A 56,890-nucleotide genomic window follows, 5' to 3' on the forward strand; every position below is an offset into this window, starting at 1 on the left:
AGGTGGCCTTGATCGCCTGTTGCGGGCAGGCATCTTCACAGAGCAGGCAGTAGAAGCCCTGCCGAGCCTGACAGCTTTCTTCAATCTGCACCCGGGTCTGTACCTGACGACCCAGCTGCAGGTCGAGGGCGCCGGTGGGACAGGCTCTGGCGCAGCTGCCGCAGTAGCTGCACTGGCCGCAGGCGAGATCGAGCACCGGGGTACCGGCGATGGGACTCCCCTCGTACTCCTCCTGGGTGGCCGGTTTGAGCAGACCGCGCGGGCAGGCCTTGAAACACTCGCCACAGCGGGTGCAGAGGGAGAGGTACTGGGACTCCTCGATGGCCCACGGCGGGCGCGCTTCATGGCAAACCACGGCGGGCTTGCGGGAAGCTTGCCAACCTTGTGTCAGCCAACGGAGGAAATAGTGAGTCATGCTCGCCCCTGATACCTATTAGGGGTTAATTTTATCGAAGTTTCGGGAAGCAGGCCAGAGAATAGCGGCCGTCAGGATCGCAAGCGCAGTTGCCCTTGTGTAAGCTAGGCGGGTCTTTTTACGTGGTTGAATGAAAACATATGTGGCTATTTCTCTGGCGTGCGTCCCTGCTCTATGTCTTTCCCCTGCTGATGTGGGCCTACTGCCGCATCAAGGATATCGAGTTCGCCGAGCTCGATACCGGCGTCAACACCCACAAGTGGGTGGTGCTGGCCGCCTACCTCATCTACGTGGTGCTCTGGATCCTGGTTAACCGCTATCTCGAACTCTTCCTGCGTCAGCGGAGCCGCAAATGATCGACCCCGGGCTTTGGGGGATCTTGCTGCCCGCCGCTGTGCTGGCCCTCGGGCTTGGCTGGCTGATCGGGCGGCGTACCGCCACGGCGCAGGCTCAGGAGCTGATGCTGGCGCAGGAGCGTTATCAGGCGCTGCAGGATCGCTTCGACGGGTTGCAGGATGAGCGGATGCAGGGCCAGCAGAAGCTTGATCAGCAGCAGACCCTGCTGATCAAGCTCACCGCCCGCCTCAAGGATGCGGAAGCGACCCTGCGCAGCGAGCGGCTGGCTGCCGCCGAGAAGCTGCAACTGCAACAGGAGGCAGAGCAGCGCCTCAGTCAGCAGTTCGAGAACCTCGCCAACCGGATCTTTGAGCAAAACTCCGGCAACTTCCGCGAATTGAACCAGAACAGCCTCGACCTGTTGCTCACACCGCTCAAAGAACAGCTCGAGGGTTTTCGCCGTCAGGTGGGGGAGACCCATGCCCAGGAGACGGCCCAGCGCCACAGCCTCAAGTTCGAGCTGGAGCGCCTCGCCGAGCTCAACGCCCGCATGACCGAAGAGGCGGCGGCGCTGACCCGCGCCCTCAAGGGTGACAGCAAGCAGCAGGGTAACTGGGGCGAGGTGGTGCTGGCGCGCATCCTCAGCGAATGCGGTCTGCGCGAAGGTCACGAGTACCACACCCAGGTCAATATTGAGGTGGAGAAGGGCAAGCGCTACCAGCCCGACGTGATTGTCCACCTGCCGCAGGAAAAAGACATCATCATCGACGCCAAGGTGTCGCTGACCGCCTACGAGCGCTGGTACAACGCCGAGGACGAGCTGGAGAAGGCGGTGGCGCTCAAGGAGCACGTCGCCTCGGTGCGTAACCATATCCGCGAGCTGGGTCGCAAGGATTACCAGCAGCTACCCGGGGTGCGCACCCTCGACTATGTGCTGATGTTCGTAGCGGTGGAGCCCGCCTTCCTCACCGCGATGGAGGCCGATCCCTCGCTGGTGCGTTACGGTCTCGACAACAACATCCTGCTGGTGAGCCCCACCAACCTGATGGTGGCGCTGCGCACCATCGAGAACCTGTGGCGCTACGAGCGGCAGAACCAGAATGCTCGCCAGATCGCCGAGCGGGCCGGTCGTCTCTACGAAAAGCTGCGGCTGTTTGTGGAGGAGATGCAGCAGATGGGCGGCAGCCTGCACAAGGCGCAGGAGAGCTACGACAAGGCAATGGGACGGCTGGTCAACGGCCGTGGCAACCTGATTGCCCAGGTCGAGCGTTTCCGCGAGCTGGGGGTGGAGGTGACCAAGAGTCTGCCCGATCCGCTGGTGGAGCGGGCGCTGGAGCGCGACAAGGAGCCGGAGTAGTTTTTACCTGCACCGTCATCAGCCAAGGCCCAAACCCGGTTTGGGCCTTTTGCTATCTGCCTGCTTGCCCAGTGCTTACCCATCATCTGAAATCCGCAAAGCAAACGGCCCACCGAAGTGGGCCGTTTTTATTTGCAGTGCCGGTGTGGATCAGCGGCTGGCTGCGCGGGCGCTCAGTTCGGCTTTTTCGCTGTGGCTCAGGAAGGCCAGGGTCAGGCCATTCCGCTGGGCGCTGCGGATTTCGCTCGCGGTCATGCCAGCGGCCGGGGCTGCCACCTCATATTCGTGGGGCAGGTCGATGCCCTCTACTGCCGGGTCGTCGGTGTTGAGGCAGGCCAGTACACCGGCAGCCAGGAACTGGCGGATCGGGTGTTCGGTCAGGCTCGCCACCGTGGTGGTCTGGACGTTGGAGGTGAGGCAGGATTCGATGCCAATGCGGTGTTCGGCCAGATAGGCCATCAGGGCCGGATCCTGAATCGCTTTGACGCCGTGGCCGATGCGCTCGGCGCCCAGCTCGCGAATGGCCTGCCACATGCTCTCGGGGCCAGCGGCTTCACCGGCGTGTACGGTGACGCGCATGCCAGCATCGCGCACCTTGCGGAAGTGGTCGACAAAAAGTTCGCCCGGGAAGCCCAGCTCGTCACCAGCCAGATCGATGGCGACCAGCTTCTCGCGGTGGGCCAGACAGGCGGCCAGCTCCTGATTGCACTGCTCGGTGCCGAAGGTGCGGCTCATGATGCCGATCAGGTTGGTCTTGATGCCGAAGTCGCGGCTGCCCGCGTCCACGCCGTCGATGATGGCTTCCACCACACCCTGCGGGTGCAGCTTGTGGGCCATCGCCATATAGGCCGGGCTGAAACGCAGCTCGGCATAGTCGATACCGGCGCGCAGCAGATCTTCCACGTTCTCGTAGGCGACCCGGCGGCAGGCGTCATAGTCGGCCAGCACGGCAACACCCCAGTCGAGCTTCTTCAGGAAGGCGACCAGACTTGGCTCGTTCTCGACGATCTGTACGTGGGGGCGCAGCGCCTCCAGCTCAAAGGCGGGCAGCTGGATATTGTGTTGGCGACCCAGCTCGAGGATGGTTTGCGGGCGGATGTTGCCGTCCAGATGGCGGTGCAGGTCGGTCAGGGGGAGAGATCTGTCAATCATGGGGGCGCCCTCGTCGAGTCAGGTTTGAAAGCCTGCCATTCTAGGCGGGGCTTTCAAAAAAGATACCCCGTTTATGGTTAAACGGGGTTCTGGCGGACGGTGATTTGTCAGGGCGTGATGGGAATCGTTTTTCCCCGGGACTCAGGAGAGATCGAGTTCCTTCAGCTTGCGGGTCAGGGTGTTGCGGCCCCAGCCGAGCAGGCGCGCCGCCTCCTGCTTGTGGCCGTGGGTGTGTTCCAGCGCCGTCTCCAGCATGATCCGTTCGAACTGGGGCATGGCATCGGCCAGGATGTCTGTCTCTCCCAGCGCCAGCTTGCTGGCCACCCACTCCTGCAACTGCTGCTGCCAGCAACCTGGCATCGCCGGTTGGCCCGGTTCGGCGTTGTGGGTGATGGGGGTGAGCAGCTCGGCAGGCAGGTCGCCGACCAGCACTTCTTGCCCCGAGGCCATCACGGTAAGCCAGCGGCAGACGTTCTCCAGCTGGCGCACGTTGCCCGGCCAGGGCAGGCGGCTGATATAGGCCTGGGTATCGGGGTGCAGGCTCTTGGCCTCGACGTTCAGCTCTTTGGCTGCGCGCAGCAGGAAGTGACGGGCCAGCTGGGGGATATCCTCACGGCGCTCCTTGAGAGCGGGGATGTGGATGCGAATGACGTTGAGGCGGTGAAACAGATCCTCGCGAAACTCGCCATCGGCGACCCGCTTCTCCAGATTCTGGTGGGTGGCGGCGATGATCCGTACATCCACCTGCACCGGCTGATGGCCGCCTACCCGGTAGAACTGGCCGTCGGCCAAGACCCGCAGCAGCCGGGTCTGCACATCCAGCGGCATGTCGCCGATCTCGTCGAGAAACAGGGTACCGCCGTCGGCCTGCTCGAAGCGACCGTGGCGGATGTTGTTGGCGCCGGTGAAAGCCCCCTTCTCATGACCGAACAGCTCGGATTCGATGAGATCTTTGGGGATAGCCGCCATGTTGAGAGCGATAAAGTTTTTGTGGGCGCGCGGGCTGTGCTTGTGCAGGGCGTGGGCGACCAGCTCCTTGCCGGTACCACTTTGGCCGTTAATCAGAACCGAGATGCTGGAGCGTGACAGGCGACCGATGGCGCGGAACACCTCCTGCATCGCCGGTGCCTCACCGATGATCTCCGGTGTGGCTGTCGCCTCTTGCTGGCGAGACTTGCGCTTGGTGCGCTGCTCCTTGAGGTGATTCTCGGCGCGGCGCACCAAGGTCACGGCTTCGTCGATGTCGAACGGTTTGGGCAGGTACTCGAAGGCGCCGCGCTGGTAGGCGTTGACCGCGCTGTCGAGATCCGAGTGGGCGGTCATGATGATGATGGGCAGATCGGCCTGACGGCGGTGGATCTGCTCCAGCAGGCTCAAACCATCGATGCCGGGCATCCGGATATCGGAGAGGATCACATCGGGCGAGCGCAGCTCAAGGGCGTGCAGCAGGGCTTCGCCATCGGCAAAGCTCTCGCAGTTGAAGCCTTCGCTGCCGAGAGTGCGCTCCAGCACCCAGCGGATAGAACTGTCGTCATCGACGATCCACACTTTGGCGGTCATGGGGTTCCCTTACTTGCGAAGCGGTAGAAAAATGGTGAATTCGGTGTGACCCGGCCAGCTGATGCAGTCAATCCGCCCCTTGTGCTGGTCGATCAGGTTCTGGGCGATAGAGAGGCCGAGCCCTGTGCCCCCCTCCTTGCCGGTGATCATCGGGTAGAACAGGGTGTCGCGAATGGCGTCCGGAATACCGGGGCCGTTGTCGATGATCTTGATCTCTGCCGCCAGCCGGTAACGCTGGCCGTGGATGGTGATCTGGAATGCAGTGCGGGTCTTGATACGAATAAGCCCGGTCTGATCGCCCAGTGCTTCGGCCGCGTTGCGCACTATGTTGAGAAACGCCTGCTGCAGCTGATCCGGCTCCATCTCGAATTCGGGGATGCTGGGATCGTAATCCCGCTCGATGCGAACAGAGGGAGGGAGTTCGAGCTCCACCAGTCGGCGTACCTGCTCCAGCACCGAATGGACATTATGCATCTGGTGACGTCCGGGGCGCTGGGGGCCGAGCAGGCGATCGACCAGTACCCGCAGCCTGTCAGCCTGTTCGATGATGATGCCGGTATATTCGCGCAGCGCCGGATCCGGCAGCTCTTTTTGCAGCAGCTGGGCCGCGCCGCGCAGGCCGCCGAGGGGATTCTTGATTTCGTGGGCCAGCCCGCGCACCAGCTCCTTGGCCGCCAGCTGTTGGGCATGTTGCTGCTGCTCCTGACTGATCTTCTTCTGCTGGTCGATCTTGCGCAGCTCCACCACTAGCAGACGCTGTTCGTGGTCGGCCATCGGGGTTGCGCTCAGCTCCACCAGTCGCGGTTCTCCCTCTACCACCAGAGTCACTTCGCTATCGGTAAAGCCTTGCCCTGACACGAGGCACTGCTTGAGCCGCTGCAAATCGAGGGAGATATGTTCCAGCAGATGGGGCAGTTCGATGCCGATCAGCCTGCGTTCACTGAGGGAGAGCAGCTGTTCAGCCGCCGGGTTGACGAACTGGATGCAGAGCCGCTCATCCATCTGGATCACGGCGGTCAGCAAATTATCCAAGAGTGTTTTGGCGTTGTCCGAGCGGGTTGGCACAGGTTTCTCCCTAAAACGGTGCTACACACCTGTTATGCACCGATATGGTGCATAGAGTTTACCCGCATCGGTGCGCTATATCACCCCTAGTCGGCTTTGGGGGTGGGTTTGGGAGCCGGCGTCACGCTCGCTCTATGCAGGTAAAAGGTGACTGCACTGGATTTAGCAAGGATCGTACCGTCTTTAGCGAGCAGCTCGAGCTGAGCCTCGTGGGCGCCGCGATCGACGTTTTCGACGCGGACAGAGAGGCTGTTGCTGACGATGGGGGCGGCTTTGCCATCCAGGGTCAGGCGCACATCATACTGGGTCGGAGGTTTGGGGCTGATGGTGCCCTGAAAGACGATATTGCCTGTGTTGTCGCGCAGGGTGCTGCCCTGTTCCGGGGAGAGCAGTTCGATGGTCAGCTTGGCCGCCTCTTTCTCTTTCTTGGCATCGGCGCCGGTCAGGCTGTTGAAGTTATCCACCTGCACCGATCTGGGCGCGCTGCTGCCCAGCAGCGGGGCGACCCGCAGATCGACCTCTTTGGCGTTTTTTCCAGGGGGGGGCGCATCCGAGTAGTGGGTGATGCCATTGCCATCGACCCAGGAGTAGACCTTGGCCGCGTCCGCAGCGAACGAGGTCAGCAACAGGAGGCTGAGCACCCCTATGCCATGCTTGTTGTTCATCCATCTCTCCTTGACGGTATTTTGCTTAATCCTATCAGAGAAAAAACCCGCCAGATGGCGGGTTTTGTCACGATTAAGCAAGCTGACCAGATTTAAACGGCCAGTCTGCTGAGACTTAGACGGAGTAGTACAGTTCGAACTCCAGCGGGTGCGGGGTCATGCGCACACGGTCAACATCCTGCTGTTTCAGTTCCAGATAGGAGTTGATGAAGTCATCGCTGAACACGCCGCCACGGGTCAGGAACTCGCGGTCAGCATCCAGAGCGGCCAGGGCTTCGTCCAGAGAACCGGCAACGGTCGGCACTTCTGCGGCTTCTTCCGGCGGCAGGTCGTACAAGTTCTTGTCCATGGCATCGCCCGGATGGATCTTGTTGATGATACCGTCCAGACCGGCCATCAGCTGGGCAGCGAAGGCCAGGTACGGGTTGGCAGCCGGATCCGGGAAGCGCACTTCGATACGACGGGCTTTCGGGCTCGGTACCACCGGGATACGGATGGAGGCAGAGCGGTTGCGGGCAGAGTAAGCCAGCATGACCGGTGCTTCATAACCCGGAACCAGACGCTTGTAGGAGTTGGTGGTCGGGTTGGCGAAGGCGTTGATGGCCTTGGCGTGCTTGATGATACCGCCGATGTAGTGCAGCGCCATCTCGGACAGACCGCCATACAGGTCGCCAGCGAACAGGTTGACGCCGTTCTTGGCCAGAGACTGGTGGCAGTGCATGCCGGAGCCGTTGTCACCGAACATGGGTTTCGGCATGAAGGTAACGGTCTTGTTGTAGGCGTGGGCCACGTTGTGGATCACGTACTTCAGTACCTGTACTTCATCAGCTTTCAGCGTAAGAGTGTTGAAGCGTGTAGCGATCTCGTTCTGACCGGCAGTGGCCACTTCGTGGTGGTGAGCTTCAACGACTTGGCCCATCTCTTCCAGCACCAGACACATGGCGGCGCGGATATCCTGGGAAGAGTCGACCGGTGCAACCGGGAAGTAACCGCCTTTCACGAACGGACGGTGACCCTTGTTGCCATGCTCATAGGCAGTGCCGGAGTTCCATGCAGCTTCTTCAGATTCGATTTTCACGAAGCTGTGGCCCATGGTGTTGGAGAAAGTAATGTTGTCGAACATGAAGAATTCCGGCTCCGGCCCGAACAGCACGGTGTCAGCGATGCCGCTGGACTTCAGGAAATCTTCTGCACGTTTGGCGATGGAGCGCGGATCGCGGTCGTAGCCTTGCATGGTGGCAGGCTCCAGCACGTCACAAACGATGTTCAGGGTGGTCTCTTCGGTGAACGGGTCCAGCTTGGCGGAGGCTGCGTCCGGCATCAGTACCATGTCGGATTCGTTGATGCCCTTCCAGCCGCCGATGGAGGAACCATCGAACATCTTGCCGTCTTCGAAGAAATCTTCATCAACCTGGTGAGCAGGGATGGATACATGCTGCTCTTTACCCTTGGTGTCGGTAAAGCGCAGATCAACAAACTTGACTTCGTGTTCCTGGATCAGGGCCAAAACGTTCTGGGCTGACATGCTAAGTAACCTCCGGTGTTAAAACTCTCTGGGTGAATGCGTCGTCGTATTCACATAAGCCAGTATCGTGCCAAGTTTGTGACAGCTTGATTTCAGGGCAATCTCGCTGAAGAGGCTCCCCAAAATCAGGCGATCTCGACTCGCGTTGCATCAATTTAGTGCGATGGTGGATCGTTTTGGTGCACTGTAATGGTGCGCGAAATACGGTCACCGCCCATCTAAGCAGGGTTTGTCAGAGAGGTCTATGATCCAGATCTGTTGTTATGCGCGAATGTACTGCAATTCTGCTAGGCAGATCACAAAGGCAAGAGTACAATTAGCGCCCAATTTTACCCGGTGATTGAGGCGAGAATGTTAGAGAATTTACGCAATATTGCGATTATTGCGCACGTTGACCACGGCAAAACGACTCTGGTTGATAAGCTGCTGCAGCAGTCCGGCACCCTGGACCGCTCCACGGAAGGCCAGGAACGGATCATGGACTCCAATGATCTGGAACGGGAACGTGGCATCACCATTCTCGCCAAGAACACTGCGATCCGCTGGAATGACTACCGCATCAACATCGTTGATACCCCGGGTCACGCCGACTTCGGTGGTGAAGTAGAGCGCGTACTGTCCATGGTTGACTCCGTGCTGCTGCTGGTTGACGCCGTAGACGGCCCGATGCCGCAAACCCGTTTCGTGACCCAGAAAGCGTTCGCTCAGGGTCTGAAGCCGATCGTGGTCATCAACAAGGTTGACCGTCCGGGTGCTCGTCCTGACTGGGTAATGGATCAGGTATTCGACCTGTTCGACAACCTGGGCGCGACTGATGAACAGCTGGATTTCAAAGTTGTTTACGCCTCTGCACTGAACGGTTGGGCCACCATGGATCAGGACGTCGAGTCCGAGAACATGGAACCGCTGTTCCAGGCTATCGTTGACAACGTTGAAGCGCCGAAGGCTGATGCCGAAGGTGGTTTCCAGATGCAGATCTCCCAGCTGGACTATAACTCCTACGTGGGCGTTATCGGTATCGGCCGTATCACCCGTGGTCGCGTCAAGACCAACCAGCAAGTCACCATCGTTGGTGCTGACGGCAAGACCCGTAACGGTAAAGTCGGTCAGGTGCTGGGTTACCTGGGTCTGTCCCGTACTGAAGTTACCGACGCGCAAGCGGGTGACATCATCGCTATCACCGGTCTGGGCGAGCTGAAAATCTCTGACACCATCTGTGACAACGGTGCCGTTGAAGCCCTGCCGCCGCTCTCTGTTGACGAGCCGACCGTGAACATGACCTTCCAGGTCAACACCTCACCGTTCGCCGGTAAAGAGGGCAAGTTCGTGACCTCCCGTAACATTCTGGAGCGTCTGAACCAGGAGCTGGTCCACAACGTGGCCCTGCGCGTGGAAGAGACTGATGATCCGGACAAGTTCCGCGTATCCGGTCGTGGTGAGCTGCACCTCTCCATCCTGATCGAAAACATGCGTCGCGAAGGTTACGAGCTGGCTGTGTCCCGTCCGGAAGTAATCCTGCGTACCGTTGATGGCGTTCTGCAAGAACCGTTCGAAACCGTAACTGTGGACGTTGAAGAAGCGCACCAGGGTTCCGTGATGGAGCAACTGGGTCTGCGTAAAGGCGAAATGACCAACATGACGCCGGATGGCAAGGGTCGTGTCCGTCTGGACTTCATGATCCCGAGCCGTGGCCTGATCGGTTTCCAGACCGAGTTCATGACCATGACCTCAGGTACCGGTCTGCTGTACCACACCTTCGACCACTACGGTCCGCACAAGGGTGGCAGCATCGGCGAGCGTCAGAATGGCGTGCTGATCTCCAACGCAACCGGTAAGGCTCTGACCTACGCCCTGTTCGGTCTGCAAGACCGCGGTCGTCTGTTCATCGGTCACGCGACCGAAGTGTACGAAGGCCAGGTGATCGGTATTCACTCCCGTTCCAACGACCTGACTGTTAACTGCCTGAAAGGCAAACAGCTGACCAACATGCGTGCCTCCGGTACCGACGAAGCTCAAGTGCTGACTCCGCCGATCCGCATGACTCTGGAACAGGCTCTCGAGTTCATCGACAACGACGAACTGGTAGAAGTGACTCCGAAGAACATCCGTATCCGCAAGAAATTGCTGACCGAGCTGGATCGTAAGCGCTCTGGCCGTGGTTAATGCCATGTGCTGAGTCTCGGTAGCCCTTGCGGCCGCTGATGGTTCACTGATAAACGGACCCAAACCTCTGGTTTGGGTCCGTTTTTTTATGCCTGTGATCCGCTCTGGCCATCCTGATGAGCTCGTTCAGGCTATCCGGTAATGGGGCTGATGAGCGTTGAGCGAAGGTCGTGGGGATGGGTGAGATAAAAAAGCCGCAGCGGATGAACGCTGCGGCTTTTTGCTGGCTTGCAGTGAGGGATTACTGGCGCCAGAAGGAGGGGAAGAAGAGTACGGCGACCGTCAGGATCTCCAGTCGTCCCAGCAGCATGCCGAATGACAGCAGCCATTTGGCCGATTCCGGCAGGCTGGCAAAGTTGGTGCTGGGGCCGACCACCGGGCCCATACCCGGGCCGACGTTGGCAACGGCGGTGATGGAGCTGGATATGGCCGTCAGAGGGTCAAGCCCGATGGCGCCCAGCAGCGCAGCTATCACCAGAATGATGGCGAAGTAGGCTAGTACGAATGAGATCATCGAGCGGATGATGGCGTCATTGACCGTCCGGCCGTTGTACTTCTGGGGGAATACGGCAGAGGGGTGCATCAGCTGGCGCATCTGCTTTCTGAACAGGGCGAATGCCACCTGTACCCGGAAGATCTTGAGACCACCCGCAGTGGAGCCTGAACAGGCCCCAAGAGCCAGCAGCACGATGAAGACGATGCTGGCGAGCGGCCCCCAGGTGCCGAAGTCACCAAGGCCGTAGCCGGTGGTGGTGAGCACCGAGACGATGTTGAAGCAGCTGATGCGCAGGGCATCCCAGAAGCCGAACAGGTCTCTCTCCCACAGATAGAAGGTCATGATGACGGTGACCCAGACCACCAGCCAGAAGAAGCCGCGCACCTGGGCATCCTTGAACAGGCTGTTGTCCCTGTGGTTGAGGCTCTGCACATAGAGCAGGAAGGGCAGGCCGCCGAGGAACATGAACAGGGTGCCAATCCAGTGTGCCGAGTTGGAGAAGTGGGACATGGATTGATCGGAGGTGGAGTAGCCGCCGGTACTGAGAGTGGTCATGGCGTGGTTGATCGCCTCGAACATGTTCATGCCGCTGGCCCAGTAGGCCATGAAGCAGAGCATGGAGAGCACCAGATAGACCACGACGATGTTGTTGGCGACCGTCTTGGCACGCGGGGCGCTTTTGTCCGACCAGTCCGAGCTCTCGGTCTGGAACAGCTTCATACCGCCGACGTTGAGGTAGGGCAGCACGGCTACCGCCATCACGATAAAGCCGACCCCGCCCAGCCACTGCAGGATGGAACGCCACAACAGGATGCTGTGAGCCATGTTGTCGAGGCCGGAGAGCACGGTAGAGCCCGTGGTGGTCACCCCCGACATGGTCTCGAAGTAGGCGTCGGTGAAGTTGATGTGGGTGATGAAAACAAAAGGCAGGGCGCCGAAGGCGCAGGCTACCACCCAGACCGAGGTGGTGAGCAGGAACATCTCCCGCACCCCCAGATGAAACTCCGCCTTGCGACCATAGTGGAGGCAGAGCAGGGCGGCGCCGTGAGTGATCAGCACGGACTTGAGAAACTCGACAAATCCCTCTGACCCGGTGAGCAGTGCCAGCAAGGTGGGCAGCCACATGAAGAGCGCCAGCTTGGAGAGCACCAGCCCGAGGGTGAAGATAATGGGACGCAGCTTGATCATGTTCGATAACCTGGTCGTTGATTAACAAAAGACCCGGACCATCCCCTTGGGGGAGCTGAGCCGGGTCTGGTTTGACAGCCTGTGCGCATGAAGACGTTACAGGAAGAAGGGGCTTGGCTGGAACAGCCGCTCCACTTCCGGGATGTACTTCTTGTCCACCAGGAACATGACCACGTGGTCATCCTGCTGGATCTTGGTGCGATCGTGGGCGATCAGCACCTCATCCCCGCGCACTACGGCACCGATAGTGGTGCCCGGCGGCAGCTTGAGCTCGCCCACCGTCTTGCCGACCACCTTGGAGGTGTTCTCATCACCGTGGGCAATCGCCTCGATCGCCTCGGCCGCGCCGCGGCGCAGGCTGTACACGTTGGCGATATCGGCCCGACGCACGTGTGTCAGCAGGGCCGAGATGGTGGCCTGCTGGGGCGAGATGGCGATATCGATGGAACCGCCCTGCACCAGATCGACGTAGGCGCCGCGCTGGATCAGCACCATGGTCTTCTTGGCGCCCATCTTCTTGGCGAGCAGCGCCGACATGATGTTGGCCTCATCCTCGTTGGTCACGGCGATGAAGACGTCGATCTGGTCGATGTGCTCCTCGGCCAGCAGCTCCTGATCCGCCGCATCGCCACAGAAGACGATGGTGTTCTCCAGCAGTTCGGAGAGCTGCTCCGCCCGCTTCTGGTTGCGCTCGATGAGCTTGACGCTGTAGCGCTTCTCCAGCTGGCGGGCGAGACCCGCGCCGATGTTGCCACCACCGACGATCATGATGCGTCGGTAGGGGCTCTCGAGGCGCTGCAGCTCCGACATCACGGCCCGGATATGGCCCGCGGCGGCGACGAAGAAGACCTCGTCATCCGCTTCGATGATGGTGGTGCCTTGCGGACGGATCGGGCGGCCCTGACGGAAGATGGCCGCTACCCGGGTCTCGATGTTGGGCATGTGCTCGCGCAGGGTGGAGAGGGCGTTGCCTACCAGCGGGCCACCGTAGTAGGCCTTGACCGCTACCAAACCGACGCGGCCACCTGCAAAATCAACCACTTGCAGGGCGCCCGGATATTCGATCAGGCGACGCACATAGTCGGTCACCAGCTGCTCCGGCGCGATCAGGTGGTCCACTGGTACCGATTCCGGCAGAAACAGGCGATCCCGCTCGGTCAGATAGGCTGGCGAGCGGATCCGCGCCACCTTGTTCGGGGTGTTGAACAGGGAGTAGGCCACCTGACAGGCGATCATGTTGGTCTCGTCACTGTTGGTGACGGCGACCAGCATGTCGGCATCCTGAGCCCCCGCTTCGCGCAGCACCTTGGGGTGGGCGCCGTGACCGTTGACCACCCGCAGGTCAAACTTGTCCTGCAGTTCGCGCAGGCGTTCGCTGTCGGTGTCGACGATGGTGATGTCGTTGTTCTCCCCAGCCAGGTTCTCGGCCAGAGTGCCGCCGACCTGGCCGGCTCCCAAAATGATGATCTTCATAGGGAACGTCTACTCACGTTGAGGCAGTAAAGGGACATTTCGCCTGCATGGCGATTGCCCCGGAAGAAGCATGTCAGCGTCACAGCTTGACCAGCTTGGCGTAGTAGAAGCCATCCATCTCGGCTTCACCCGGCAGGAACTGGCGACCCGGGCAGTCCGGGGTGTCCTGTTCGTGCAACGGTACCAATTTGGCATCTTTGGTCGCGGCAAGGAAGGCGCGGATCTGGTCGCGGTTCTCTTCCGGCAGGACGGAGCAGGTGGCGTAGAGCAGGGTGCCGCCGCTTTTCAGCTTGCCCCAGAGGGCGTTCAGAATACGGCGCTGCAGCTCGGCCAGCTCGCGGATGTCCTGATCACGGCGCAACCACTTGATGTCGGGGTGGCGACGGATAACACCAGTGGCGGAGCAGGGGGCATCCAGCAGGATGCGGTCGAACTGGCCCTCCGGCCACCACTGTTCCGGTGCCGCGGCATCGCCGTGGATCACTTTGGCGGTCAGGCCGATGCGATCCAGGTTCTCCTGCACCCGCTTGAGGCGGTTCTCGTCGGCATCAACGGCAACCACGCCAGCCAGCTTGGGCTGACGCTCCAGCAGGTGGGCGGTCTTGCCGCCGGGGGCGGCGCAGGCATCCAGCACCCATTCACCCGGTTGCGGGTCGAGCAGGGCGGCAGCCTGTTGTGCTGCACCATCCTGTACCGAGCAGTCACCGACCTCGAAGCCAGGCAGCTTGGTCACATCGCAGGGACGCTCCAGCAGGATGCAATCCTCGCCCTCTTCACCGGCCACGGCATTGATGCCGGCTTCGGCCATGCGAGCCAGCATGGCATCGCGGCTCTGGCGCTGGCTGTTGTTGCGGATCCACATGGGGGGGCGCTGGTTGTTCGCCTCCATGATGAATTCCCACTCATCGTGATAGGCCTGACGCAGGCGCTTGGTGAGCCACTCCGGATGACCGAGGCGAATGCTGGGAACGCGGTCGATACGCAGCAAAATGACTTCGGCGCTGCGCTGGAAGTTGCGCAGCACGCCGTTGATGAGGCCACGCAGGGAGGTGCCCTTGAGCAGTTTGACGGCATTGACGGTCTCGGCCACCGCGGCGTGAGCCGGAATGCGGGTGTAGATGAGCTGATAGAGACCGACCAGGATGAGGTAGTGGAAAATGCGGCTCTTGTTCTTGAGCGGTTTGTCCATCATCTCGTTGACTGCCGCATCGAGGCGGGGTAGCCAGCGCAGGGTGCCGTAGCAGAGTTCTTGCAGGAGAGCGCGATCGCGAGGTGCAACCTTCTCCTGGGCAGCAGGCAGAACAGCGGAGAGGGATTGACCCTGATCCAGCACCTGTTGAATAACGAGAGCGGCCTGTGCACGTGTTTTCATAGAGTTACCTTAGATGCGCAAGTCGGGGCCTGGGCCCCGCTTGTGTCAATTCAATCCAGTTCAATTCAATTGCGTGCCGGGTTCAAACCAGTCGCGGCGAGAGTTGAGCAGATCCGAAACGGACATCGCCTTCTTGCCGGGCGGTTGTAGGGTCAGCAGGCGCAGAACCCCTTTGCCGGTGGCGATATCGATCCCCTGCTTGTCGGCTTTGAGCAGGGTGCCGGCGGGTTGGCCGTGGTCGCTGTCAATGACGGCGGCTTGCCATACCTTGACGGTCTGGTCAGCCACTTCAAACCAGCTGATGGGCCAGGGGTTGAACGAGCGGATGCAGCGTTCGATGGCAACAGCCTCCATCGACCAGTCGATGCGGGCCTCTTCCTTGGAGAGCTTTTCGGCGTAGTTGGCCAGCGCATCATCTTGTGCCTCAGCAGCGGTTTCACCGGCGGCCATGGCATTGATGGTGTCGACCAGAGCCTGCGGGCCCAGCTCGGCCAATTTGTCATAGAGGCTGGCGGAGGTCTCGTCGGCGGCGATGGGGCAGCTTACCTTGCGGATCATGGCGCCAGTATCCAGTCCCACATCCATCTGCATGATGGTGACGCCAGTTTCGGCATCGCCTGCCCAGATAGAGCGCTGGATCGGTGCGGCACCGCGCCAGCGGGGCAACAGGGAGCCATGGACGTTGATGCAGCCCAGACGCGGGGTATCGAGCACCACCTTGGGTAGGATCAGGCCATAGGCAACCACCACCATCAGGTCGGCGCCAAGGGCGGCCAGTTCGGCTTGTGCCTCTTCCTTGCGCAGAGAAGCAGGTTGGTAAACCGGCAGGTTGTGGGCCAGTGCCAGCTCTTTGACCGGGCTGGCGGTGAGCTTCTGGCCACGGCCAGCAGGCTTGTCAGGCTGGGTATAAACGGCAACGACCTCGTGGTCGGAAGACAACAACGCCGCCAGGTGACGGGCGGCGAAGTCGGGAGTACCGGCAAAAATCAGTTTCAGCTTATTCAATGGGGCAGATCCTCAGAGGACTTTGCGATCTTCACGGGCCATCTTTTCCAGCTTCTGGCGAATGCGCTGGCGCTTGAGCGGGGACAAGTAATCCACAAACAGCTTGCCGACCAGATGATCCATCTCATGCTGGATGCAGATGGCGAGCAGATCGTCGGCTTCCAGCTCGAACGGCTTGCCGTGGCGATCCAGGGCGCGGATTTTGATCTGTTCAGCGCGAGGCACCAGAGCACGGCTGCCGGGCACGGAGAGGCAACCCTCTTCAATGCCGGTGCTGCCGCACTGCTCGATGACCTCCGGATTGATCAATACCAGAGGATCTTCACGGTTTTCAGAGACATCGATCACTATGATGCGCTGGTGAATGTCGACCTGAGTCGCGGCCAGGCCAATGCCTTCCTCCGCGTACATGGTTTCGAACATATCATCTACAATCTGTTGTAACTCGGGTGTAAAGGTCTCGACAGGGGCTGCAACGGTGCGCAGGCGCTCATCGGGAAAACGCAATACATCTAGAATGGCCATAGTTTTTTCTTTAGTTTCGTATAAATGCAGTCAATATTGGCGTAATTCTAGTCATTTACGCCGACAAAAAACAGCAACACTTTGCGTACAGAAGTAACAGGGAGTGTTATGTATCTGAAGCAAACCATCCTCGCCTGCCTGCTGGTGACCGTGAGTCAGGCAGCACTGGCCGATCAGCTGAGGCTGAAAGCGGGTTACCCCGAAAGTTATGTAGTGCAAAAAGGCGACACCCTGTGGGATATCTCCGGCAAGTATCTTTCCGAACCCTGGCTCTGGCCCCACCTCTGGAACATCAATCCGCAGATTGCCAATCCTCACTGGATCTACCCCGGTGATGTACTGCATCTGAGCTGGATCAATGGTGAACCCCGGCTCGGCAAGGCGATGCAGGGTGGCAAGCAAGTCATCCGTCTCGGCCCGAAAACCCGTTACGAGAACAAGGCCAACCCCATTCCGACCCTGCCTATCAGCGAGATCGGCCCCTTCCTGCAAACCGACCATATTCTGGCTGACAACCAGCAGCAGAAAACCTTGCCGTATCTGCTGGGGTCGGATCAGAAACATATCGGCATGCTGGAGGGGGACACCCTCTATGTACAGGGCTCCCTGACACCGGGGCAGGTCTATGGCATTTATCACCCCGGAGTGGTCTACAAGGATCGCGAAACCGGTGAACTGCTGGGCCAGGAGGCGATCTTTGCCGGTGTGGTGCGGGCCGTGGCGCGTCTTGATGGCGATCGGACCGAGGTGACTCTGACTCATAACCAGCGCGAAGTGCTGCAGGGCGACAAGGTGATGCCGCTGCCGGCTCAGGAGAACATGCCCGCCGTCTTCACACCGAAAGCGGCACCTACCATCACACCGGGCTATATCATCGATTTGCCGAACAAGACCCGGGGCGGTGGCAAGTTTGATGTGGTATTGATCAACCGGGGCGGCCGCGATCAACTGGTCGCCGGGGATGTACTGGATGTCAGACGACCCGGTGCTGCCCTGGTCACCAAGAATGGCGATGTACAGTACAAGGAACTCTCGTCGGTTTTTAACCGGGTGTTTTACAGCAGTAACAAGAAGGCACCACTGCCCTCTGAAGCAATTGCCCGTGTCATGTTGTTCAAGGTGTATGACAAGCTGAGTTACGGTCTCATCATGCAGAGTAACGACATGGTGAGTGCGGGCTATCAGGTCACTCACTTCTGACGTGAACTACCCCGACGCGCGTCTGGCGCTCTGGCTAACTCTCGATGCGGTCACCGGTATTGGTCCGGTGACCGCTGCACGTCTGTTGGAGCGGGCCGGGGGAAGTATTGATGCCCTGTTCCAGAGCGATGAAGCGCAATTGCATGGTATGGGGTTATCGTCAGAGCAGATCAAACAACTGCGCTGGCCCTCGCCAGTGGTTGAGCAGACCCTGGCTTGGACCGCTTTGCCTGACAATCTCCTTATTCCGCAAGATCACCCGATTTATCCACCCTTGTTGCGGGAAATTCCCGCGGCACCCCTGTTGCTCTACTGTCGTGGCGATCTTGCTGCGCTGTCGCTACCCCAGCTGGCAATGGTGGGGACACGCCATCCTACCTATGCAGGTAAAGATAATGCGTCCCGCCTCTGTAGCGAGCTGGTTGGATGCGGGTTAGCCATCACCTCGGGCCTTGCGCTCGGTATCGATGGTGTCTGCCATCAGCAGGCGCTGGCTTGTGGCGGTATTACCCTTGCCGTGTTGGGGTCCGGGCTGGATTGCCTCTACCCCAAACGCCACCAGGGGCTGGCAGGTCAGATTCTGGAGAGTGGTGGTTTGCTTATCTCCGAGCTGGCGCCGGATAAAGGGCCGCTGGCTGAACATTTTCCTCGTCGCAACCGTATTATCAGTGGTCTGTCGCTGGGAACTCTGGTGGTGGAGGCGACCGAGCAGAGCGGTTCGCTGATCACCGCCCGTTATGCGCTTGAACAGGGGCGCGAAGTGTTTGCGGTACCCGGCGCCCCGCAAAATGCCCAGGCGATAGGGTGCAACAGATTAATTCAGCAGGGGGCCAAACTTGTGCTGAGTGCTGCCGATATAGTGGAAGAGCTGCCAGAGTGGGTCGCACGGCCAGATCCGTTGGTCATACCATCTGAGCAACCGCATAATAGCGAATTGCCTTATGCCGATTTGTTGGATAACGTAGATTATGAGACCACGAGCGTGGATACCGTTGCCGAGCGGGCCCAGCTTCCTGTCGAAGTGGTATTGGGCAGGTTGGTAGAGCTGGAGCTGGCCGGTGCAGTGATGGCGGTAGCCGGTGGATACGTCAGAGCGAGGAGGGCGAATCATGTTTGATGTATTGATGTACCTTTTCGAGACCTACATCCACAGCGATGCAGATGTGATGGTCGAGCAGGATGAGCTCACCGACGAGTTGAGCCGGGCCGGTTTCGATAAAGAAGAGATCGACAAGGCGCTCGACTGGCTGGAGCGGCTGGCCAATCTGCACGATAGCGAGCGGGAGGTCTATGTTACCGCCAGCGCGCAAGGCTCGATGCGTATCTATGCTCCGCAAGAGCTGGCGCGCCTCAGCACCGAGTGCCGCGGCTTCCTGCTCTTTCTGGAACAGGCTCAAGTGCTGAATGCCGAAACCCGCGAGATCTGTATCGAGCGCCTGCTCGAGCTGGACAAGCCGGATATCGAGCTGGATGACCTGAAGTGGGTCGTCATGATGGTGCTGTTCAACGTACCGGGCAGTGAAAATGCCTACCAGCAGATGGAAGAGCTGGTGTTTGATGAGTCAGACGGCGTCATTCACTGACAGTCCGGTGCCGCGCTGGTAGAATTCAGGCCATCTGGATTTCAAGGCGCGGCCCATGTCAAAAATCGATCATCACCTCTTTTCAGCCCACGAACATGCCTTCGAGCGCGAGCCGTGCCCGCAGTGCGGGGCCGAGCTGGTGATCCGCCAGGGCAAACATGGCCCCTTTCTTGGCTGTTCTGCCTATCCTGCCTGTGATTACATACGCTCCCTGACGCCATCCGGCCGCGACATCGAAAAGGTGCTCGAAGGCTCTGCCTGTCCCGATTGCGGAGAGCCGTTGGCGATCAAGAAGGGGCGTTACGGTCTGTTTGTCGGTTGTACCCAGTATCCAGCCTGTCAGCACATCGAATCCCTGCAGGAGAGCGATGATACCCAGATCCTCTGCCCCGAGTGCGGCAAGGGTCATCTGGTGAGTCGTACCTCCCGCTACGGCAAGCAGTTTTACTCCTGTGATGGCTATCCACACTGCAAATATGTGGTGAACGACAAACCGATCCCCATGCCCTGCCCCGAGTGTGGCTGGGGCATCATGGTTGAGAAAAAAGTGAGGGGAACTCTGCGTTGGGTCTGTCCGCAAAAGAAATGCGGCCACCAAAGTGAGCGGGTATAATCCCGCCGCCGCAACCGGATTGAAACGTTTTCGGTGAACTTCAACCCCCCACTTGGAGTAAGGAAATTCCCACCATGAATAAACCCTTTGTTGCCGTATTGATGGGCTCTGATTCTGATTTCCCCGTGATGCAGACCACCCTCGAGGTGCTCAAGTCATTTGATATCGCAGTGGAAGTCAAAGTCACCTCCGCGCACCGCACGCCGGCTGCGACCCATCAGTATGTGACCGATGCCGAGGCCCGTGGCTGCAAGGTCTTTATCTGTGCTGCCGGTCTGGCGGCGCATCTGGCGGGTGCCGTAGCCGGCATCACGACTCGTCCTGTGATCGGGGTGCCCATCGATGGTGGCCCGCTCAAGGGGCTGGATGCGTTGCTCTCCACCGTGCAGATGCCGGGTGGTGTACCGGTGGCGACCGTGGCGATCGGCAAAGCCGGTGCCAAAAACGCAGGTTATCTGGCAGCCCAGATGCTGGCAGTAGCCGATGATGAACTGGCGGCCAAGGTTCGGGCCGAACGCCAGAAGAATGCCGAAGAGGTGATGGCCAAGGATGCCGCCCTGCAGGCTCAACTCAAGTAAGTGAATAGGTGGCGATCCGGATGTGTCGTATTTTCCTGTGCAACAGCAACACGTCACTTTGCCATGGTCGCCGCCATACGGATTCAACTTGCTACTAAGTGACGAGGCGGCAGCCAGGCTGCCGCATTTTTCCTATGCCAAATGAATTTGAACAGGCGGTTGCCGCCCTCCTGCAGGAAGGGGTGATTGCTTATGCGACCGAGGCCGTGTTTGGTCTGGGATGTGATCCCGACTCCGAGGTGGCGGTGCAGCGACTGCTGGCCATCAAGCAGCGTCCGGTAGAGAAGGGGTTGATCCTGATTGCTGCCGACATGGCACAGCTGCAGGACTACATCGATCTGAGCCAACTTAGCGGTGAGCAACTGGCTCGGGTTGAAGCCAGCTGGCCCGGCCCCTTTACCTGGATCATGCCTGCCCGTGCAACGACGCCGGCCTGGCTGACCGGGCAGTTCGAGACACTGGCGGTGCGCGTGACGGCTCATCCTCAGGTACAGGCGTTGTGCCGTGCCTTTGGCAAGCCTCTGGTCTCTACCAGTGCCAACCTGACCGGTGAGGAGCCGGCTCGCCGCGTGGCCGATATCGGTGAGCGGCTGGCAAGCAAGTTAGCCTATATCCTGCCCGGTGAAGTGGGTGGTCAAGCTAACCCATCCGAGATCAAGGACGCCCGAACCGGCGCCATTATTCGCCCCTCCTGAACAGGCGGATACGTCATGATTTGCTATCAATCCGCTGAGCGGTGAGCTCATCGGATTGATTTAACTATAAAAATGGACAGGGCGTTCACGATCCTGCCTGACTGGAGACAAGATGAGCAAACCGGATGTGGCCCAGGTCAAGGCCTTCCTGTTGCAGTTGCAGGACGAGATCTGCCGTGGTCTGGAGCAGGCCGATGGCAGTGGACACTTTGTGGAAGATGCCTGGAGCCGTGAAGGCGGTGGTGGCGGACGTACCCGCGTGCTGCGCCACGGCGCGGTGATCGAGCAGGGGGGTGTCAACTTCTCCCATGTCTATGGCGATGCCATGCCTGCCTCTGCTACAGCTCATCGGCCAGAGTTGGCCGGTCGCAAGTTCGAGGCGATGGGCGTGTCGCTGGTGATCCATCCGCACAACCCCTATGTGCCGACCAGCCACGCCAACGTCCGTTTCTTCATCGCCGAGAAAGAGGGTGAAGAGCCTATTTGGTGGTTTGGCGGTGGCTTCGATTTGACGCCCTTCTACCCGTTTGCCGAGGATGTGCAGCACTGGCATCAGGTCTCCCGTGATCTCTGCGAGCCCTTTGGTGATGAGATCTACCCCGAGTTCAAATCCTGGTGCGATCGCTACTTCTTTCTCAAACACCGCAACGAGACGCGGGGGGTGGGCGGTCTCTTCTTCGACGATCTGAATCGCTGGCCCTTTGCCGACTGCTTTGTCTTTATGCAGGCGGTAGGTCGGGGTTATCTCGATGCCTACCTGCCGATCATTGAACGACGCAAGGTTCTACCCTATGGCGAGCGGGAGCGGGAGTTCCAGCTCTATCGTCGCGGCCGTTATGTGGAGTTCAATCTGGTGTATGACCGTGGCACCCTGTTCGGGCTGCAGACCGGCGGACGTACCGAGTCGATCCTGATGTCGATGCCACCGCTGGCACGTTGGGAGTATGACTGGCAGCCGGAGGCGGGTACTCCTGAAGCCTTGCTCTACACCGATTACCTCACGCCGCGAGAGTGGCTGTGACCCGAGGGACCATGATGGTCCCTTTTTACTGGCCGTTATTCGGCTTGTTCCCGAGAGTGAAAACCCGTTAAATCGGAATATTGCCCTCTGATGGAACTCTTTGATGGATCGTTATCTGGTTTTTGGCCACCCGGTGCGCCACAGCAAGTCCCCCTTCATTCACACCCTGTTTGCCAGACAAACCCAGCAAGAGCTGGAGTATGGGCTGGCTGAACCCGCCGTCGACGAGTTTGCCCAAGCCCTGCGCACCTTCTTTGACCAAGGGGGCAAGGGATGCAATGTCACCGTTCCCTTTAAGGAGCAGGCATTCACTCTGGTCGATTGCTTGAGCCCGAGGGCCAAGCGGGCGGGCGCGGTCAATACCATCAAGCTGACCGATGATGGTGTGTTGCTGGGGGATAATACCGATGGCGCCGGTCTGGTCGCCGATCTCAAGTCCCATGGTGTGACGCTGGCGGATAGCCGGATCCTGCTGCTGGGTGCCGGTGGCGCTGCTCGCGGTGCATTGGCGCCGCTGCTGGCTGAGTTGCCGAGCGAGCTGGTGATCGCCAACCGCACCCACACAAAAGCGCAACAGTTGGCTGCCGAATTCTGCGATCTGGGGCCTGTGACTGCCCAGACCTATGAGCAGTTGGCAGGGCCATTCGATCTCGTCATCAATTCGACTTCTGCCAGCCTGCAAGGAGAGCTGCCGCCGTTGGCCCCTGCCCTGATCCACACTGATATTGCCATCTACGACATGATGTATGGCGCCTCGGATACGGCGTTTATCAGTTGGGCCAAACAGCATGGGGCCCGTCAATCCATGGATGGACTCGGCATGCTGGTGGAACAGGCCGCCGAAGCGTTTACCGTGTGGCGCGGAATTCGTCCCGGGACTAAACAGGTATTGAGAGAGTTGAAGCGTAACTTGGGGGTGATATGAACCAGGGTATTCTGTTTCCCGACCTGATGGAGTGGCAGGCTGACGAACAGCGGGTGCGTTTTCCTGCCCAGCAGATGGGGGCGCTGATAGATTGTTACATCAGTCAGCGGCGGCTGGAGAGAATGACAGGTCTGGCGCTGACGAGAGAGGATGACATCGTCAGAGCCTTCGAAAGTGTGCGTTTTGATATTGAAGATATGGCTAAAAAACTCATTGAAGAACAAGAGTTTGCTGAAGATGGCGCAATCTACCTCTGATTTTTCAAAGTTTTTTTGTTTTGTAGCGGAACTACTTTGAAATGGCGCTGACTAACTAGATAGTTGAGGAAGTGCTAGCTAGTCACCTTTATAACTCCCCGGTATTCGTACTGGGGGTTTTTTTATCTGCATGAAATTAAAAGGTTTTTTCTTAACCTGTAAGCTGTGAAACTAAATTACATAAATTACTTTCACTTTCTGCTGCTTTGCTGTACAGTTGTCTGCGTAGGGTACAGAGGTAAGATGTTCTATCTTTCAGACCTTTTATTTCACGTAATTGAATGTGGCTGAATAGCTGCCCCGATGAGGTTCTCGTCGGGGTGTTTTTTTATGCGTGCCATTTAGAGTAAATGCTTTAAATTGGTGATGCATTTGATAGAATGAGGCTGCTTCTTGAGGAATACCTGTCGTCTGGTACTCAAGATTCAGCTTCTTCCCAATTTTTTGAATTTATTATTTCAGGCTGGATGGCATCACTGTCGTCCGGCCTCATTTTTATCCCTTTCGGTTAGATCTTGTAATTAAATTTCATTTTTGTCTCTTTTGGTAATTATTGTTCGTTTTGAAAGAACGAACTTGAAAACGCTCTCAACGTCTTTAGAGGTTAATTCCCCTCGTGAATTAACTGCCTATCTATATGAACTGTAAGCAGTATTGGATATAGCAGGGGAGGCGAATGCGGGGTGTTTGTCGTGAGGCAGGTGAAAGCAGTAATCTGAAACCCTTTCAATCAGCGGAGGAGTGCTCCGCCAATTGCAAGGAGAGCGAGGAGTCGATTACTCCTCGGCAGGTTGCTGTTCGTCAGCGTTCAGCAGGTCGGTATCGTCACCACTGACGTACCATTCGGTCAGGGTTTGCGCCAGCTTCTCCACACCTATATTGGTGAGAGAGGAGAATGCTTCGACCTGGATCTGGGAACCAAGGTTGGCAACGGCCTGGCGCACCTTGATCACCTGGTTGTTGCGCGGGCCGGGGCTCAATTTGTCAGCCTTGGTCAGCAGCAGCATGACGGGCAACTGACGGTGCGAGCTCCACTCCAGCATGTTCATGTCGGTATCTTTGAGCGGGTGGCGGATGTCCATCAGGATCACCAGGCCTTTCAATGACTCACGGCGCTGCAGATACTCTGCCAGTGACTTTTGCCACTTGAGCTTCATTTCCAGCGGAACTTGCGCATAACCATAACCCGGCAAGTCGACAAGACGCTTACCCGGTTCCAGTTCAAACAGGTTGATCAGCTGGGTACGACCGGGTGTCTTACTGGTGCGTGCCAGGTTCTTGTGTTTGGTTAAGGTGTTCAATGCAGATGACTTACCGGCGTTGGAACGGCCGGCAAACGCGATCTCGACACCCCCATCATTTGGCAGGTGACGGATGTCGGGTGCGCTGGTCACAAAATGCACCTTATTGAAATTCAGAGTTTGTGTATCCAACGTAAATTCCCCATGGAGATAGAGGGTTATAGAGTTACTTTTTTGTAAAATGGTGTAAAATAGCGTCGCTTAAACGCGTTTATTTTAACATGCCTTCAGCGGCATGGGATCTGGAAGCCTAATAACGAAAAGTTGGAACGCCATGAAGAACCTAGTCATTACTCTTGCTCTGATGGTTGGCGTAACGGGGATGGCACAAGCCAAGGGCGATGCCGCTGCGGGACAGACCAAGGCTGCCGTTTGTGCGGCTTGTCATGGACCGGACGGAAACAGCCTGGTTGATATGTACCCCAAAATTGCTGGTCAGCACGCATCATATATCAAAAAGCAGTTAGTTGAACTGAAGGCTGCCGCTTCTGGTCAAATTGGCCGGGTTGCGCCAGTGATGGGGCCGATGGCGTTACCTTTGTCGGAACAGGACATGGATGACCTGGCGGCTTATTTCTCCAGCCTGAAGGTTACCCCTATCGCTGTCCCTGACGACGTGGTCGAAGCGGGCAAGGCGCTCTATATGGGTGGTGACATGAGTCGCGGTCTGGCAGCTTGTACGGCTTGCCATGGTCCCCGTGGCTCGGGTGTCGAACAGGCGAAGTATCCCAACCTGTCCGGCCAGCATCCTGCCTATATCAAGGCTCAGCTCACTGCATTCCGTGCTGGCACGCGTGACAACGATCCGAATGGAATGATGCGGGACGTTGCCAAGAAACTGACTGATCAGGATATCGAAGCCCTCTCCAAATATGTGGCGGGTCTGCACTGATATAGTCGATACGGTCGATTTGAGTTGAAACGGGGAGCTTGGGCTCCCCGTTGTTTTTATAGCTTTCAGATAATTCTCGGTTTAATCCCCCCGTTCTGTAAGAGATCTCCCATTCTCAAGGCAGGTCAAGGCTCATAAAATTGCATAAAATATTAAATAATCATTATTTATCAATTAATTATATGAGTGTTGATATTTTTCGACATGTTGAGAATGTTTTGAGTGGATTGAGCCGCTTTATAGAGTTGGTACAGTAGGCTTAATGGATTCACCCACGGATTGGGTGGCGGTTTCACGACAGGGGGTTGTGAGCAGAGGATGGCTGGCGTGGCGGGATGCCATGGGCTCGGATGAGCTGGCAAAGGATTGAAGGATCAGGATGGTGACCATCTCCGGAGCGGGATGGGGTTGCGGGATGCAGACTCCCCGGCACGATGGCAGGATGCGGTCGAGACGGGTCAAACAGGCACACGCACATTCAGGAACGACCAATATAAGGTCAGGATGACCACACAACGATATGATGCGGCGACAAGTTGTCACGGAGAGGGCGAAACAGATTGTTTTGCCATTCAGGATGGCGCACGCATGAACATATCAAGGCAGCTTCGGCTGCCTTTTTTCTTTTGGGTCATTAACCCGATTAGCCATTCTGTGTCAAAATACCAGCAACATGCCCAGAGGATACCGATCCTGCGGTGTTCAGTGGCCTGATTGGGCCTGATTGGTGCGGGATCCTGCTCTTGTTCCAGCCTTACTGTTCCTCGCATCGTATCCCACCGGGTGAGAGCATCCCAGGTACGGGTCAAACCAGTTATTTTCGGAGTTAGCCATTCATGTCTGCCAAACAACCCACTCGCAAGCCTACTGGCAAGCGCAAAGAATCTGATGTCAGTGCTCAGGAAGGCCGTGAGCGTAAACGGGCTGCCAAGCGAAAGGGCCTGAAGGCTGGTTCTCGTCAGCAAGTTGAACAGCCGAAGAACAAGTCTGGCAACAGCCAGTCCAAAGATCCGCGTATCGGTTCCCGCAAGCCGGTAGTACTGGTGGTGGATGACAAACAGAAGAAGCCGGCAGCACCCAAGGCGGTGAAAGAGAAGAAGCTGGTGATGACGCCCGAGCAGGAGCTGGCTTCCATCGAAAACGATGACCGCTTGAATGATCTGCTGGATCGTCTTGATGCCGGTGAAACCCTGGAAGCGGCCGAGCAGGCCTGGGTTGATCAGCGTGTCGACCGTTATCAGGAGCTGATGGATGAGCTGGGCATCATCGACAACGATGATGAAGATGACGAGCTGCCGTTTGATGATGGCGATGACGCCGAGTTCGACGAGCAGAAACCAGCCTCCGAAGAGGAGTTGTGGGACCGTTTCAACCAGGTTGATTTCAAGCCGGAACCCAAGCCTGAGCCGAAGAAAAAGTGATGAGTGGATGGATGCTGGCCGCCCTGTTGGGCGGCCTGATTTTGTCAGGATTGGCCATCTATGCAGGCATGCTGCTAGCCAGACTGAGGCGACAGCAAGCGATGCAGTGGCAGGCTATAACTGCTCGCAATGAACGAATTCTGGAGAGCGTGCGGGTCATTGCTCATGCGGTGCAGGAGGGGCAGTGCGATTACTCCGAAGGCGCCATTCGGCTGACCAATCTGCTGGATGCGTTGCAGATCAAGGGGGGGCGAGCATTCGTTGCCGAGTTCCCGGGTCTGTACGGGCTGTATGAGAAGGTGAAAGATATGCCGACTCATGAGGCCAGACGTGCCCTCAAGCGCAATGAAGTGATGAAGATGGATCTCGAACGAAGCGGCTACGAGGCCGAGCTGGAGGCTCAGATCCTCAAGGATGTGGCCCAGCTGAAGGATTTTCAGTTAGGTCGGTGAGCCAACAATAACAACAAGAGAGGAAGCGAGCGTGCAAGCAGAACAGATTGTGTGGGATCAGGCCCTGATCGAAAAATATAACTACAGTGGCCCGCGATACACCTCTTATCCCACTGCGCTGGAGTTCAACGAGAGCTTCGGCTATCCGGATTTTGTCCGCGCTGCCGGCCAGTATCCCGAGCGCAATCTGTCGCTCTACGTGCATATCCCTTTCTGTCACAAGCTCTGCTACTACTGCGGCTGCAACAAGGTCATTACCCGCCATCAGCACAAGGCTGACGAGTACCTCGACTACCTGGAGCAGGAGATCAAGGCGCAAGCCCCGCTCTTCAAGCATCGTCTGGTTACCCAGCTGCACTGGGGGGGCGGTACACCCACCTATCTGGATGAAGCGCAAACGCGCCGTCTGATGGCCATGCTGCGTGAGCACTTCCATTTCGCCGAAGAGGGGGAGTTCAGCATCGAGGTCGATCCGCGCGAGATTGCCATTACCATGCTGGATGTGCTGCGAGACGTCGGCTTCAACCGCATCAGCCTTGGGGTGCAGGACTTCAACAAGGATGTGCAGGTTGCGGTCAACCGCGAGCAGGACAACGACTTTATTAAAGCGATGCTGGAACGGGCCCGTGAACTTGGCTTCCGCTCGACCAACCTCGACCTTATCTATGGCCTGCCGCATCAGGATCGTGCCAGCTTCCACCATACGCTGGAAGAGGTGCTCAAGACGGATCCGGCGCGCCTCTCCATCTTCAACTATGCCCATCTGCCGAGTCGCTTTGCCGCCCAGCGCAAGTTGAAAGAGGTGGATATGCCTGCGCCGCAGGAGAAGCTGGCCATGCTGCAGGACACCATCGCCTTCCTCACCGGTCAGGGTTACCAGTTCATCGGCATGGACCATTTTGCCAAACCAGATGACGAACTGGCAGTGGCGCAGCGCGAGGGCAAGCTGCACCGCAACTTCCAGGGCTATACCACTCAAGGTGATTGCGATCTGCTGGGGCTGGGGGTCTCCTCCATCAGCATGATCGGTGATGCCTACTCCCAGAACCAGAAAGAGCTCAAGACCTATTACGTACAGGTTGCAGAGCTGGGTCATGCCCAGTGGAAAGGCTGCTCGCTCAATCAGGATGACCTGATCCGCCGTGAGGTGATCAAGCGGCTCATCTGTGATTTCCGTCTGAACTTTGCCGCTGTCGAACAGGCGCACGGGCTCAATTTCAGAGAGTATTTTGCCGACGATCTCAAGCTGCTGCAGACCTTCATCAACGATGGATTGGTGCGTATGACGGAGGATGGTCTGGAGGTCTCCTCCACCGGGCAGCTGCTGATCCGCAATATCTGCATGTGTTTCGACGTGTACTTGCGCAACAAGGCGCGCCAGCAACAGTTCTCTCGCGTGATATAAGCTTGTTTGCCGATTAGAAAACAGAAAAGGGCGCCATCGTGGCGCCCCTTTCATATGTTTTTTTGCTTAAGCAGCGGGTTGGGAAGGTTCTGGCAAGAAGTCTCTGCGCTGAGGCAAGCAATTGAGAGCCAAGCAAGGGGACGGTGAAACGCAGATAAAAAGATGGGGGCGACTTGCGTCGCCCCCGGTAGTCGTATCGCTCAGATCCTTGAACGAAGTTGCTCCCTGCAATCCCTGACTGTTTACCTCTTCCTTTAGGTTTCCCCTTCCCAATCCTTTGGGGTGTCCTTTAGCCATCTTGGCCTGACGAGTCATCCTGTCCCGTCGCACTTTCTCCGTCCTGGGAGGTGTCCTTTACCACATCCTGTGGTGATGTCCATTTGCCCAACCCTGGCAGCCAGTCTTCCTGACCGACTTCATTGCGTCCGTGCATGAGTAACTATAAGGATTTTCTAACAGGCTACAACGCCAGATTGGAAAACGTTTTTGTCATTAGCTATTTCGAAAGTGATGAGTTTCAATTTATTCATTTATAAACAGCTAGTTAAGTTACTCATCTTCATGTTTTAAGATCTTATCTTCCGATTATCTCGGGGATCTTTTAGGCCGTTGGCTTACATGCGGAATGGCAGATCTCTTACAGCGCGTTTTGGTTGCTTAAGAAACAGATTTTGCAGTCTGATGATGGTCATTAGGGGTGAGTTGGTGAGGCACACAAAGAGCGGTTGAATGGAGAAATTATGAGCGCTGGTTGAGCCGCTCATAGATGGTCTGGCGCTCTTCCGGGGTGAGCGAAGAGAAGTAGTGGGTAAAAAGGCGCAGCAACAGGGACTTGTTCATGCCGTCTTGCTGGGTCAGATTACCCAGCTCGTCGATGGCCACCGTGCTCATGGAGAAGGTGGCTTTTTTGTAGCTGGGCTTCAGGTGCTCGCCGCTCTCGATAAAGGCCAGCGCCGACAAGGCTTCGTCACGATGCAGGCCCAGTTCAAGGCTGACCACCTTGGGTTTGCCCTTGGCGTAGAACTCTGCATCTTCGATAAATTCGTCGACGGTGAACTTCTTCTGGTGATGCAGCTGGTGCTTTTTCTTCAGATCGGCCAGACCCATCTCACACCCCCACTTGCAGGAACTCTTTGGCGATGGCCCGGATCTCTTCGGCGGATTTGCCATCCGGCTCGATCTCCATCACCGACAGCCCCTTCTCTTCGCTGTCGTCATAGACGTTGCGACCATAGGTGATGGCGTTCAGGACGTCGACACCGAACGAGGAGCAAACCTCTTTCGCTTCGAGAATGCGTTTTACCTGATTGGGCAGGGCGGGGCACTGGGTCAGCACTACGGCTGCATTGAGCGTCGGATTAACCATCTTGCAGGTGGTGATGAGATCTTCCATGTGGGGCAGGGTCTTGAGGTCGCGGCGTTTTGGGCGCAAGGGGATAAGGGCGTGGGTGGCGACAGCCATGGTGGAGCGCAGCGCCCGGTTGTCTTGCCCGCCGCAATCGACGATGACGTAGTCGTAGCGGTTTTTCAGGCTGAGCAGGTCGTTGCGAATATTGCCATAGAGCTGTACGCAGTTGATTTGTGGCAGCTCCGGGTTGTCATTGCGCTCCTGAATCCAGTCAGAGGTGGTGCGCTGCGGGTCGCAGTCGACCAGTAACACCTCCCCCTGAAATTGGGATCTGAGGTAGACCGCCAGATTTTGTGCCAGGCAGCTCTTGCCACTCCCCCCCTTCTCTCCACCGACCAACAAGATCATGACGTTCCCCTATCCATGAGAAAACCGCTGATTTCAGTATAGGAGGGGCCAGTCTCATCACAAGGCGAGAGGAGTGATGCTCCTCTCGTTGTTTCGACTAGTAATGAACGCTGCCTCCCTGCCAGCGGCAGACATAGTCAGGCACCAGCATCTGGGGGGCCTTGTCGACATGGCATACCACCATGGGCATGGCAGGGGCTCCTTCAGCCTGACTGAGGGTGGGGAGCGCAGAGAGCAGCAAAGTCGCGAGCAACAGCATGGGTTTCATCTTCATAACAACTCCTTGGTAGTGCCATTCCTGTGTGATCTGGATCACTTTCTGAGTTAAGCCGAGGTTGGCGCCAGTGCAAGGTGAGACGAATAAATTCAATTAATGAAAAAAGTATCAAAAGGCGTTGTGGTGACCGACGAGGATGGCTGCCCACCTCGATGCGGACTTTGTGCATATTAAGTTGAACCGAACAAAGAGGTGGTGACTGATGAGGCCTGGCCTGATGGGGTTGGCATCAATGCCATGATCTGGAACAAGAAAAAATTTATGCAGTGAATGTGATCGATGTGAGTATTTATTTCTCCCGCGTTCCTCCCGTCACGGCGATGTATTCAATACATATGGAGTAATATTCAAATTCTATTTGTAAAGTTATCTATAGTTATGATTTTTAACAGTTTTTGTTATTTGAATTTAATCGCTCCAGTGAGTTGGCATGAATAAAAAATGAATCAATCTGAAATATAGCAGGGTGGTTTTGCATGGTTATTCGGTGCACTTTGTGTGGAAAATGCGCAATTTGCTACCGGGCTCATAGATTGGATGGTGAATATATTCAGTTCTGGGTGAATGTGATCAATGTCTAAGTTTGTCGTGATTCGCAGGGCTAACCTCGGTCTCGAAAGGCAAGGGCAGGATAGAACATAAGCCGATTACCCTACATAAAGAATATCCCGCCTTAGCCACGAGCATGAATAGAAGGAATCTATTCAATCACTCGCAGGGACCACTGCTAGACGGAATATAATCATGAGCAAATTTTATGTAGGTTCTGAAGTTGGCCAATTGCGCCGTGTCATGTTGCACCGCCCCAACCTCAGTCTGAAGCGTCTGACTCCTTCCAACTGCCAGGATCTGCTGTTCGATGACGTCCTGTCTGTTGAACGCGCCGGTCAGGAGCACGACAAATTCGCTCAGGTACTGCGCGATCAGAATGTCGAAGTTTTCCTGCTGACCAATCTGCTGGCCGAGACTCTGGATGTGCCGGAAGCCAAAACCTGGCTGCTGCAACATCAGGTCTCCGACTATCGCCTCGGCTCTTCTTTTGCCAACGACGTGCGCTGCTTCCTGGCTGACATGCCGCACCGCGAACTGGCCCGCATTCTCTCCGGCGGCCTGACTTACTCCGAGATGCCCTACAGCGGCGTCAACATGGTAGTGGGCATGCACGCTCCGACCGATTTCATCATCGAGCCGCTGCCCAACCACCTCTTTACCCGTGACACCTCCTGCTGGGTTTACGGTGGCGTCTCCATCAACCCGATGGCCAAGCCGGCTCGTCGCCGCGAGACCAACCATGTGAAGGCCATCTACCGCTGGCACCCGATGTTTGCCGGTCAGGACTTCATCAAGTACTTCGGTGACGAGGAGCGTGACTACGACAACTCCACCATCGAGGGTGGCGACGTACTGGTTATCGGCCGCGGCGCTGTGCTGATCGGCATGTCCGAGCGCACCACCCCGCAAGGTGTCGAGCACCTGGCTCGCAGCCTGTTCAAACATGGTCAGGCCAAGCAGGTCATCGCCATGGAGCTGCCGAAGCACCGCAGCTGCATGCACCTGGATACCGTGATGACCCACATGGATATCGACACCTTCTCCGTCTATCCGGAAGTGATCCGCAAGGATGTGCAGTGCTGGAGCCTGACTCCGGGCGGCGCCACCGGCATGAACATCAAGGAAGAGGGTTACTTCGTCACCGCTATCGAGAAAGCACTGGGCGTGGATCAGCTGAAGGTCATCACCACTGGCGGTGACAGCTTCGAAGCCGAACGCGAGCAGTGGAACGACGCCAACAACGTGCTGACCGTGCGCCCCGGCGTGGTGGTGGGTTACGAGCGCAATACCTACACCAACGAGAAGTATGACAAGGCCGGCATCACAGTTCTCTCCATCCCGGGTGATGAACTGGGCCGTGGCCGCGGCGGCGCCCGCTGCATGAGCTGCCCGATGGAACGCGACAGCATCTGATGAGACGGCGTGGCGCCGGCAGACGCTGGCGCCACACAGAACCAAACTCGAGATTAACCACTATGAAAAAACCAACTGTCGTCGTCGCTCTGGGTGGCAATGCACTGCTCCGTCGTGGTGAGCCACTGGAAGCGGATATCCAGCGCAAGAATATTGCAACTGCCGCCAAGACCATCGCCCTGATCGCTCAGGAGTACAACGTGGTGCTGGTGCATGGCAACGGCCCGCAAGTCGGCCTGCTGGCCCTGCAGAATAGCGCCTACACCAAGGTATCCCCCTATCCGCTGGATGTGCTGGGTGCCGAGTCCCAGGGCATGATCGGCTACATGCTGATCCAGGAACTGAAAAACCTGATGCCGAGCCGCAACGTCACCGCGCTGCTGACTCAGGTGCAGGTCGATCCCAAGGATCCGGCATTCGCCAACCCGACCAAATTTATCGGCCCCGTCTACGAAGAGGCTGAAGCCCGCACCCTGGCAGAAGAGAAGCACTGGGTGGTCAAGGCTGACGGCAAGTTCTTCCGCCGCGTAGTGCCATCCCCGCTGCCCCAGCGCATCGTCGAAGGCGACGCCATCGAAACCCTGATTGCCCAGGGCCACCTCATCATCTGTACCGGTGGTGGCGGTATCCCTGTGACCTGGGATGGCCAGAGCCTGACCGGTATCGAAGCCGTCATCGACAAGGACATGTCTGCCGCCTATCTGGCCAAGCAGATCAAGGCTGACGCCCTGCTGATCCTGACCGATGCCGATGCCGTCTATCTGGATTGGGGCAAACCGACCCAGCGTCCGCTGCGAGTCACCAGCCCGGACGAGCTGGCCGGGGTCAAGTTCGATGCAGGTTCCATGGGACCGAAAGTCGAAGCCTCCTGTGAATTTGTCAAGGCGACCGGCGGCATGGTTGGCATCGGCTCTCTGGAAGATGGTCTTGCCATCCTCAAGGGTGAAGCCGGCACCAATATCGTCGCCACCCGCACCGTACATGCGTAATTACCGATATCTGTACTGAGAATGCGTAGTCAACACTACTGCCCGAACTGGTCTGAAACATATATAGAGAGAACTCATCATGGCTTTTAATCTGCGTAACCGTAACTTCCTGAAACTGCTGGACTTCACCCCGCGCGAAATCCAATACATGATCGATCTGGCCATCGACCTGAAGAAAGCCAAATACGGTGGCTACGAGCGCAAGCATCTGGTCGGCAAGAACATCGCCCTGATTTTCGAGAAGACCTCCACCCGTACCCGTTGTGCGTTTGAAGTGGCGGCCTTCGACCAGGGCGCGCAAGTCTCCTACCTTGGCCCAAGCGGTTCCCAAATCGGTCACAAGGAGTCCATGAAGGACACCGCCCGTGTACTGGGTCGCATGTATGACGGTATCGAATACCGCGGCTACGGTCAGGAGATCGTGGAAGAGCTGGGTGCCTACGCCGGTGTCCCGGTCTGGAACGGCCTGACCAACGAATTCCACCCGACCCAGATCCTGGCCGACTTCATGACCATGCTGGAGCACGGCAAGGGCAAACGTCTGGATCAAATCAAGTTCGCCTACCTGGGTGATGCCCGCAACAACATGGGTAACTCCCTGATGGTCGGCGCCGCCAAAATGGGCATGGACATCCGTCTGGTCGCACCGAAAGCCTTCTGGCCGGAAGAGGAGCTGGTTGCCAAGTGTCGCCTGATCGCCGAAGAGACCGGCGCACGCATCACCCTGACCGAAGATGTGAAAGAGGGTGTGCTGGGTGCTGACTTCCTCTACACCGACGTCTGGGTATCCATGGGTGAAGCGAAAGAAGCCTGGGATCAGCGCGTCAAACTGATGACCCCGTATCAGGTCAACATGGATGTCATCAACGCCACCAAGAACCCGGATGTGAAGTTCATGCACTGCCTGCCGGCGTTCCACAACGACGAGACCACCATGGGCAAGGAAGTGGCTGACAAATATGGCATGAAAGGCCTGGAAGTGACCGAGGACGTGTTCGAATCCGAGCACAGCATCGTGTTCGACGAGGCCGAAAACCGGATGCACACCATCAAGGCAGTGATGGTTGCTACGCTGGGCGACTAAGGTCGCAGTAGTGGTGCCGGGGGGCGACCCCCGGCTTTTCGACCATGTGACAGCGGCATAATACCTCTAACCCTACAACCCGCAGCCTGCATGGATACCACACCCACAGAAGGAAGCTGGACCATGACCAAATTCAAGTTCCCGTCAGCCTACACGATACTGTTTGTGCTGATCGCCCTGGTGGCCGCCCTGAGCTGGATAGTGCCGGCCGGCAAATATGAGATGACCATGAACGAAGCCCTCGGCAAAGAAGTGCCGGTGGCAGGTACCTACAAACTGGTGGAGGGGAATCCCCAGGGGATCGTCGACGTGCTGCTGGCACCTATCGATGGCCTCTACAACCACGACACCTATGAGGCAGGCGCCATCGACGTCTCTCTCTTTATCCTGATCATCGGTGGTTTTCTTGGCATTGTGACCAAGACAGGTGCCATTGATGCCGGTATTGAACGTGTGACCGACCGCCTGCGCGGCCGGGAAGAGTGGATGATCCCGATCCTGATGGCGCTGTTCGCCGCAGGCGGCACCATCTACGGGATGGCCGAAGAGTCGCTGCCTTTCTACACCCTGCTGGTGCCGGTGATGATGGCCGCCCGTTTTGACCCTGTGGTGGCGGCGGCAACCGTATTGCTGGGCGCCGGTATCGGTACTCTCGGTTCTACCATCAACCCGTTTGCGACTGTTATTGCCGCCAACGCTGCCGGTATCTCCTTCACCGACGGTATCTGGCTGCGCGTTGCCATGCTGGTCGCCGGTTGGCTGCTCTGTGTTGCCTACGTCATGCGTTACGCCAAGATGGTGCGCAGCGATCCGAGCAAATCCCTAGTAGCTGACAAGTGGGAAGAGAACCGTGCCCACTTCCTCGGCAACAAGAGCGACCAGATGCTGGAGTTCACCCTGACCCGTAAAATCGTGCTGGGAATCTTCGTCGCCGCCTTTGCCGTGATGATCTACGGTGTGGCCGTGCTGGGCTGGTGGATGGCGCAGATCTCTGGTGTGTTCCTGGCTGCCGCCATCATCGTTGGTCTCATCTCCCGCATGAGCGAGGAGGAGCTGACCTCCAACTTTATCGACGGTGCTCGCGACCTGCTGGGGGTGGCGCTGATCATCGGTATCGCCCGCGGTATCGTGGTGGTAATGGATAACGGCATGATCACCCACACCATTTTGCACAGTGCAGAAGGGATCGTGACCGGCCTTTCCACCATCGTCTTTATCAACGTGATGTTCGTGCTGGAAGTGGTGCTCTCCTTCCTGGTGCCGTCCTCCTCCGGTCTGGCTGTGCTGACCATGCCGATCATGGCGCCGCTGGCCGACTTCGCCAACGTGGGCCGCGATCTGGTGGTGACTGCTTACCAGTCAGCCTCCGGTCTGGTGAACCTGGTGACCCCGACCTCCGCCGTGGTCATGGGCGGTCTGGCTATCGCCAAGGTGCCTTATGTGCGCTGGCTGAAGTGGGTGGCTCCGCTGCTCGGTATCCTGACCGTGCTGATCGTGGTCTGCCTGAGCCTGGGCGCCGTGCTCTCCTGAGGGATAACAAGCAAGATGAAACGGGAGCCTGCGGGCTCCCGTTTTTTATGGGCGCAAGAAGTGATGGGTACAACATAACTGGCAACAAAAAGGCGACCCGCAGGTCGCCTCAGTGCATTTTGGGGAGAGAGCTTAGCGGGCCTGCGCCAGTGTGCGCACCACGGCGGCATGGGCCTGACGGGTGCGGCTGATATGGCGCGGCGCGACCAGCACCACGTCATTGCCCGCGACGGCGCCCATGATCTCGGGATTGGCGTTGCGATCCAGCAGGCGAGCCACCACGGTGGCGGCCCCCGGAGTGGTGTGGATCAGCACCATCTGCTGGTTGTGTACCACTTCGCGCACCATGTCGTGGATAGAGCGGGTACTGCCGGCGGGTTCCAGCTGCTCGTCGACCAGGGTGTAGACCTTCTTGCCGTTGGCATTCTGGGCCTTGGCGACGCCGAGGCGGCGCAGCAGGCGGGAGATGGTGGACTGGCTGATGTCAGCAAAGCCGCGCTCCGACAGCTCGCGGCGGATCTCTTCCTGGGTGCTGTAGCAGTGCTGACCGATGATCTGGCGACAGGCATCCAGCTGGGCCAGATCGGGCTCTTGGGCAACGGGACGACTGAGGGTTTTGACCACGGCGAATTCCTTTGATGATGACCGGAGGTAAACGCGCGATATCTGCCATAGCAGTCACTTATCAGCCAAAAACACTGATAATCCATCTATATGCAGGGAATGAGCGGGCATTACCATCTTGCGATGGCAAATTATAGCTGACTGGAAATTTGGTGATGTGACAGGGTTCAAAAATGGGCCCCGCAGGGCCCAATCAGATATCAGTAACGCTCGCTGACGATGTCCTGAGTGAAGGACTTCTCGCAGTATTTGCACTTCATCCGTACCACGCCTTTCACTTCGCGCACCCGGAAGTAGCTGTCCACCGGCTCGTTGTGGGAGATGCAGTTGGAGTTGGGGCAGTGGAACACCCCGGCGATGAACTCCGGCAGCTCCAGCTGGTGCTTCTTCACCACATTGAAGTCTTCGATGATGTTGACGGTCGCTTTCGGGGCGAACAGCGCCAGCTGGTTGGCTTGCTGTTCGGTCAGGCGGGTGTTCTCAATCTTGATGAGATCCTTCTTGCCCAGCGCACCGGATTTCAGGTTGAAGCCGACGGTGATCCGCTCCTGGGTTTCAACCAGCTGGAACAGCTTGAGGATCTTGATGCCCTGGCCAGCGGGGATGTGATCGATGACGGAGCCGTGACGGATGGCTTCGACTTGCAGTTGGTTCTTGTCAGACATGATATTCCCCTAAGCTCAGACAGTTTCGTTCAGTACCAGTGCCAGCAGCGCCTGGCGTGCATAGACCCCGTTCTCCGCCTGCTGGAAGTAGCAAGCGTGGGGAGTCTTGTCGACCGCCACATCGATCTCGTCGACGCGGGGCAGGGGATGCAGGATCTTCATGGTGGGCTTGGCCCCTTCCAGAGTCGCCAGCTCCAGAATGAACTTGGCGGCCATGTGCTTGTATTCGGTCTCGTCGAAGCGCTCTTTCTGGACGCGGGTCATGTAGAGGATGTCCAGCTCCGGCATCACCTCTTCCATGGTCTGGTGAACGCTGAACTGGATACCCTTCTCTTCCAGCTCTTCGCAGATGTAGTCCGGCATCGCCAGCGCTTCCGGGGAGATGAAGAAGAAGCGGCAGTTGAACAGGCTGAGGGCCTGGGCCAGCGAGTGCACGGTGCGGCCATATTTCAGGTCACCGACGAAGGCGACGTTGAGGTTGTCCAGACGGCCCTGGGTCTCATGGATGGTGAACAGGTCGAGCAGGGTCTGGCTCGGATGCTGGTTGGAGCCGTCGCCGCCGTTGATGACCGGCACGCGGGAGAACTCGGAGGCCAGACGGGCCGCGCCCTCTTTCGGGTGACGCATCACCACCGCATCCGAGTAGGAGCCGATGATCTTGATGGAGTCAGCCAGCGTCTCGCCCTTCTTGGCGCTGGTGTTGCCACCGTCGGCGAAGCCGATGATGTTGCCGCCAAGGCGCTGTACCGCGGTCTCGAACGAGAGGCGGGTGCGGGTGGAGGCTTCGAAGAAGCAGCTGGCAACCAGCTTGTCTTTCAACAGGCTGGTGTCAGGTTCAGCCTTCAACCGTTGTGCGGTTGAGACTACCAGTTCCATTTCTGACCGGGTCAGGTCCGAAATGGAGATGACATGTTTCTTATAGAGTGGATTGGTCATCGTCTGCATTCCCTTTGACATCATTGGAGGTTTTTCGGGCACAAAAAAAAGCCCCTGAAACAGGGGCTTTTTTTAAAAATAACTGGGGATCTTTGGGGTGGGAACCGGAAACAACGGGGCCGCTCTGGTGCGCACCACCCGTCTGCAAGGCTGTTTTCTGAATCAAAAACTTCATCGTTTCGTCCCGACCTTTTTCAAAACCGGACAGATTATAGGGCCGCTTTTTTAATTGTCAAAATTTTATTTCCGATGCCAATTTCAGCATGAAAAACGTTTAAGTGGCGGAAACATGACGACAAATCCACACCTTGTGCGTCTCTTGCAGCGATTCCCCATCGCGGGCCATGGCGCGCAAATAACCGAGTCTGTGGTGCCCTTCCAGCAGGCAGTAGGGGCGGGGCAGGGGATGACCGTTCGGGTAGCTGGAACCCTCTTCCGGCACCAGCACGATGACAGGTTCGGGCCAGGTGCCTTCGCTCAGCATCTTCTCGCCGAGCCAGGAGCGACGCACATAGCGGTTGCTGCGCAGCATCTCGCCCCAGCGCTCGATTACCTCCATATGGCGGGAGTCCACCTGAGCCACCAGTTGCGCGGTGGGCCAGCTTTCACAGGTGAACTGATGGCTGGCGAGATCGATAAAGCTCCAGTTGGACTCAAAACCGCGCCAATGGCGGTAAATCCACTGGGAGAGCACATTTTCAGGAATAAAGGGCACCAGCGGCGCGACCCGTTCAAGATAGGCGGGCAGGGCCTCTGTCTTGCGTTCATCCCTGAAATTGAGGGGCGCCAGTTGTTGGAGCAATCGGTAATTGAGCATAAGTGGCCTCCCGGTACCTGATTTCACCCTACCCCCATTTATGTCCCATTCCTACCCCGGCAGGGCTGCAAATACAGCAAGTTATCCCGCTTCGCTGCACAAACAACCGCGACTTGTTCGGGATTTGTGCAATCGCATCGAAAGCGTAAAAAAAGCCTTTACCTTTGATCTCCACTTTGTATACTACGCCTCGTTTGTTGCAGGGGCGTAGTTCCAATTGGTAGAACAGCGGTCTCCAAAACCGATGGTTGCGGGTTCGAGTCCTGCCGCCCCTGCCATTTTCAGAAAGGCCAGCTCATTGAGCTGGCCTTTCGCATTTCCGGCGTTCGCCAATTTATCCCTCTCTCCTTTCTCTTCTCCTTCTTGCCGTTAGCAGTCCGGTGACTGTGGCCACATTGATCTCGATGTCTGCCGCAAGAGTGTTCAATGTGCAGCAACCCGCTGTTTCAGGACGGTGACCAGCCGCTGGTGGCGGGCGGGGAGTGGCCACTCTGCGCGGTAGATCAGCCAGAGGGTGTCGATCACTTCAATGCTGCTCTGGATCACCCGGATCTTCTCCTGCTGGGCAAAGGCGGTGACGGCGAAGCGGGGCAGCACGGTAAAGCCGAGGCCACGGGCGACCGGCTCCAGGATCAGGCCGATCTGGTTGGTAAAGCCGCGCAGCGGGATCTCGTCAACGCGCAGGCCGGGGTAGCGTCGTCCCAACAGGCGTTGTGCCATACTGCGGCCATCCGGGTGGTCGATAAAGCCGAGCTTGCAGAGGTGCTGCCAGCTCGGCTCCTCGCCATCGTTGGGCACCACCAGACAGAGGGGTTCGCGGGCGAAGGGCTCGGCGGCGATGCTGGGGTGTTCCGGCGGTTGATCCACCAGTCCCAGATCGCTACGCCCTGCCAGTACCGCCTGCACTATGTCGGGGGTGGGGGCGAAACGGTGCTGGATGGTGAGTCCGGGGTGCTCCTGTTGCTGGTCGAGCAGCAGGGGATAGAGCAGCAGACCAATACTGCCCGGGGTGGACAGGGTGATGGCGCCGTGGTGAGGGTCATCGTCCGAGAGGCGCGCCCGCAGCTGTTCGGCGGCCTGCGCCTGCTGGCGGGCGAAGTCGAGCAGCACCAGCCCGCGCGGAGTGAGCTCCAGCTGACGGGGCTTGCGCAGCAGCAGGGGGCCGAATTCGGCCTCGAGGCGCGAGATATGCTGACTGACGGCGGCCTGGGTGAGATCCAGCCGCTCGGCGGCACGGGTAAAACTGCCGGTTTCATGCACCACCACTAGGGTGTGGAGCCAGAGCGGATTAACCATAAATTTAATTTATGCCTTCCATTAGTTTGACCTTATTTTTCATTATGTCGCCCCTTCCTATCATGTCACCTGTTTCCCACACACAATTTCAAGGTGACCTATGACCTATCCACGCAACTTCTCCCACATCGGCATCACGGTGACTGACCTCGACAAGGCAGTCGAGTTCTATACCAAGGTGATGGGCTGGTATCTCATCATGCCGGCGACCACCATCACCGAGGATGACTCCGCCATCGGCGTGATGTGCAACGACGTGTTCGGCCCGGGTTGGGGTTCTTTCCGTATCGCTCACCTCTCCACCGGCGACAAGATCGGCATCGAGCTGTTCGAGTTTCCCAACAGCGAGCGCCGTGAGAACAACTTCGAATTCTGGAAGACCGGGGTGTTCCACTTCAGCGTGCAGGATCCGGATGTCGAGGGGCTGGCGGCGCGCATCGTCGTGGCGGGCGGCAAGCAGCGGATGCCGGTGCGCGAGTACTACCCGGGCGAGAAGCCCTACCGCATGGTCTACATGGAAGATCCCTTCGGCAACATCATCGAGATCTACAGCCACAGCTATGAGCTGACCTACTCCGCCGGTGCATATCAGGGGTAAGTGACAGGCCGCCTTCGGGCGGCCTGCTGCTTTGTTGTTACAAGAGTCAGTAGCATGGAATAGCGATCTGGTTCACACGAATAGCGTGTTCTGTTGTTGATAGATGGGAAAATATACAGATTCACTAAAGTCTGTTCATATTGCGGCCGATAGCCTTTGATACATCAGGGTTTTCCCTGCCTGACACAACAACAAGGATTCGTCGTCATGACCCTCTCTCTGCGCGGCAAGCTGCTGGCCACCAGTCTTGGTGTGGTGCTGCTGATGGCATCACTGCTCGGCATCGTTGCCTTTCACACCCTCAAATCCCGCACCATGAGCGCCATCCAGAGCGAGGCGGTCAACTATGGCCACGCCTACTCGGTCGCCATCGGCGAATGGATGACGGATCGCAAGAACACCGTCCATGCGCTGGTCAACCTGATCAGCGATAACCCCCAAGCCGAGCTGGTGCCGCACCTGAAGCAGGCCTACACCTCCGGCGGGTTCGGCCTCACCTATTTTGGCTCCGCGCAGGGGGTCATGACCCGGCAGGATCCCTCCCTCAACACCGGCAACTATGACCCGCGCGAGCGCCCCTGGTATCAGGATGCTGTGAAGGCGGGGCAGCTGATCGTCACTGCTCCCTATGTCAGCGTCACCATGCAGAAGCTGGTGGTCACCCTCTCCGAACCGGTGCGCCATCAGGGCGAGCTGGTCGGTGCCGTGGGGGCCAACCTGGCGCTCGACAAGCTGATCGACGAAGTGCTGGCGATGAAGGTGCAGGGTGAGGGTTATGCCATGCTGCTCGACAGCAGCGGCCTCATCGTCGGCCATCCGCAGAAGGATCTGGCGCTCAAGCCCATCGCCGAGCTGGCGCCGGGACTCTCGGCCGCCACCTTTCAGCAGTGGGGTCGTGAGAACAGCGAGCTGCACGCCGCCACCCTCGACGGGCGGGATGTGCTGCTGGCGGTACAACCGGTGCCGGGCACCGACTGGCTGCTGGCCATGGTGATGTATCGCGATGTGCTGGAGGCGCCGCTCAGCAGCCTGCTGTGGGAGCTGGTGGGGCTGACCCTGGTGCTGATGCTGGTATTCAGCGCTCTGCTCACCGCCACCTTCAAATACCTGTTCGCCGATCTCGGTCGGGTCGCGCACGCCCTGCACGACATTGCCCACGGCGAGGGGGATCTCACCGTTCACATCAACACTCACAGCAAGGATGAGGTGGGTCAGCTGGCCCAGAACTTCAACCAGTTTGTGGCGCGGCTGCACGGTATCGTCAGCCGGTTGCGGGATGTGACCGTCGAGCTGGCGGCACAGTCTCGCGCTCAGGCGGCCGGGGCGCAGGCCCGCAGTCAGCGGGTTCGCCAGCAGCAGGACGAGATCGTGATGGTGGCGACCGCGGTGACCGAGATGGCTTCCGCTACCCAGGAGATCGCCGGCAACGCCGAGTTTGCCGCCACTACCGCCACCGATGCGGTCGCACTGGCGGTCGCCGGCCAATCCCAGGTTGGCCAGAGTCAGCGCAGCATTACCGGTCTGGCGGACGAAGTGGCCGATGCCAGCCAGATCATCAATGAGCTCGACAGCCATGCCCAGAAGATCAGCGGCATTCTGGCGACCATCAGCGGCATCGCCGAGCAGACCAATCTGCTGGCGCTCAACGCCGCCATCGAGGCGGCCCGGGCCGGTGAGCAGGGCCGCGGCTTCGCGGTAGTGGCGGACGAGGTGCGGGTGCTGTCGCGCCGCACTCACGACTCCACCGACGAGATCCAGCAGATGATCGAGACCCTGCAGCAGACCACCCGTCGCGCCGTGGGTGGCATGGAGACCAGCCGTCAGCTGGCGGGTACCAGCGTCGAGGATGCGGAAGCGGCCAACCAGAGCCTTGCCCGGATCAACGAGGCGATCGGCTCCATCAGCGACATGGCGACCCAGATCGCGGCGGCGGCCGAGGAGCAGACCTCGGTGACCGGCGAGATCAGCCGCAATACCGAGAATATCCGCCACGTCTCGCAAGAGCTGGCCGAGCAGGCGGGCAACGAGGCGGCGCAGGCGGCCGAGCTCAAGTCGTTGACCGAGCGGCTGGAGCAGGAGATCGGCCGCTTCCGGCTTTAACATCCCGCCACGCCAGCAACAGAAAGGGCAGCCCGCGGGCTGCCCTTTGTTATTTCACGACTGGCTTAAGGGTTCTGCTTGACCCAAATCAGCTGGTCGGTAGCAAAGCCCAGCGACTTCGCCTTGGCGACCAGCGCATCCACCTTCGCCTTGGGCGGGTTGGGGGAGCGGGCGAGGATCCAGAGGTAGTCGTGGTTGTAGCTGGTCACCAGCGAGAGCTGATAATCGGGGTCGAGGTCGATGACGTTGTAGCCGCCGTAGAAGGGGCCGAAGAAGCTCACCTTGAGCCGCGCCTCGTCAGGACTATCGACGAAGTAGGCCTTGCCCTCGGCTTCGCGCCAGCTGCCATCGCTCTGCTTGCCGCGGTTAAGCACCTTGACGCCGCCATCGTCCCGCAGGCTGTAGGTGGCGCTCACCTGCTCCAGCCCCCGCTCGAAGCTGTGGTCGAGGCGGGCGATTTCGTACCAGGTGCCAAGATAACGATCGAGCTGGAAGCCGGTAACGGGGCGAATGCCATCGGCTATCCCGGTACAGGCCGTCAGCAGTAAAGCGGTGAACAGGCAAAGCAGTGAACGCATAAGTAATCCCTCTCTTGTTATCCCTCAATGATGCGCAGCTGGCCATCCCGGAAGCGGGAGGCCTGATCCGTCGGCGTGCTGCCGAAGAAGCGCTTGTACTCCCGACTGAACTGGGAGTTGCTTTCGTAACCGACTCTGGCCGCCGCGGTGCCCGCCTTGATGCCATCGTGCAGCATCATCATCCGCGCCTTGTGGAGGCGAAACGACTTGATGTACTGCAGCGGCGAGGTGGCAGTGACCGCCTTGAAGTGGTGGTGAAAGGCGGAGACGCTCATGTTCACCTCCCGCGCCAGCTCCTCCATGGTGAGGTTGTCGGCATAACGGGACTCTATCATACGCAGCACCCGGGCGATCTGGCCCACATGGTTGTGGCGATTGGCGAGCGCCTGCAGCGCCGGGCCGCCCCCCTCGGTGAGGGCGTGGAACAGCATCTCCCGCACCGTCTGCGGCCCCAGCACCCTGGCGTGCAGCGGGTTGTCCATCAGCTCGATCAGTCGCTCGGCAGCGCAGAACATGGTTTCCGACAGCGGGACCGAGTGGACGCCGCTCTTTTGTGGCGCGGGGGCGGGCAGGGCATCGCCAAGCTCCAGCAGCAGCTCTTGCAGGGTGACCAGATCGATCTCGATGGTAAAACCGATAAGCGGCTGCTCGGGGGAGGCGAAGCACTCGCACTCGCAGGGCAGCGGCAGGGTCATCAGCAGGTAGTGGTTGGGGTCGTAGCGAAACACCTGATCCGCCAGATAACCCACCTTGTGTCCCTGCAGGATCACGATCATCCGCGGTTGGTAGAGCACCGGGGTGCGGCCATGGTGCTCGGTGGTATAGATGAGGTTGACCTGTTTCACCGGTGATGGGGTGATGCCGGGGGCGGTGACGTGGCGGGTCAATCTGGCGGCGAGGTCGCTGTAACGGTTTTGCATGTGCGCTCTTTGATTCGACAGTTCCGGTTTTTGCTGCTTTGTAGAAATAGGCAAGAATCAAGCAGGATGTTGTCTTGATGGTAGTGTGGTTCTGGAGAAAAATGCAATCACGATTTCGCGGCCAGGCCGCCCTGACTATCAGAAGAAGGCAATGTCGATGAACAACTTTACTCTCCATACCCCGACCAAAATCCTGTTCGGCCAAGGGCAGATCGCCCAGCTGCGCGAGCAGCTCCCGAGCGATGCCCGCGTCATGATCACCTATGGCGGCGGCAGCGTGGTACGCAGCGGCCTGCTGGAGCAGATCCGCAACGAGCTGGCTGGCATGACCCTGTTTGAATTTGGCGGCATCGAGCCGAACCCGGCCTACGAGACCCTGATGGGCGCCGTGGAGCTGGCCCGTGCCGAGCGGGTCGACTTCCTGCTCGCCGTTGGCGGTGGCTCCGTGCTCGATGGCACCAAGTTTATCGCTGCTGCCGCGCACTACGATCTGGCCAAGGATCCCTGGCACATTCTCGAGACCGTCGGCAGCGAAGTGCGTTCCGCCATCCCGCTTGGTTCCGTGTTGACCCTGCCGGCAACCGGTTCCGAAATGAACATGGGCGCCGTCATCACCCGTCGCAGCAGTGGCGACAAGGTGCACTTCTTCTCGCCGTTCGTGATGCCGCGCTTCGCCGTGCTCGATCCGGTGCTCACCTACACCCTGCCCGAGCGTCAGGTGGCGAACGGGGTAGTGGATGCCTTTGTTCACATCGTGGAGCAATACCTCACCTATCCGGTCAATGCCAAGGTGCAGGATCGCTTCGCTGAAGGCTTGCTGCTGACCCTGATCGAAGAGGGCCCCAAGGCGCTGGCCGAGCCGCACAACTACGAGGTACGCGCCAACATCATGTGGAGCGCCACCATGGCATTGAACGGCCTGATCGGTGCCGGTGTGCCACAGGATTGGGCCACCCACATGCTGGGTCACGAGCTGACTGCCCTGCACGGCCTCGACCACGCCCAGACTCTGGCGGTGGTGCTGCCCGCCCTGCTGCAGGCCAAGCGTAAACAGAAGCATGCCAAGCTGCTGCAATACGCAGAGCGGGTGTGGGGTCTGAATAGTGGTAGCGAAGCGGAACGCATCGATGATGCCATCGCCGCGACCCGCGACTTCTTCGAGCGGATGGGGGTCAAGACCCGACTGCGCGACTACGGTCTGAAAGATCTGGGTATCGACACCCTGATCGGCAAGCTGGGTGAGCACGGCATGACCCGTCTGGGCGAGCACAGCGACATCGATCTGGTGCAGAGCCAGCATATTTATGAAGCGGCCTGGTAAGGGCCGCCAATCGGTGCCAAACGGGCGAAACGATTGAATTGCCGGGGCCCTCTCCCGCTATCTGGCGGCTGAGCGGCCCCGCTTTTGTTGGGAAAATGTTACTTTTCGGCGTTTCGCTGCGAGAAGTGAGACGAAAGCGGATTTCGTAAGAACAAAAAACGCTAAGATAGAGGGCCGGTAAAACATTTTTTTTGACTGGTTGGATCACTTTTTTCAGCCGTTTTTACTGGTATAAGCCTCTAATTTGGTTTGTTTTTTTTAATCGTAGCCAGGGATGGGCTGAATTCTGTACGAGTGCCGTCGGGACTGCGGTTGTAATAAAACTCCAAAATTTGATACTAATCACCTTCGCGCCTGAAAAGCGGGGGCCTGACCATGACAGGAGGTTGAGGTAAAGCCTACTGATTTTCATAACAAAGAGCCCTGGACCTGCACTTTGGTCATGTCTTGTTTCGTCAGAAGTGAGACACTGGGCAGCGATTGTTTATTAACCATCAGGGAATAGTCATGCAGATTGGAATACCGAGAGAGAGTCTCGCCGGTGAGACCCGGGTCGCAGCGACCCCGGCTACCGTCGAGCAGCTGAAAAAGCTCGGCTTCGAGGTCGCCATCGAGACCGGCGCAGGCCTGTCAGCCAGCTTCGATGATGCCGCCTTCGAGGCTGCCGGTGCCAGCGTGGTGCCGAATGTCTGGCAAGCCGACCTTATCTTCAAGGTCAATGCGCCGACCGATGCCGAGATCGCACAAATTAAAGATGGCGCCACTCTGGTGAGCTTCATCTGGCCTGCCCAGAACCCTGAGCTGGTCAAGAAGCTGTCCGAGCGCAACATCAATGTGATGGCGATGGATATGGTGCCGCGGATCTCCCGTGCCCAGTCCCTCGATGCCCTCTCCTCCATGGCCAACATCGGTGGCTATCGCGCCGTGGTTGAAGCTGCGCACCAGTTCGGTCGCTTCTTCACCGGTCAAATCACCGCAGCCGGTAAAGTACCGCCTGCCAAGGTGCTGGTGATCGGTGCCGGTGTAGCCGGTCTGGCTGCCATCGGTACGGCCGGTTCCCTCGGTGCCATCGTGCGTGCGTTCGATACCCGTCTGGAAGTGGCCGAGCAGATCGAATCCATGGGTGGGGAATTCCTCAAGCTGGACTTCGGTGGCGAAGACGGCGCATCCAGCGATGGTTACGCCAAAGTCATGTCCGATGAGTTCATCAAGGCCGAGATGGAGCTGTTCGCCCAGCAGGCCAAAGAGGTGGACATCATCATCACCACCGCCCTGATCCCGGGCAAGCCGGCTCCCAAGCTGATCACCAAAGAGATGGTCGACAGCATGAAGCCGGGCTCCGTCATCGTGGACATGGCCGCTCAGGCTGGTGGCAACTGTGAATACACAGTGCCGGGTGAACTGCATGTCACCGACAATGGCGTCAAGGTGATCGGTTACACCGATCTGCCGGGTCGTCTGCCTGCCCAATCCTCCCAGCTTTACGGTACCAACCTGGTCAACCTGATGAAGCTGATGTGCAAGGAGAAGGACGGCAACGTTGCCATCGATTTCGAAGACGTGGTTCAGCGCAACATGACGGTGATCCAGGCCGGTGAAGTGACCTTCCCGCCGCCCGCCATCTCCGTCTCTGCCGCCCCGCAGAAACCTGCAGCTGCCAAACCGGCAGCCAAGAAAGAAGAGGCCAAGCCTTCCAACAAGAAGTTCGTGTTCGGTGCCCTCGGTATCGCCGCCTTCGGCTGGATCGCCTCCGTTGCCCCGGCAGCCTTCCTCTCCCACTTCACCGTATTCATCCTGGCCTGTGTGGTCGGTTATTACGTGGTGTGGAACGTCTCTCACGCCTTGCACACGCCGCTGATGTCGGTCACCAATGCCATCTCCGGCATTATCGTGGTCGGTGCCCTGCTGCAGATCGGGCAAGGGTCGACCCTGGTCACCGCGCTGGCGTTCATCGCCGTGCTGATTGCCAGTATCAACATCTTCGGCGGTTTCACCGTCACTCAGCGCATGCTGAAGATGTTCCGTAAGGATTAAGGGGGTTTAACGTGTCTCAAGGACTGGTAACAGCATCCTATATCGTTGCCGCCGTGCTCTTCATCCTCAGTCTCGCGGGACTGTCGAAGCAAGAAACGGCCAAGCATGGCAACCTGTTCGGTATCGCGGGTATGACTATCGCCCTGCTCGCCACCGTATTCAACCCGGAGACCAGTGGCGTTCACTGGATCATCCTGGCCATGGTGATCGGCGGTGCCATCGGTGTGCGTCTGGCACTCAAGGTCGAAATGACCGAGATGCCCGAGCTGGTGGCCGTGCTGCACAGCTTCGTGGGTATGGCGGCAGTGCTGGTGGGCTTCAACAGCTTCATCGATCTGCACCCCTCTGCACCTGCTGAGGTGGTCGTCTCCGTCGGTTCCAACCTGGATGCCACCCTGGCAGCCGCCCGTGCGGCGTTCGAGCAGGCCAACAGCGTCGCCCAGGTCGAGCACCTGACCGGCGCCATGCTGAACATCCACCTGGTCGAGATCTTCCTGGGCGTCTTCATCGGTGCCGTAACCTTTACCGGTTCCGTGGTTGCCTTCGGCAAACTGCGTGGTCTCATCTCCTCAAAGCCACTGATGCTGCCGCACCGCCACAAGCTGAACCTGTTGGCCGTGGTCGCTTCTCTGGCGCTGATGGTCTACTTCGTCAACGCGGGCGGCTCTACCTTCGCCCTGCTGGTGATGACCCTGATCGCCTTCGCCTTCGGCTGGCATCTGGTTGCCTCCATCGGTGGTGCCGACATGCCGGTAGTGGTCTCCATGCTGAACTCCTACTCCGGTTGGGCGGCGGCAGCGGCGGGCTTCATGCTCTCCAACGACCTGCTGATCGTCACCGGCGCTCTGGTAGGTTCCTCCGGTGCGATCCTCTCCTACATCATGTGCAAGGCGATGAATCGCTCCTTCATCTCCGTGATCGCCGGTGGCTTTGGCTCCGATGGCGTGGCCTCCACGGCTGATCAGGAGATGGGCGAATACCGCGAAACCAGCGCCGAGGAAGTGGCTGACCTGCTGAAGAACTCCAGCTCCGTCATCATCACTCCGGGCTACGGCATGGCGGTGGCGCAGGCCCAGTATCCGGTGGCTGAAATCACCCAGAAGCTGCGTGATCGCGGCGTCAAGGTGCGCTTCGGTATCCACCCGGTTGCCGGTCGTCTGCCTGGCCACATGAACGTGCTGCTGGCGGAAGCGAAAGTCCCGTATGACATCGTGCTGGAAATGGACGAGATCAACGACGACTTCGCCGATACCGACACCGTGCTGGTGATTGGTGCCAACGACACCGTCAACCCGGCCGCGATGGAAGATCCGGGCAGCCCGATCGCCGGTATGCCGGTGCTGGAAGTGTGGAAAGCGCAGAACGTCATCGGCTTCAAGCGCTCCATGAACACTGGCTACGCCGGTGTCCAGAACCCGCTGTTCTTCAAGGAAAATACCCAGATGCTGTTTGGCGATGCCAAGGCCAGCGTCGAGGCAATCCTGAAAGCACTGTAAGTGCCATTCAGAGAGTGAATATAAGGAGGCTTCGGCCTCCTTTTTTATTACTCATCCCTTGTATATCCTCAATCCATACGGACCATGAGGGATCTCCATGATGTGGTGTCAGGGTTGGCGAAGGATCGGGTTGTACGGCTGGCTGCTGGCCTCCCTGTTTGGGACTGGTTCGGCAGTGGCGGCGGACGAGCCGCCGACTCTGACGCTGCTGACCGAGCTGTGGCCCCCTTATGTGATGCGTGGTGACAATGGCGAGCTGGCCGGCGCCGATCTCGATCTGGCCTGTACCGTGTTGCGCCAGATGGGTTATCGCACTGAAATCAGGGTGCTGCCCTGGAAGCGGGTTCTGCAGCAGGCCCGTCTCAAGCAGGGGGATGCGGTAGTCGACGTCTTCTTTGAACCTTCCCGCCAGCACTGGCTCCACTACCCCGAAGAGCCGCTCTCTTACAGTGGCGAAGTGCTCTTCTATCCGACGGTTCGTCCGGTGGATTTCAAACAGCTCTCCGACCTCAAGGGTCTGCGGATAGGTATTCAGGAAGATTATGCCTACAGCCCCGATTTTCTGACCGATCCCGGGGTTATCCGGATGCCAATGACGGGGGAGGGGAATGCCATCAAACAGCTGCATCTGATGATGGCCGGTCGGCTGGACGGGGTGGTGCTCAACGAGCGGGTCGGTCGCTACTTGCTGCATACCCAGGGGCTGCAGGATCAGGTGAACCACGGCTCGCGCCTGCTGACCGACGACAACCGCAACTTCCTCGCATTTACCCACAAGCCCGGCCACGACCAGCTGGCTATCCGCTTCTCCTCTGCCCTCAGGGCGTTCAAACAGACCCCCGCCTACAAGCAGCTGCTGGCTCGCTATCACCTCTGAGTTGCCGCCCTGCTGTGCGCCGCTTCACAATTTGTCGCACTTTGTTAAAAGGTGGGCATAATGGCGAACAAAAAGGGGATGCCGCTCAACATTAGTTGATCTTGTTGATAGTAGAATCAACTGCGGTTTACTCAAAGTTACTCATATATGTCCACAGCAGCCACCACTGACCAGATCAATTTGTTAACGGATGAAGAACGTCATCTGATCGCCAGTTTCGAGCCCGCGGTCGAGGCGCTGGCCGCGCTGTTTGGCGCAGGGTGCGAGGTGGTGTTGCATGCGTTCGATACGCTGGATGCATCGGTTATCAAGATTGCCAATGGCCATGTCACCGGTCGTCGGGAGGGGGCGCCGGTCACCGACTTTGCCCTCAATCGCTTGCAGGGGGAGGCGGGCAGCCAGTGGAGCAGCTACTTCAGCCGTACCCGCGACGGGACGCTGATGAAGTCCTCCTCCATCACTATCAGCAACCGGCAGGGCAAGCCCATCGGCATGCTCTGCGTGAACTTCAGTCTGGATACCTCCCTTGGCAGCCTGCTCGATACCTTTGCGCTGCCCGCGGCACCGGCGCCGCTCAACAACGAGACCTTTGCCAGCTCGGTGGACGATCTGGTGACCCAGGTGATTGAGAAGGTGGATCGGGACGATTCGCTCTCCTGCACGGTGCGCAACAAGGAGATAGTGACCCGGCTCTTCGACATGGGGATCTTCGAGATCAAGGAGGCGGCCCAGCTGGTTGCCCGGATGCTCGGCATCTCCCGTCATACTGTTTATCTGCATATCCGCAACCACAAAGCGGATCTGAACAAGCAATAACTGCCTGCGGGCACCCTGAACATGAGAAACACTGCGATGAAAGCACAATGGACCGACTTTATTACCCTGCTCAAGCGTGAAGTGGTGCCGGCCCTGGGCTGTACCGAGCCGATGTCGGTGGCGCTGGCGGCGGCCAACTGCCGCAAGCTGCTGGGGGAGACTCCGACCCGTATCAGCGTCTGGGTCAGTGGCAATCTGTTCAAGAATGGCATGGGGGTCGGGGTGCCGGGCACCGGCATGATCGGTCTGCCGGTGGCCGCTGCGGTCGGCATCACCGGCGGCAATCCCGATGCCGGGCTGGAGGTGCTCAAGACCCTCACACCAGAACAGGTGGAAGCGGCCAAGACGTTGTTGCCGGTCATCAAGGTGGATGTGAAGGATGTGCCGGACGTGCTCTACGCCGAGGTGCTGGCTGAAGTTGAAGGGCACAGTGCCCGGGTGGTGATCTGTACCGACCACACCCGCATCATCCTGATGGAGAAGGATGGCGAGGTGCTGATGGAGCAGGCCAGTGCCCCCGGCGTGCAGATCCAGCCAGCCAAATCCGCCAAACCGGCCATGACCCTGCGGGAGATCGTTGATTTTGCATTGGAAGTGCCGCTGGCGGAGATCGACTTTATCCGCGAGGCCGCCACCATGAATCAGGCGCTGGCAGATGAAGGATTACAGGGGTACGGCCTGAAGATCGGCAAGATCCTCACCGAACAGGTGGAGCGCAAGCTGCTCTCCGATGACCTGATGACGCTGGCGATGCGACTCTCCTCCGCTGCCTCCGATGCGCGGATGGATGGCGCCATGCTGCCCGCCATGTCCAACTCGGGCTCCGGCAATCAGGGCATTGCCGCCACCATGCCTGTGGTCGCGGCTGCCCGCTTCCTCAAGGCGAGCGACGAGCAGCTGACCCGGGCACTGGTGATGAGCCATCTGGTGGCCATCTACATCAAGACCTATCAGAACAAGCTGTCGGCCCTCTGCGCCGCCAGTACCGCCGCCATGGGTGCCGGTGCCGCCATTACCTGGCTGCTGGGCGGCCAGTATCAGCAGATCAGCCACTGCATCAACAACATGATTGGCGATGTCTCCGGCATCATCTGCGACGGCGCGGGCAGCGCCTGCTCCATGAAGGTCTCCACCTCCACCTCGGCGGCGGTTAAGTCTTCGCTGATGGCTATCAACAACCTGCATGTCCCCCAGAGCGAGGGGATCGTCTCCGACGATGTGGACCAGACCATCGCCAATCTGGGCCGCCTCTCCAAAGAGGGGATGCTGGATACCGACATCGAAATCATCAACATCATGCGAGCGAAACAGCAGAAGCAGTGAATCTGTGACAAGGGGGCGATAGACCCCCTTGTTCTTGTCACGACGGCGCAGACCGTCTGACACGGTTGCCAGGGCAAGCATGGCGCTTGCTCTTGTTTCTCGGGCCCAAGCCCGCTTTTTGGGGAGTCATACCATGACATTTAGCGTTATCGGCAATCTGGCCATCGCCGCCATCTTGCTGTTCTTTCTCTACCGGTTACAGGAAAAACATGTGAGCTTCACCCGCCGGGTATTTGCCGGTCTGGGGCTCGGTATTCTGTTCGGCGCCGCGTTGCAACTGCTTTACGGTGCTGGTTCGTCCGTCATTGTTCAGACCATCGACTATCTGGATATTGTGGGTAGCGGCTATGTGAAGCTGCTGCAGATGATCATCATCCCGCTCATCATGGTCTCCATCATCAGCGCTATCTTGAAGCTCAATGGCGGCACCGCGCTGGGCAAGATCAGCGCCATGACCATAGGCGTGTTGATCTTCACCACCGCCATCGCCGCCGGGGCGGGCATCCTGATGTCCAACCTGTTTGGCCTGACCGCTGAAGGGCTCACCTCCGGGGCCGCCGAGAGCGCCCGTGGCGCCGCGCTGCAGACCACCCTCGGCAGCGTCGAGAGCATGTCGTTTGCCAAGATGATGCTGGAGTTCATTCCTGCCAACCCCTTCCTCGACATGACCGGGGCGCGCAAGACCTCCACCATCGCCGTGGTGATCTTCTCCATCTTTATCGGCCTCTCTGCCACCGGCATCGCCCGCAAGAAGCCGGAAATCTTCGCCAGCTTCAGCCACTTCGTGGCCGTAGCTCATGCCATCGTAATGCGAATGGTGACCCTGGTGCTGCGCCTGACCCCGTTCGGCGTGCTGGCGCTGATGACCAAGGTGGTCTCCGGTTCCAACTATGCTGACATCCTCAACCTGCTCAGCTTTGTGATGGCCTCTTACGGCGCCATCGCCATCATGTTTGTCGTGCACCTGCTGCTGGTGAGCATGGTCGGCATCAACCCGCTGCGCTTCCTCAAGAAGATCACGCCGGTGCTGGCGTTTGCCTTCACCTCGCGCACCAGTGCGGGCTCCATCCCGATGAACGTGCAGACCCAGACCAAGTCGCTGGGTATTCCCGAGGGGATCGCCAACTTCGCCGCCTCCTTCGGTTCCACCATCGGCCAGAACGGCTGTGCCGGTATCTATCCGGCCATGCTGGCCGTGATGATTGCCCCGACCGTAGGGGTCAACCCGATGGATCCCGGTTTCATCATGACCCTGATCGCCATCATCACCGTCAGCTCCTTCGGGGTGGCCGGCATTGGCGGCGGCGCCACCTTTGCCGCGCTGATCGTGCTCTCCGCGCTGGACTTCCCGGTGGCGCTGGCCGGTCTGCTCATCTCCATCGAGCCGCTGATCGACATGGGCCGTACCGCGCTCAACGTTTCAGGCTCCATCACCGCAGGGACGGTCACCAGCCGCCTGATGGGCGAGACCGACATGCATGTGTTCAACAGCGATCACGAAGTGAGTCTGGACGGCGAAGAGTCTACCGTCTGATTTGCGTCGGTTGATCTGCCTGTGGAAAGGGGCGACCCTTTCCCGTCATAGACCGCAGGGAGGGCATGCCCTCCCTGCGCCATTGAGAGGAAAAACAATGAGAATTCTGATCATCGGTGGCGAAGCCGCCGGTATGAGTGCGGCGGCCAAGGCCCGCCGTCTGGCCAAAGATGCCGACATCGTGGTGTATGAGGCCTCCGAGGTGATCTCTTTCGGTGCCTGCGGCCTGCCTTACTTCGTCGGCGACGAGTTTCAGGAGCCTGGCTACATGGCCGAGTTCACCCCGGAGCAGTTCGCCGCCAAGGGGATCGAGGTCAAGATTGGCCACCGGGTGCTGAGTCTGGATGCTGCTGCGCAGACGCTGACAGTCGAGCACAACGGCGACACCTTCACCGATCGCTACGATCGGCTGATGATCGCCACCGGCGCCCGCGAAGTGATGCCACCCATCCCCGGCTTGCAGCAGGAGGGGGTATTCGGTCTGCGCCGGATGGCCGACGGACTGGCGCTCAAAGCTGCGGTACAAGACAAGAACAATCGCCGCGCCGTGGTGATCGGTTCCGGCTTTATCGGGTTGGAAGTGGTCGAGGCGCTGGTACATCAGGGCAAAGAGGTGCGTCTCATCGAGCTGGCGGATCGGGTTATTCCCGATGCGTTTGATGGCGAGATCACCCAGCACATCGAAACCGAGCTGCGCGAGCAGGGAGTCTCTCTCCATCTGGGTGAGCGAGTTGAAGCACTGCTGGGGGATGGCCGGGTGACCGGCGTGCGTACCAGCCAGGGCGAGTACGAGGCCGATATCGTGGTGGTCTGCACCGGGGTCAAGCCCAACACCGAGTTTCTGGCCGATACCGGCATCGAGCGACTCGGCAACGGCGCCATCAAGGTGGATCGTCAGGGGCGCAGCTCGCTGGCCAACGTCTGGTCGGCCGGCGACTGTGCCAGCGTCTGGCACGGCGTGAAGCAGCAGCAGGTCTATGTGCCGCTCGCCACCATCGCCAACAAGCTGGGGCGCATGGTAGGCGAGAATCTGGCGGGTGCCGAGCAGGAGTTCCCGGGCACTCTGGGTTCCGCCGCGCTCAAGGTGCTGGGGCTGGAGGCGGGCCGTACCGGCCTCTCCGAGCAGGAAGCCAGGGCGATGGGGATCGACTATCGCACCGTGGTGATCAAGGACAAGTGCCACACCAACTACTGCCCGGGTCAGTCCGACATTCACGTCAAGCTGGTCTATGAGGCGGGCAGCAAGCGGCTGCTGGGTGGCCAGATCCTCGGTCGCAAGGGGGCGGTCCACCGCATCGACGCACTGGCGGTTGCCATCACCATGGGGGTGACCACCGAGCAGCTCGGCATGCTGGACTTTGCCTACGCGCCGCCCTTCTCCCGCACCTGGGATGCCCTGAACGTGGCGGGTAATGTAGCGAAGTAAGCGTTGCGATGACTGCGTCGTTACGCAGATTCTGCTCTGCAGAGCAATCTGCGGGTAATAGCTGAGGGTAAATTGCAGCGATAAAAAAACCGATGCCAAGGCATCGGTTTTTTATTACCGGTTTATCCGTATCACTCAGCCACGGCCGAGGCGGTTCTCCGGGTAGTTCTTGGCCAGCACTTCGCGGGCATGCTTGGCCAGCTGCGGCATCTTCAGAGAGTCGTAAGACTCGACCATGATCTCCAGTGCCTTCTCGGTTTCGGCTGTGTCGGGGTAGGTTTCGACAATCAGCTTGGCCCGGTTGGCGGCCGCGACCAGTGCATCACGCTTCACGTAATACTCGGCCACACTCAGGTCATATCGGGCCAGACGATTCTTCAGGCCAATCATGCGAGCGCGGGCATCGGCGGCATAGACGCTGTTGGGGTAGTTCTGCAACAGGGTCTTGAAGTCCTGGAATGCCTGACGGGCATAAGCAGGGTCTTTGTCGTCCCGATCGATACCGAACAGGCTCTGGAAGAAGTTGTAATCCGCCGCCATGTTGGTCAGGCCGCGCATATAGAAGACGTAATCGATATTTTTATGCGCCGGATTGAGGCGGATAAAACGGTCGATATTGGCGATCGCCTGAGCGGTATCATCTTGCTTGTAGTAGGCATAGATGAGGTCAAGCTGCACCTGATTAGAGTAGGCGCCGAACGGGTAGCGAGAGTCCAAAGCCTCCAGCAATTCAGTGGCTTGCACGTAATTGCCAACGTCCAGTTTGAGGCGTGCTTTCTGGTACAGGGTCTCCGGCGGTTCGTCGGGTACCTTGGGTTTGGTGCTGGAACAGCCTGTGATCAAGGTAGCGACCAAGGCGAGCGACATCAGCAGGTGAGACTTCTTTCCCATCAACAACATCCGGTCCATTTCCACGAAATTGGCAAAGTATCCGTTATGCTTGGCTAAAAGAAAAGCTAGAATACCCGGATTATTTCGAATTGATACCCCCCGCTCAAGAGACCATACATGAGCCAGCATATTGAACTGACAGGCGAATTCCAGGATCACCAATTCGGGCAGCGACTCGACCAGGCCCTGGCCGAATTGTTTCCAGACTACTCCCGCACCCGCATCAAGGAGTGGATTTTACAGGACAGAGTGACCCTGGACGGTCAGGTTGCCAACACCCCGCGCGAGAAGATTCTGGCCGGGCAGCAGGTGCATGTGAATGTCGAGCTGGAAGATGATACTCGCTGGGATGCCCAGGATATCGAGCTCAACATCGTTTATGAAGATGAACACATTC

55 protein-coding genes and 1 tRNA gene (2 of these 56 cut by a window edge) are annotated in these 56,890 nt (G+C 58.6%); 32 read left to right on the forward strand and 24 right to left on the reverse strand.

Features of this window, described 5'->3' with window-relative positions; translation table 11 throughout:
* Positions 1-415, reverse strand: the 5' portion of a protein-coding gene (locus I6L34_RS11745; RefSeq protein ID WP_216954741.1) for a ferredoxin-type protein NapF. It extends 107 nt beyond the left edge of the window; only the first 415 of its 522 coding nucleotides appear in the window; its start codon is at positions 413-415; its stop codon lies off the left edge, out of view.
* A gap of 140 nt (positions 416-555) precedes the next feature.
* Here I6L34_RS11745 and I6L34_RS11750 point away from each other — a divergent pair, with 140 nt between their 5' ends.
* Together I6L34_RS11750 and rmuC are read left to right on the forward strand one after the other, a co-directional pair.
* The gene (locus I6L34_RS11750; protein WP_005339659.1) at positions 556-771 is read left to right on the forward strand and encodes a hypothetical protein; all 216 of its coding nucleotides are present in this window, start codon (positions 556-558) and stop codon (positions 769-771) included.
* On the forward strand, positions 768-2,108 hold the full coding sequence (gene rmuC / locus I6L34_RS11755; RefSeq protein WP_058058965.1) for a DNA recombination protein RmuC: 1,341 nt from the start codon (positions 768-770) through the stop codon (positions 2,106-2,108). Before I6L34_RS11750 ends, rmuC begins: the two co-directional genes overlap by 4 nt.
* A 150-nt stretch (positions 2,109-2,258) precedes the next feature.
* Here rmuC and add read toward each other — a convergent pair whose 3' ends face one another.
* The 5 genes from add to glnA form a co-directional block, all read right to left on the reverse strand.
* Positions 2,259-3,260: an adenosine deaminase gene (gene add, locus I6L34_RS11760; RefSeq protein WP_058058966.1), complete on the reverse strand. Its 1,002-nt coding sequence runs from the start codon at positions 3,258-3,260 to the stop codon at positions 2,259-2,261.
* 141 nt (positions 3,261-3,401) lie between these two features.
* Positions 3,402-4,820 (reverse strand): nitrogen regulation protein NR(I), encoded by a 1,419-nt coding sequence (gene glnG, locus I6L34_RS11765; RefSeq protein WP_005356200.1) that lies wholly within the window; start codon positions 4,818-4,820, stop codon positions 3,402-3,404.
* Between the two features lie 9 nt (positions 4,821-4,829).
* Positions 4,830-5,885 carry a nitrogen regulation protein NR(II) gene (glnL, locus tag I6L34_RS11770; RefSeq protein ID WP_058058967.1) on the reverse strand — a complete coding sequence of 352 codons (1,056 nt, stop codon included), beginning with the start codon at positions 5,883-5,885 and terminating at the stop codon, positions 4,830-4,832.
* Positions 5,886-5,971: 86 nt separating this feature from the next.
* Positions 5,972-6,550, reverse strand: coding sequence for a DUF4124 domain-containing protein (locus I6L34_RS11775; RefSeq protein WP_021231489.1), 579 nt, complete (start codon positions 6,548-6,550; stop codon positions 5,972-5,974).
* A 115-nt stretch (positions 6,551-6,665) separates the two neighbouring features.
* Positions 6,666-8,075, reverse strand: coding sequence for a glutamate--ammonia ligase (gene glnA, locus I6L34_RS11780; RefSeq protein WP_005339672.1), 1,410 nt, complete (start codon positions 8,073-8,075; stop codon positions 6,666-6,668).
* 351 nt (positions 8,076-8,426) lie between these two features.
* Here glnA and typA point away from each other — a divergent pair, with 351 nt between their 5' ends.
* Complete coding sequence (gene typA, locus I6L34_RS11785) at positions 8,427-10,238, forward strand: translational GTPase TypA (protein ID WP_005339679.1); 1,812 nt, start codon at positions 8,427-8,429, stop codon at positions 10,236-10,238.
* A gap of 241 nt (positions 10,239-10,479) precedes the next feature.
* Here typA and I6L34_RS11790 read toward each other — a convergent pair whose 3' ends face one another.
* The 5 genes from I6L34_RS11790 to def all read right to left on the reverse strand — a co-directional run bounded on the left by I6L34_RS11790 (position 10,480) and on the right by def (position 16,297).
* Positions 10,480-11,922, reverse strand: coding sequence for a TrkH family potassium uptake protein (locus tag I6L34_RS11790; protein WP_005341967.1), 1,443 nt, complete (start codon positions 11,920-11,922; stop codon positions 10,480-10,482).
* A 96-nt stretch (positions 11,923-12,018) separates the two neighbouring features.
* Positions 12,019-13,395, reverse strand: coding sequence for a Trk system potassium transporter TrkA (trkA, locus tag I6L34_RS11795; RefSeq protein WP_005339689.1), 1,377 nt, complete (start codon positions 13,393-13,395; stop codon positions 12,019-12,021).
* Positions 13,396-13,474: 79 nt separating this feature from the next.
* On the reverse strand, positions 13,475-14,767 hold the full coding sequence (gene rsmB / locus I6L34_RS11800) for a 16S rRNA (cytosine(967)-C(5))-methyltransferase RsmB (RefSeq protein WP_005341964.1): 1,293 nt from the start codon (positions 14,765-14,767) through the stop codon (positions 13,475-13,477).
* A gap of 60 nt (positions 14,768-14,827) precedes the next feature.
* Entirely contained in the window at positions 14,828-15,772 is a 945-nt protein-coding gene (gene fmt, locus I6L34_RS11805) for a methionyl-tRNA formyltransferase (RefSeq protein ID WP_005357507.1), read from the reverse strand.
* Between the two features lie 12 nt (positions 15,773-15,784).
* Positions 15,785-16,297: a peptide deformylase gene (gene def / locus I6L34_RS11810; RefSeq protein ID WP_005339694.1), complete on the reverse strand. Its 513-nt coding sequence runs from the start codon at positions 16,295-16,297 to the stop codon at positions 15,785-15,787.
* A gap of 108 nt (positions 16,298-16,405) precedes the next feature.
* Between def and I6L34_RS11815 the strand changes: the two genes are divergently transcribed.
* The 9 genes from I6L34_RS11815 (at position 16,406) to I6L34_RS11855 (ending at position 23,169) form a co-directional block, all read left to right on the forward strand.
* Entirely contained in the window at positions 16,406-17,497 is a 1,092-nt protein-coding gene (locus I6L34_RS11815; protein ID WP_058058968.1) for a LysM peptidoglycan-binding domain-containing protein, read from the forward strand.
* A gap of 1 nt (position 17,498) precedes the next feature.
* The gene (dprA, locus tag I6L34_RS11820) at positions 17,499-18,614 is read left to right on the forward strand and encodes a DNA-processing protein DprA (RefSeq protein WP_058056233.1); all 1,116 of its coding nucleotides are present in this window, start codon (positions 17,499-17,501) and stop codon (positions 18,612-18,614) included.
* Positions 18,607-19,080 (forward strand): DUF494 family protein, encoded by a 474-nt coding sequence (locus tag I6L34_RS11825; protein WP_005339699.1) that lies wholly within the window; start codon positions 18,607-18,609, stop codon positions 19,078-19,080. Before dprA ends, I6L34_RS11825 begins: the two co-directional genes overlap by 8 nt.
* A gap of 55 nt (positions 19,081-19,135) precedes the next feature.
* A complete protein-coding gene (locus I6L34_RS11830) occupies positions 19,136-19,693 on the forward strand; it encodes a type I DNA topoisomerase (RefSeq protein WP_058056232.1) in 558 nt (185 codons plus the stop codon).
* Positions 19,694-19,767: 74 nt separating this feature from the next.
* On the forward strand, positions 19,768-20,271 hold the full coding sequence (purE, locus tag I6L34_RS11835) for a 5-(carboxyamino)imidazole ribonucleotide mutase (protein WP_005339704.1): 504 nt from the start codon (positions 19,768-19,770) through the stop codon (positions 20,269-20,271).
* Positions 20,272-20,405: 134 nt separating this feature from the next.
* A complete protein-coding gene (locus tag I6L34_RS11840; protein WP_058056231.1) occupies positions 20,406-20,966 on the forward strand; it encodes a Sua5/YciO/YrdC/YwlC family protein in 561 nt (186 codons plus the stop codon).
* 112 nt (positions 20,967-21,078) lie between these two features.
* Complete coding sequence (gene hemF, locus I6L34_RS11845; protein ID WP_058056230.1) at positions 21,079-21,987, forward strand: oxygen-dependent coproporphyrinogen oxidase; 909 nt, start codon at positions 21,079-21,081, stop codon at positions 21,985-21,987.
* Between the two features lie 103 nt (positions 21,988-22,090).
* Positions 22,091-22,912 (forward strand): shikimate dehydrogenase, encoded by an 822-nt coding sequence (aroE, locus tag I6L34_RS11850; protein ID WP_058056229.1) that lies wholly within the window; start codon positions 22,091-22,093, stop codon positions 22,910-22,912.
* Complete coding sequence (locus I6L34_RS11855) at positions 22,909-23,169, forward strand: DUF1488 domain-containing protein (RefSeq protein ID WP_216954742.1); 261 nt, start codon at positions 22,909-22,911, stop codon at positions 23,167-23,169. The genes aroE and I6L34_RS11855 overlap by 4 nt, the downstream gene beginning before the upstream one ends.
* 776 nt (positions 23,170-23,945) lie before the next feature.
* Here I6L34_RS11855 and yihA read toward each other — a convergent pair.
* Complete coding sequence (gene yihA, locus I6L34_RS11860) at positions 23,946-24,602, reverse strand: ribosome biogenesis GTP-binding protein YihA/YsxC (protein ID WP_005339709.1); 657 nt, start codon at positions 24,600-24,602, stop codon at positions 23,946-23,948.
* Between the two features lie 142 nt (positions 24,603-24,744).
* Here yihA and I6L34_RS11865 point away from each other — a divergent pair, with 142 nt between their 5' ends.
* From I6L34_RS11865 to hemN, 4 genes are all read left to right on the forward strand, one after another.
* Positions 24,745-25,362, forward strand: a complete 618-nt coding sequence (locus I6L34_RS11865; RefSeq protein ID WP_005339710.1) for a cytochrome c — start codon at positions 24,745-24,747, stop codon at positions 25,360-25,362.
* 836 nt (positions 25,363-26,198) lie between these two features.
* A complete protein-coding gene (gene yihI, locus I6L34_RS11870; RefSeq protein WP_216954743.1) occupies positions 26,199-26,783 on the forward strand; it encodes a Der GTPase-activating protein YihI in 585 nt (194 codons plus the stop codon).
* Positions 26,784-26,794: 11 nt separating this feature from the next.
* A complete protein-coding gene (locus I6L34_RS11875; RefSeq protein ID WP_005339712.1) occupies positions 26,795-27,235 on the forward strand; it encodes a DUF2489 domain-containing protein in 441 nt (146 codons plus the stop codon).
* 31 nt (positions 27,236-27,266) lie between these two features.
* The gene (gene hemN, locus I6L34_RS11880; protein WP_216954744.1) at positions 27,267-28,640 is read left to right on the forward strand and encodes an oxygen-independent coproporphyrinogen III oxidase; all 1,374 of its coding nucleotides are present in this window, start codon (positions 27,267-27,269) and stop codon (positions 28,638-28,640) included.
* Positions 28,641-29,378: 738 nt separating this feature from the next.
* On the opposite strand, the gene I6L34_RS11885 is transcribed toward hemN, so the two are convergent.
* The 3 genes from I6L34_RS11885 to I6L34_RS11895 form a co-directional block, all read right to left on the reverse strand.
* Positions 29,379-29,747, reverse strand: coding sequence for a hypothetical protein (locus tag I6L34_RS11885; protein WP_005339715.1), 369 nt, complete (start codon positions 29,745-29,747; stop codon positions 29,379-29,381).
* A gap of 1 nt (position 29,748) precedes the next feature.
* On the reverse strand, positions 29,749-30,396 hold the full coding sequence (locus I6L34_RS11890; protein WP_005339716.1) for an AAA family ATPase: 648 nt from the start codon (positions 30,394-30,396) through the stop codon (positions 29,749-29,751).
* A gap of 97 nt (positions 30,397-30,493) precedes the next feature.
* Positions 30,494-30,670 (reverse strand): hypothetical protein, encoded by a 177-nt coding sequence (locus I6L34_RS11895; RefSeq protein WP_005339717.1) that lies wholly within the window; start codon positions 30,668-30,670, stop codon positions 30,494-30,496.
* A 747-nt stretch (positions 30,671-31,417) separates the two neighbouring features.
* Here I6L34_RS11895 and arcA point away from each other — a divergent pair.
* From arcA to I6L34_RS11915, 4 genes are all read left to right on the forward strand, one after another.
* A complete protein-coding gene (gene arcA, locus I6L34_RS11900) occupies positions 31,418-32,638 on the forward strand; it encodes an arginine deiminase (protein WP_216954745.1) in 1,221 nt (406 codons plus the stop codon).
* Positions 32,639-32,700: 62 nt separating this feature from the next.
* Positions 32,701-33,627, forward strand: a complete 927-nt coding sequence (arcC, locus tag I6L34_RS11905) for a carbamate kinase (protein ID WP_005339719.1) — start codon at positions 32,701-32,703, stop codon at positions 33,625-33,627.
* Between the two features lie 79 nt (positions 33,628-33,706).
* Entirely contained in the window at positions 33,707-34,711 is a 1,005-nt protein-coding gene (gene argF / locus I6L34_RS11910) for an ornithine carbamoyltransferase (protein ID WP_005339721.1), read from the forward strand.
* A gap of 123 nt (positions 34,712-34,834) precedes the next feature.
* On the forward strand, positions 34,835-36,241 hold the full coding sequence (locus tag I6L34_RS11915) for a YfcC family protein (RefSeq protein WP_005339725.1): 1,407 nt from the start codon (positions 34,835-34,837) through the stop codon (positions 36,239-36,241).
* Positions 36,242-36,373: 132 nt separating this feature from the next.
* Here the strand turns inward: I6L34_RS11915 and I6L34_RS11920 are convergent, their stop codons facing one another.
* The 5 genes from I6L34_RS11920 to I6L34_RS11940 all read right to left on the reverse strand — a co-directional run bounded on the left by I6L34_RS11920 (position 36,374) and on the right by I6L34_RS11940 (position 39,283).
* Entirely contained in the window at positions 36,374-36,865 is a 492-nt protein-coding gene (locus I6L34_RS11920; RefSeq protein WP_005339728.1) for an arginine repressor, read from the reverse strand.
* 200 nt (positions 36,866-37,065) lie between these two features.
* Positions 37,066-37,530: an aspartate carbamoyltransferase regulatory subunit gene (pyrI, locus tag I6L34_RS11925; protein ID WP_005339730.1), complete on the reverse strand. Its 465-nt coding sequence runs from the start codon at positions 37,528-37,530 to the stop codon at positions 37,066-37,068.
* 15 nt (positions 37,531-37,545) lie between these two features.
* A complete protein-coding gene (pyrB, locus tag I6L34_RS11930) occupies positions 37,546-38,466 on the reverse strand; it encodes an aspartate carbamoyltransferase (protein ID WP_005339735.1) in 921 nt (306 codons plus the stop codon).
* A complete protein-coding gene (locus I6L34_RS11935; protein ID WP_216954746.1) occupies positions 38,447-38,641 on the reverse strand; it encodes a hypothetical protein in 195 nt (64 codons plus the stop codon). The genes pyrB and I6L34_RS11935 overlap by 20 nt, the downstream gene beginning before the upstream one ends.
* Positions 38,642-38,740: 99 nt before the next feature.
* Positions 38,741-39,283 (reverse strand): hypothetical protein, encoded by a 543-nt coding sequence (locus tag I6L34_RS11940; protein WP_216954747.1) that lies wholly within the window; start codon positions 39,281-39,283, stop codon positions 38,741-38,743.
* A 201-nt stretch (positions 39,284-39,484) separates the two neighbouring features.
* Here I6L34_RS11940 and I6L34_RS11945 point away from each other — a divergent pair.
* Positions 39,485-39,561 (forward strand) — tRNA-Trp (locus tag I6L34_RS11945).
* Positions 39,562-39,706: 145 nt separating this feature from the next.
* Here I6L34_RS11945 and I6L34_RS11950 read toward each other — a convergent pair.
* The gene (locus tag I6L34_RS11950) at positions 39,707-40,579 is read right to left on the reverse strand and encodes a LysR family transcriptional regulator (protein WP_216954748.1); all 873 of its coding nucleotides are present in this window, start codon (positions 40,577-40,579) and stop codon (positions 39,707-39,709) included.
* A gap of 100 nt (positions 40,580-40,679) precedes the next feature.
* Between I6L34_RS11950 and I6L34_RS11955 the strand changes: the two genes are divergently transcribed.
* Together I6L34_RS11955 and I6L34_RS11960 are read left to right on the forward strand one after the other, a co-directional pair.
* Complete coding sequence (locus tag I6L34_RS11955; protein ID WP_216954749.1) at positions 40,680-41,177, forward strand: lactoylglutathione lyase family protein; 498 nt, start codon at positions 40,680-40,682, stop codon at positions 41,175-41,177.
* A gap of 207 nt (positions 41,178-41,384) precedes the next feature.
* Positions 41,385-43,277, forward strand: coding sequence for a methyl-accepting chemotaxis protein (locus tag I6L34_RS11960; protein WP_005357549.1), 1,893 nt, complete (start codon positions 41,385-41,387; stop codon positions 43,275-43,277).
* Between the two features lie 65 nt (positions 43,278-43,342).
* Here I6L34_RS11960 and I6L34_RS11965 read toward each other — a convergent pair whose 3' ends face one another.
* Both I6L34_RS11965 and I6L34_RS11970 read right to left on the reverse strand, forming a co-directional pair.
* Positions 43,343-43,855, reverse strand: a complete 513-nt coding sequence (locus I6L34_RS11965) for a lipocalin family protein (protein WP_216954750.1) — start codon at positions 43,853-43,855, stop codon at positions 43,343-43,345.
* A 17-nt stretch (positions 43,856-43,872) separates the two neighbouring features.
* Positions 43,873-44,775 (reverse strand): AraC family transcriptional regulator, encoded by a 903-nt coding sequence (locus tag I6L34_RS11970; RefSeq protein ID WP_019446575.1) that lies wholly within the window; start codon positions 44,773-44,775, stop codon positions 43,873-43,875.
* Positions 44,776-44,932: 157 nt separating this feature from the next.
* Here I6L34_RS11970 and yqhD point away from each other — a divergent pair, with 157 nt between their 5' ends.
* The 8 genes from yqhD (at position 44,933) to I6L34_RS12010 (ending at position 55,602) form a co-directional block, all read left to right on the forward strand.
* Complete coding sequence (yqhD, locus tag I6L34_RS11975) at positions 44,933-46,096, forward strand: alcohol dehydrogenase (protein WP_005356302.1); 1,164 nt, start codon at positions 44,933-44,935, stop codon at positions 46,094-46,096.
* Positions 46,097-46,603: 507 nt separating this feature from the next.
* Positions 46,604-48,130 (forward strand): Re/Si-specific NAD(P)(+) transhydrogenase subunit alpha, encoded by a 1,527-nt coding sequence (gene pntA / locus I6L34_RS11980; RefSeq protein WP_019446577.1) that lies wholly within the window; start codon positions 46,604-46,606, stop codon positions 48,128-48,130.
* 11 nt (positions 48,131-48,141) lie between these two features.
* Positions 48,142-49,626, forward strand: coding sequence for a Re/Si-specific NAD(P)(+) transhydrogenase subunit beta (gene pntB, locus I6L34_RS11985; protein ID WP_216954751.1), 1,485 nt, complete (start codon positions 48,142-48,144; stop codon positions 49,624-49,626).
* A gap of 97 nt (positions 49,627-49,723) precedes the next feature.
* Positions 49,724-50,503, forward strand: coding sequence for an ABC transporter substrate-binding protein (locus I6L34_RS11990; protein ID WP_216954752.1), 780 nt, complete (start codon positions 49,724-49,726; stop codon positions 50,501-50,503).
* Between the two features lie 147 nt (positions 50,504-50,650).
* Entirely contained in the window at positions 50,651-51,319 is a 669-nt protein-coding gene (locus tag I6L34_RS11995; RefSeq protein ID WP_124930389.1) for a transcriptional regulator, read from the forward strand.
* A 21-nt stretch (positions 51,320-51,340) separates the two neighbouring features.
* On the forward strand, positions 51,341-52,642 hold the full coding sequence (locus I6L34_RS12000; RefSeq protein ID WP_042054833.1) for a serine dehydratase subunit alpha family protein: 1,302 nt from the start codon (positions 51,341-51,343) through the stop codon (positions 52,640-52,642).
* Between the two features lie 133 nt (positions 52,643-52,775).
* The gene (locus I6L34_RS12005; protein WP_005339766.1) at positions 52,776-54,176 is read left to right on the forward strand and encodes an L-cystine transporter; all 1,401 of its coding nucleotides are present in this window, start codon (positions 52,776-52,778) and stop codon (positions 54,174-54,176) included.
* A 97-nt stretch (positions 54,177-54,273) separates the two neighbouring features.
* Positions 54,274-55,602, forward strand: coding sequence for a CoA-disulfide reductase (locus I6L34_RS12010; RefSeq protein ID WP_216954753.1), 1,329 nt, complete (start codon positions 54,274-54,276; stop codon positions 55,600-55,602).
* Positions 55,603-55,737: 135 nt separating this feature from the next.
* Here the strand turns inward: I6L34_RS12010 and I6L34_RS12015 are convergent, their stop codons facing one another.
* Entirely contained in the window at positions 55,738-56,493 is a 756-nt protein-coding gene (locus I6L34_RS12015; protein WP_101530913.1) for an outer membrane protein assembly factor BamD, read from the reverse strand.
* 117 nt (positions 56,494-56,610) lie between these two features.
* Between I6L34_RS12015 and rluD the strand changes: the two genes are divergently transcribed.
* On the forward strand, positions 56,611-56,890 hold the 5' end (the start) of the coding sequence (gene rluD / locus I6L34_RS12020) for a 23S rRNA pseudouridine(1911/1915/1917) synthase RluD (protein WP_005339771.1). 701 nt of this gene lie beyond the right edge of the window; the window shows 280 of its 981 coding nt (coding positions 1-280); it begins with the start codon at positions 56,611-56,613; the stop codon falls past the right edge of the window.

The sequence above is a fragment of the Aeromonas sp. FDAARGOS 1404 genome, assembly GCF_019047085.1.
GTDB classification, from domain to species: domain Bacteria; phylum Pseudomonadota; class Gammaproteobacteria; order Enterobacterales; family Aeromonadaceae; genus Aeromonas; species Aeromonas veronii.

Coding starts and splice junctions, on each gene's coding strand:
- I6L34_RS11750 (WP_005339659.1), top strand. CDS start 556: ATGTGGCTATTTCTCTGGCGTGCGTCCCTGCTCTATGTCTTTCCCCTG.
- rmuC (WP_058058965.1), top strand. CDS start 768: ATGATCGACCCCGGGCTTTGGGGGATCTTGCTGCCCGCCGCTGTGCTG.
- add (WP_058058966.1), bottom strand. CDS start 3,260: ATGATTGACAGATCTCTCCCCCTGACCGACCTGCACCGCCATCTGGAC.
- glnG (WP_005356200.1), bottom strand. CDS start 4,820: ATGACCGCCAAAGTGTGGATCGTCGATGACGACAGTTCTATCCGCTGG.
- I6L34_RS11775 (WP_021231489.1), bottom strand. CDS start 6,550: ATGAACAACAAGCATGGCATAGGGGTGCTCAGCCTCCTGTTGCTGACC.
- glnA (WP_005339672.1), bottom strand. CDS start 8,075: ATGTCAGCCCAGAACGTTTTGGCCCTGATCCAGGAACACGAAGTCAAG.
- typA (WP_005339679.1), top strand. CDS start 8,427: ATGTTAGAGAATTTACGCAATATTGCGATTATTGCGCACGTTGACCAC.
- I6L34_RS11790 (WP_005341967.1), bottom strand. CDS start 11,922: ATGATCAAGCTGCGTCCCATTATCTTCACCCTCGGGCTGGTGCTCTCC.
- trkA (WP_005339689.1), bottom strand. CDS start 13,395: ATGAAGATCATCATTTTGGGAGCCGGCCAGGTCGGCGGCACTCTGGCC.
- rsmB (WP_005341964.1), bottom strand. CDS start 14,767: ATGAAAACACGTGCACAGGCCGCTCTCGTTATTCAACAGGTGCTGGAT.
- def (WP_005339694.1), bottom strand. CDS start 16,297: ATGGCCATTCTAGATGTATTGCGTTTTCCCGATGAGCGCCTGCGCACC.
- I6L34_RS11815 (WP_058058968.1), top strand. CDS start 16,406: ATGTATCTGAAGCAAACCATCCTCGCCTGCCTGCTGGTGACCGTGAGT.
- I6L34_RS11825 (WP_005339699.1), top strand. CDS start 18,607: ATGTTTGATGTATTGATGTACCTTTTCGAGACCTACATCCACAGCGAT.
- I6L34_RS11830 (WP_058056232.1), top strand. CDS start 19,136: ATGTCAAAAATCGATCATCACCTCTTTTCAGCCCACGAACATGCCTTC.
- purE (WP_005339704.1), top strand. CDS start 19,768: ATGAATAAACCCTTTGTTGCCGTATTGATGGGCTCTGATTCTGATTTC.
- I6L34_RS11840 (WP_058056231.1), top strand. CDS start 20,406: ATGCCAAATGAATTTGAACAGGCGGTTGCCGCCCTCCTGCAGGAAGGG.
- hemF (WP_058056230.1), top strand. CDS start 21,079: ATGAGCAAACCGGATGTGGCCCAGGTCAAGGCCTTCCTGTTGCAGTTG.
- aroE (WP_058056229.1), top strand. CDS start 22,091: ATGGATCGTTATCTGGTTTTTGGCCACCCGGTGCGCCACAGCAAGTCC.
- I6L34_RS11855 (WP_216954742.1), top strand. CDS start 22,909: ATGAACCAGGGTATTCTGTTTCCCGACCTGATGGAGTGGCAGGCTGAC.
- I6L34_RS11865 (WP_005339710.1), top strand. CDS start 24,745: ATGAAGAACCTAGTCATTACTCTTGCTCTGATGGTTGGCGTAACGGGG.
- yihI (WP_216954743.1), top strand. CDS start 26,199: ATGTCTGCCAAACAACCCACTCGCAAGCCTACTGGCAAGCGCAAAGAA.
- I6L34_RS11875 (WP_005339712.1), top strand. CDS start 26,795: ATGCTGGCCGCCCTGTTGGGCGGCCTGATTTTGTCAGGATTGGCCATC.
- I6L34_RS11885 (WP_005339715.1), bottom strand. CDS start 29,747: ATGGGTCTGGCCGATCTGAAGAAAAAGCACCAGCTGCATCACCAGAAG.
- I6L34_RS11890 (WP_005339716.1), bottom strand. CDS start 30,396: ATGATCTTGTTGGTCGGTGGAGAGAAGGGGGGGAGTGGCAAGAGCTGC.
- I6L34_RS11895 (WP_005339717.1), bottom strand. CDS start 30,670: ATGAAGATGAAACCCATGCTGTTGCTCGCGACTTTGCTGCTCTCTGCG.
- arcA (WP_216954745.1), top strand. CDS start 31,418: ATGAGCAAATTTTATGTAGGTTCTGAAGTTGGCCAATTGCGCCGTGTC.
- arcC (WP_005339719.1), top strand. CDS start 32,701: ATGAAAAAACCAACTGTCGTCGTCGCTCTGGGTGGCAATGCACTGCTC.
- argF (WP_005339721.1), top strand. CDS start 33,707: ATGGCTTTTAATCTGCGTAACCGTAACTTCCTGAAACTGCTGGACTTC.
- I6L34_RS11915 (WP_005339725.1), top strand. CDS start 34,835: ATGACCAAATTCAAGTTCCCGTCAGCCTACACGATACTGTTTGTGCTG.
- pyrI (WP_005339730.1), bottom strand. CDS start 37,530: ATGTCTGACAAGAACCAACTGCAAGTCGAAGCCATCCGTCACGGCTCC.
- pyrB (WP_005339735.1), bottom strand. CDS start 38,466: ATGACCAATCCACTCTATAAGAAACATGTCATCTCCATTTCGGACCTG.
- I6L34_RS11935 (WP_216954746.1), bottom strand. CDS start 38,641: ATGAAGTTTTTGATTCAGAAAACAGCCTTGCAGACGGGTGGTGCGCAC.
- I6L34_RS11940 (WP_216954747.1), bottom strand. CDS start 39,283: ATGCTCAATTACCGATTGCTCCAACAACTGGCGCCCCTCAATTTCAGG.
- I6L34_RS11950 (WP_216954748.1), bottom strand. CDS start 40,579: ATGGTTAATCCGCTCTGGCTCCACACCCTAGTGGTGGTGCATGAAACC.
- I6L34_RS11955 (WP_216954749.1), top strand. CDS start 40,680: ATGACCTATCCACGCAACTTCTCCCACATCGGCATCACGGTGACTGAC.
- I6L34_RS11960 (WP_005357549.1), top strand. CDS start 41,385: ATGACCCTCTCTCTGCGCGGCAAGCTGCTGGCCACCAGTCTTGGTGTG.
- I6L34_RS11965 (WP_216954750.1), bottom strand. CDS start 43,855: ATGCGTTCACTGCTTTGCCTGTTCACCGCTTTACTGCTGACGGCCTGT.
- I6L34_RS11970 (WP_019446575.1), bottom strand. CDS start 44,775: ATGCAAAACCGTTACAGCGACCTCGCCGCCAGATTGACCCGCCACGTC.
- yqhD (WP_005356302.1), top strand. CDS start 44,933: ATGAACAACTTTACTCTCCATACCCCGACCAAAATCCTGTTCGGCCAA.
- pntA (WP_019446577.1), top strand. CDS start 46,604: ATGCAGATTGGAATACCGAGAGAGAGTCTCGCCGGTGAGACCCGGGTC.
- I6L34_RS11990 (WP_216954752.1), top strand. CDS start 49,724: ATGATGTGGTGTCAGGGTTGGCGAAGGATCGGGTTGTACGGCTGGCTG.
- I6L34_RS11995 (WP_124930389.1), top strand. CDS start 50,651: ATGTCCACAGCAGCCACCACTGACCAGATCAATTTGTTAACGGATGAA.
- I6L34_RS12000 (WP_042054833.1), top strand. CDS start 51,341: ATGAGAAACACTGCGATGAAAGCACAATGGACCGACTTTATTACCCTG.
- I6L34_RS12005 (WP_005339766.1), top strand. CDS start 52,776: ATGACATTTAGCGTTATCGGCAATCTGGCCATCGCCGCCATCTTGCTG.
- I6L34_RS12010 (WP_216954753.1), top strand. CDS start 54,274: ATGAGAATTCTGATCATCGGTGGCGAAGCCGCCGGTATGAGTGCGGCG.
- I6L34_RS12015 (WP_101530913.1), bottom strand. CDS start 56,493: ATGGGAAAGAAGTCTCACCTGCTGATGTCGCTCGCCTTGGTCGCTACC.